Source organism: Prochlorococcus sp. MIT 1341 (genome assembly GCF_034092415.1).
In the GTDB taxonomy this organism is placed as follows: domain Bacteria; phylum Cyanobacteriota; class Cyanobacteriia; order PCC-6307; family Cyanobiaceae; genus AG-363-P08.
This window is the reverse complement of the sequence record NZ_CP139304.1, coordinates 1,872,913-1,929,634: the sequence shown is the minus strand read 5'-3', so window position 1 is coordinate 1,929,634 and position 56,722 is coordinate 1,872,913. Positions and strand designations below refer to the sequence as shown.

At 42.4% G+C, this 56,722-nt stretch carries 61 protein-coding genes and 1 pseudogene (2 of these 62 running past the window's edge); 26 read left to right on the top strand and 36 right to left on the bottom strand.

Going from position 1 to position 56,722, the window contains the following annotated elements; genetic code table 11:
• The 8 genes from SOI84_RS09940 to SOI84_RS09905 all read right to left on the bottom strand — a co-directional run.
• Positions 1-522, bottom strand: partial view of a BMC domain-containing protein gene (locus SOI84_RS09940; RefSeq protein WP_320674358.1) — the 5' portion only. It extends 15 nt beyond the left edge of the window; only the first 522 of its 537 coding nucleotides appear in the window; the start codon lies at positions 520-522; the stop codon falls past the left edge of the window.
• 47 nt (positions 523-569) lie between these two features.
• A complete protein-coding gene (locus tag SOI84_RS09935; protein WP_320674357.1) occupies positions 570-821 on the bottom strand; it encodes a carboxysome peptide B in 252 nt (83 codons plus the stop codon).
• Positions 822-824: 3 nt separating this feature from the next.
• On the bottom strand, positions 825-1,103 hold the full coding sequence (locus tag SOI84_RS09930) for a carboxysome peptide A (protein ID WP_320674356.1): 279 nt from the start codon (positions 1,101-1,103) through the stop codon (positions 825-827).
• A gap of 1 nt (position 1,104) precedes the next feature.
• Positions 1,105-2,640 carry a carboxysome shell carbonic anhydrase gene (locus tag SOI84_RS09925; RefSeq protein WP_320674355.1) on the bottom strand — a complete coding sequence of 512 codons (1,536 nt, stop codon included), beginning with the start codon at positions 2,638-2,640 and terminating at the stop codon, positions 1,105-1,107.
• Between the two features lie 7 nt (positions 2,641-2,647).
• Complete coding sequence (locus SOI84_RS09920) at positions 2,648-5,011, bottom strand: CsoS2 family carboxysome shell protein (RefSeq protein ID WP_320674354.1); 2,364 nt, start codon at positions 5,009-5,011, stop codon at positions 2,648-2,650.
• Between the two features lie 103 nt (positions 5,012-5,114).
• Positions 5,115-5,456, bottom strand: coding sequence for a ribulose bisphosphate carboxylase small subunit (locus tag SOI84_RS09915; protein WP_320674353.1), 342 nt, complete (start codon positions 5,454-5,456; stop codon positions 5,115-5,117).
• A 105-nt stretch (positions 5,457-5,561) separates the two neighbouring features.
• Positions 5,562-6,974 carry a form I ribulose bisphosphate carboxylase large subunit gene (locus SOI84_RS09910; RefSeq protein ID WP_320674352.1) on the bottom strand — a complete coding sequence of 471 codons (1,413 nt, stop codon included), beginning with the start codon at positions 6,972-6,974 and terminating at the stop codon, positions 5,562-5,564.
• Between the two features lie 73 nt (positions 6,975-7,047).
• A complete protein-coding gene (locus SOI84_RS09905; RefSeq protein ID WP_320674351.1) occupies positions 7,048-7,359 on the bottom strand; it encodes a BMC domain-containing protein in 312 nt (103 codons plus the stop codon).
• Between the two features lie 343 nt (positions 7,360-7,702).
• On the opposite strand from SOI84_RS09905, the gene rdgB reads away from it, so the two are divergent.
• Positions 7,703-8,284, top strand: coding sequence for an RdgB/HAM1 family non-canonical purine NTP pyrophosphatase (rdgB, locus tag SOI84_RS09900; protein WP_320674350.1), 582 nt, complete (start codon positions 7,703-7,705; stop codon positions 8,282-8,284).
• A gap of 13 nt (positions 8,285-8,297) precedes the next feature.
• Here rdgB and SOI84_RS09895 read toward each other — a convergent pair whose 3' ends face one another.
• Positions 8,298-9,065, bottom strand: coding sequence for a BMC domain-containing protein (locus SOI84_RS09895; protein WP_320674349.1), 768 nt, complete (start codon positions 9,063-9,065; stop codon positions 8,298-8,300).
• Positions 9,066-9,176: 111 nt separating this feature from the next.
• Between SOI84_RS09895 and SOI84_RS09890 the strand changes: the two genes are divergently transcribed.
• The 4 genes from SOI84_RS09890 to bchL all read left to right on the top strand — a co-directional run bounded on the left by SOI84_RS09890 (position 9,177) and on the right by bchL (position 13,764).
• Positions 9,177-9,548 carry a hypothetical protein gene (locus SOI84_RS09890; protein ID WP_320674348.1) on the top strand — a complete coding sequence of 124 codons (372 nt, stop codon included), beginning with the start codon at positions 9,177-9,179 and terminating at the stop codon, positions 9,546-9,548.
• A 266-nt stretch (positions 9,549-9,814) separates the two neighbouring features.
• Complete coding sequence (locus SOI84_RS09885; protein ID WP_320674347.1) at positions 9,815-11,077, top strand: ferredoxin:protochlorophyllide reductase (ATP-dependent) subunit N; 1,263 nt, start codon at positions 9,815-9,817, stop codon at positions 11,075-11,077.
• Positions 11,078-11,081: 4 nt separating this feature from the next.
• Positions 11,082-12,677 carry a ferredoxin:protochlorophyllide reductase (ATP-dependent) subunit B gene (locus SOI84_RS09880; RefSeq protein WP_320674346.1) on the top strand — a complete coding sequence of 532 codons (1,596 nt, stop codon included), beginning with the start codon at positions 11,082-11,084 and terminating at the stop codon, positions 12,675-12,677.
• A 196-nt stretch (positions 12,678-12,873) separates the two neighbouring features.
• A complete protein-coding gene (bchL, locus tag SOI84_RS09875) occupies positions 12,874-13,764 on the top strand; it encodes a ferredoxin:protochlorophyllide reductase (ATP-dependent) iron-sulfur ATP-binding protein (RefSeq protein WP_320674345.1) in 891 nt (296 codons plus the stop codon).
• 16 nt (positions 13,765-13,780) lie between these two features.
• Here bchL and SOI84_RS09870 read toward each other — a convergent pair whose 3' ends face one another.
• The 3 genes from SOI84_RS09870 to psaM form a co-directional block, all read right to left on the bottom strand.
• Positions 13,781-14,794, bottom strand: a complete 1,014-nt coding sequence (locus SOI84_RS09870; RefSeq protein WP_320674344.1) for a protochlorophyllide reductase — start codon at positions 14,792-14,794, stop codon at positions 13,781-13,783.
• 74 nt (positions 14,795-14,868) lie between these two features.
• A complete protein-coding gene (locus tag SOI84_RS09865; RefSeq protein WP_320674343.1) occupies positions 14,869-15,219 on the bottom strand; it encodes a hypothetical protein in 351 nt (116 codons plus the stop codon).
• 139 nt (positions 15,220-15,358) lie between these two features.
• Entirely contained in the window at positions 15,359-15,472 is a 114-nt protein-coding gene (gene psaM, locus SOI84_RS09860) for a photosystem I reaction center subunit XII (RefSeq protein WP_320674342.1), read from the bottom strand.
• Positions 15,473-15,674: 202 nt separating this feature from the next.
• Between psaM and SOI84_RS09855 the strand changes: the two genes are divergently transcribed.
• Positions 15,675-16,442, top strand: coding sequence for a lipoate--protein ligase family protein (locus SOI84_RS09855; RefSeq protein WP_320674341.1), 768 nt, complete (start codon positions 15,675-15,677; stop codon positions 16,440-16,442).
• Here SOI84_RS09855 and SOI84_RS09850 read toward each other — a convergent pair.
• Positions 16,439-17,683, bottom strand: a complete 1,245-nt coding sequence (locus tag SOI84_RS09850; protein ID WP_320675464.1) for a site-2 protease family protein — start codon at positions 17,681-17,683, stop codon at positions 16,439-16,441. The two genes, SOI84_RS09855 and SOI84_RS09850, sit on opposite strands and share 4 nt — an antisense overlap.
• A 77-nt stretch (positions 17,684-17,760) precedes the next feature.
• On the opposite strand from SOI84_RS09850, the gene SOI84_RS09845 reads away from it, so the two are divergent.
• On the top strand, positions 17,761-18,438 hold the full coding sequence (locus SOI84_RS09845; RefSeq protein WP_320674340.1) for a phosphoribosylanthranilate isomerase: 678 nt from the start codon (positions 17,761-17,763) through the stop codon (positions 18,436-18,438).
• Here the strand turns inward: SOI84_RS09845 and SOI84_RS09840 are convergent.
• The 5 genes from SOI84_RS09840 to SOI84_RS09820 form a co-directional block, all read right to left on the bottom strand.
• Positions 18,435-19,142 (bottom strand): SDR family oxidoreductase, encoded by a 708-nt coding sequence (locus SOI84_RS09840; protein ID WP_320674339.1) that lies wholly within the window; start codon positions 19,140-19,142, stop codon positions 18,435-18,437. The genes SOI84_RS09845 and SOI84_RS09840 overlap by 4 nt on opposite strands.
• Positions 19,143-19,165: 23 nt before the next feature.
• Entirely contained in the window at positions 19,166-20,155 is a 990-nt protein-coding gene (locus tag SOI84_RS09835; protein WP_320674338.1) for an acetyl-CoA carboxylase carboxyltransferase subunit alpha, read from the bottom strand.
• Positions 20,156-20,178: 23 nt separating this feature from the next.
• Positions 20,179-21,219, bottom strand: coding sequence for a long-chain acyl-[acyl-carrier-protein] reductase (locus tag SOI84_RS09830; protein WP_320674337.1), 1,041 nt, complete (start codon positions 21,217-21,219; stop codon positions 20,179-20,181).
• Between the two features lie 147 nt (positions 21,220-21,366).
• Positions 21,367-22,101, bottom strand: a complete 735-nt coding sequence (locus SOI84_RS09825) for an aldehyde oxygenase (deformylating) (protein ID WP_320674336.1) — start codon at positions 22,099-22,101, stop codon at positions 21,367-21,369.
• A 92-nt stretch (positions 22,102-22,193) separates the two neighbouring features.
• Positions 22,194-23,009: a creatininase family protein gene (locus tag SOI84_RS09820; RefSeq protein WP_414153596.1), complete on the bottom strand. Its 816-nt coding sequence runs from the start codon at positions 23,007-23,009 to the stop codon at positions 22,194-22,196.
• A 63-nt stretch (positions 23,010-23,072) separates the two neighbouring features.
• Here SOI84_RS09820 and SOI84_RS09815 point away from each other — a divergent pair, with 63 nt between their 5' ends.
• Genes SOI84_RS09815 through pgeF form a run of 3 tightly spaced genes read left to right on the top strand, consistent with a single transcriptional unit; the run spans position 23,073 to position 26,061 of the window.
• On the top strand, positions 23,073-24,323 hold the full coding sequence (locus SOI84_RS09815) for a S1 RNA-binding domain-containing protein (RefSeq protein ID WP_320674335.1): 1,251 nt from the start codon (positions 23,073-23,075) through the stop codon (positions 24,321-24,323).
• Between the two features lie 21 nt (positions 24,324-24,344).
• Positions 24,345-25,211: a Tab2/Atab2 family RNA-binding protein gene (locus tag SOI84_RS09810; RefSeq protein ID WP_320674334.1), complete on the top strand. Its 867-nt coding sequence runs from the start codon at positions 24,345-24,347 to the stop codon at positions 25,209-25,211.
• A 22-nt stretch (positions 25,212-25,233) separates the two neighbouring features.
• On the top strand, positions 25,234-26,061 hold the full coding sequence (pgeF, locus tag SOI84_RS09805) for a peptidoglycan editing factor PgeF (protein ID WP_320674333.1): 828 nt from the start codon (positions 25,234-25,236) through the stop codon (positions 26,059-26,061).
• Here pgeF and SOI84_RS09800 read toward each other — a convergent pair.
• The 4 genes from SOI84_RS09800 to hemH form a co-directional block, all read right to left on the bottom strand.
• Positions 26,055-27,728, bottom strand: coding sequence for an NAD(P)/FAD-dependent oxidoreductase (locus tag SOI84_RS09800; protein WP_320674332.1), 1,674 nt, complete (start codon positions 27,726-27,728; stop codon positions 26,055-26,057). The genes pgeF and SOI84_RS09800 overlap by 7 nt on opposite strands.
• Before the next feature lie 23 nt (positions 27,729-27,751).
• Positions 27,752-28,129, bottom strand: coding sequence for a nuclease (locus tag SOI84_RS09795; RefSeq protein WP_320674331.1), 378 nt, complete (start codon positions 28,127-28,129; stop codon positions 27,752-27,754).
• Positions 28,111-29,964, bottom strand: a complete 1,854-nt coding sequence (ilvB, locus tag SOI84_RS09790; protein ID WP_320674330.1) for a biosynthetic-type acetolactate synthase large subunit — start codon at positions 29,962-29,964, stop codon at positions 28,111-28,113. Before ilvB ends, SOI84_RS09795 begins: the two co-directional genes overlap by 19 nt.
• Before the next feature lie 151 nt (positions 29,965-30,115).
• The gene (hemH, locus tag SOI84_RS09785; RefSeq protein ID WP_320674329.1) at positions 30,116-31,291 is read right to left on the bottom strand and encodes a ferrochelatase; all 1,176 of its coding nucleotides are present in this window, start codon (positions 31,289-31,291) and stop codon (positions 30,116-30,118) included.
• 73 nt (positions 31,292-31,364) lie between these two features.
• On the opposite strand from hemH, the gene SOI84_RS09780 reads away from it, so the two are divergent.
• Both SOI84_RS09780 and cobO read left to right on the top strand, forming a co-directional pair.
• Positions 31,365-32,531 carry a site-specific integrase gene (locus SOI84_RS09780; RefSeq protein WP_320674328.1) on the top strand — a complete coding sequence of 389 codons (1,167 nt, stop codon included), beginning with the start codon at positions 31,365-31,367 and terminating at the stop codon, positions 32,529-32,531.
• 201 nt (positions 32,532-32,732) lie between these two features.
• The gene (gene cobO / locus SOI84_RS09775) at positions 32,733-33,422 is read left to right on the top strand and encodes a cob(I)yrinic acid a,c-diamide adenosyltransferase (RefSeq protein ID WP_320674327.1); all 690 of its coding nucleotides are present in this window, start codon (positions 32,733-32,735) and stop codon (positions 33,420-33,422) included.
• Here the strand turns inward: cobO and SOI84_RS09770 are convergent.
• On the bottom strand, positions 33,419-33,616 hold the full coding sequence (locus SOI84_RS09770) for a hypothetical protein (RefSeq protein WP_320674326.1): 198 nt from the start codon (positions 33,614-33,616) through the stop codon (positions 33,419-33,421). The two genes, cobO and SOI84_RS09770, sit on opposite strands and share 4 nt — an antisense overlap.
• A gap of 115 nt (positions 33,617-33,731) precedes the next feature.
• Here SOI84_RS09770 and pyrH point away from each other — a divergent pair, with 115 nt between their 5' ends.
• The 4 genes from pyrH (at position 33,732) to SOI84_RS09750 (ending at position 36,483) form a co-directional block, all read left to right on the top strand.
• A complete protein-coding gene (gene pyrH, locus SOI84_RS09765; RefSeq protein ID WP_320674325.1) occupies positions 33,732-34,445 on the top strand; it encodes a UMP kinase in 714 nt (237 codons plus the stop codon).
• A 48-nt stretch (positions 34,446-34,493) separates the two neighbouring features.
• Entirely contained in the window at positions 34,494-35,042 is a 549-nt protein-coding gene (frr, locus tag SOI84_RS09760) for a ribosome recycling factor (RefSeq protein WP_320674324.1), read from the top strand.
• Positions 35,039-36,169, top strand: coding sequence for a geranylgeranyl reductase family protein (locus tag SOI84_RS09755; RefSeq protein WP_320674323.1), 1,131 nt, complete (start codon positions 35,039-35,041; stop codon positions 36,167-36,169). The genes frr and SOI84_RS09755 overlap by 4 nt, the downstream gene beginning before the upstream one ends.
• Before the next feature lie 92 nt (positions 36,170-36,261).
• On the top strand, positions 36,262-36,483 hold the full coding sequence (locus SOI84_RS09750) for a hypothetical protein (RefSeq protein WP_320674322.1): 222 nt from the start codon (positions 36,262-36,264) through the stop codon (positions 36,481-36,483).
• Positions 36,484-36,614: 131 nt separating this feature from the next.
• Here the strand turns inward: SOI84_RS09750 and SOI84_RS09745 are convergent.
• From SOI84_RS09745 to SOI84_RS09730, 4 genes and pseudogenes are all read right to left on the bottom strand, one after another.
• Positions 36,615-37,586, bottom strand: a pseudogene (locus tag SOI84_RS09745) (transaldolase); the annotation flags it as partial.
• Positions 37,587-37,680: 94 nt separating this feature from the next.
• Entirely contained in the window at positions 37,681-39,471 is a 1,791-nt protein-coding gene (locus SOI84_RS09740; protein ID WP_320674320.1) for a penicillin-binding protein 2, read from the bottom strand.
• Complete coding sequence (locus SOI84_RS09735; RefSeq protein ID WP_320674319.1) at positions 39,471-39,941, bottom strand: hypothetical protein; 471 nt, start codon at positions 39,939-39,941, stop codon at positions 39,471-39,473. Before SOI84_RS09735 ends, SOI84_RS09740 begins: the two co-directional genes overlap by 1 nt.
• Before the next feature lie 87 nt (positions 39,942-40,028).
• Complete coding sequence (locus tag SOI84_RS09730; RefSeq protein ID WP_320674318.1) at positions 40,029-41,384, bottom strand: CPBP family intramembrane glutamic endopeptidase; 1,356 nt, start codon at positions 41,382-41,384, stop codon at positions 40,029-40,031.
• A 113-nt stretch (positions 41,385-41,497) separates the two neighbouring features.
• On the opposite strand from SOI84_RS09730, the gene SOI84_RS09725 reads away from it, so the two are divergent.
• Positions 41,498-42,823, top strand: a complete 1,326-nt coding sequence (locus tag SOI84_RS09725) for a histidine phosphatase family protein (protein ID WP_320674317.1) — start codon at positions 41,498-41,500, stop codon at positions 42,821-42,823.
• 4 nt (positions 42,824-42,827) lie between these two features.
• A complete protein-coding gene (locus tag SOI84_RS09720; RefSeq protein ID WP_320674316.1) occupies positions 42,828-44,108 on the top strand; it encodes a dihydroorotase in 1,281 nt (426 codons plus the stop codon).
• On the opposite strand, the gene lepB is transcribed toward SOI84_RS09720, so the two are convergent.
• The 5 genes from lepB to SOI84_RS09695 all read right to left on the bottom strand — a co-directional run bounded on the left by lepB (position 44,077) and on the right by SOI84_RS09695 (position 46,722).
• Positions 44,077-44,781: a signal peptidase I gene (lepB, locus tag SOI84_RS09715; RefSeq protein ID WP_414153595.1), complete on the bottom strand. Its 705-nt coding sequence runs from the start codon at positions 44,779-44,781 to the stop codon at positions 44,077-44,079. The genes SOI84_RS09720 and lepB overlap by 32 nt on opposite strands.
• A gap of 264 nt (positions 44,782-45,045) precedes the next feature.
• Complete coding sequence (locus SOI84_RS09710) at positions 45,046-45,411, bottom strand: arsenate reductase family protein (RefSeq protein ID WP_320674315.1); 366 nt, start codon at positions 45,409-45,411, stop codon at positions 45,046-45,048.
• Positions 45,412-45,466: 55 nt separating this feature from the next.
• Positions 45,467-45,985, bottom strand: coding sequence for an inorganic diphosphatase (locus SOI84_RS09705; RefSeq protein WP_320674314.1), 519 nt, complete (start codon positions 45,983-45,985; stop codon positions 45,467-45,469).
• On the bottom strand, positions 45,927-46,208 hold the full coding sequence (locus SOI84_RS09700; RefSeq protein ID WP_320674313.1) for a hypothetical protein: 282 nt from the start codon (positions 46,206-46,208) through the stop codon (positions 45,927-45,929). The genes SOI84_RS09705 and SOI84_RS09700 overlap by 59 nt, the downstream gene beginning before the upstream one ends.
• Before the next feature lie 127 nt (positions 46,209-46,335).
• Complete coding sequence (locus SOI84_RS09695; RefSeq protein WP_320675461.1) at positions 46,336-46,722, bottom strand: resolvase; 387 nt, start codon at positions 46,720-46,722, stop codon at positions 46,336-46,338.
• A gap of 224 nt (positions 46,723-46,946) precedes the next feature.
• Between SOI84_RS09695 and SOI84_RS09690 the strand changes: the two genes are divergently transcribed.
• The 4 genes from SOI84_RS09690 to SOI84_RS09675 all read left to right on the top strand — a co-directional run bounded on the left by SOI84_RS09690 (position 46,947) and on the right by SOI84_RS09675 (position 51,707).
• Positions 46,947-48,737 carry a proline--tRNA ligase gene (locus tag SOI84_RS09690; protein WP_320674312.1) on the top strand — a complete coding sequence of 597 codons (1,791 nt, stop codon included), beginning with the start codon at positions 46,947-46,949 and terminating at the stop codon, positions 48,735-48,737.
• 47 nt (positions 48,738-48,784) lie between these two features.
• Positions 48,785-49,213 (top strand): photosystem II protein Psb27, encoded by a 429-nt coding sequence (psb27, locus tag SOI84_RS09685; RefSeq protein ID WP_320674311.1) that lies wholly within the window; start codon positions 48,785-48,787, stop codon positions 49,211-49,213.
• Positions 49,214-49,307: 94 nt separating this feature from the next.
• Positions 49,308-50,627 carry an adenylosuccinate synthase gene (locus SOI84_RS09680; RefSeq protein ID WP_320674310.1) on the top strand — a complete coding sequence of 440 codons (1,320 nt, stop codon included), beginning with the start codon at positions 49,308-49,310 and terminating at the stop codon, positions 50,625-50,627.
• An 84-nt stretch (positions 50,628-50,711) separates the two neighbouring features.
• Entirely contained in the window at positions 50,712-51,707 is a 996-nt protein-coding gene (locus SOI84_RS09675; RefSeq protein ID WP_320674309.1) for an adenosine kinase, read from the top strand.
• An 8-nt stretch (positions 51,708-51,715) separates the two neighbouring features.
• Here the strand turns inward: SOI84_RS09675 and cutA are convergent, their stop codons facing one another.
• The gene (gene cutA, locus SOI84_RS09670) at positions 51,716-52,078 is read right to left on the bottom strand and encodes a divalent-cation tolerance protein CutA (RefSeq protein ID WP_320674308.1); all 363 of its coding nucleotides are present in this window, start codon (positions 52,076-52,078) and stop codon (positions 51,716-51,718) included.
• A 20-nt stretch (positions 52,079-52,098) separates the two neighbouring features.
• Positions 52,099-52,899 carry a precorrin-6A/cobalt-precorrin-6A reductase gene (locus SOI84_RS09665; protein ID WP_320674307.1) on the bottom strand — a complete coding sequence of 267 codons (801 nt, stop codon included), beginning with the start codon at positions 52,897-52,899 and terminating at the stop codon, positions 52,099-52,101.
• A gap of 29 nt (positions 52,900-52,928) precedes the next feature.
• Here SOI84_RS09665 and SOI84_RS09660 point away from each other — a divergent pair, with 29 nt between their 5' ends.
• Positions 52,929-53,384: a single-stranded DNA-binding protein gene (locus tag SOI84_RS09660; protein WP_320674306.1), complete on the top strand. Its 456-nt coding sequence runs from the start codon at positions 52,929-52,931 to the stop codon at positions 53,382-53,384.
• Here SOI84_RS09660 and SOI84_RS09655 read toward each other — a convergent pair.
• Positions 53,381-53,590, bottom strand: coding sequence for a hypothetical protein (locus SOI84_RS09655; RefSeq protein WP_320674305.1), 210 nt, complete (start codon positions 53,588-53,590; stop codon positions 53,381-53,383). The genes SOI84_RS09660 and SOI84_RS09655 overlap by 4 nt on opposite strands.
• 54 nt (positions 53,591-53,644) lie before the next feature.
• On the opposite strand from SOI84_RS09655, the gene SOI84_RS09650 reads away from it, so the two are divergent.
• From SOI84_RS09650 to SOI84_RS09640, 3 genes are read left to right on the top strand one after another with little or no spacing between them, the layout of a single operon-like run.
• A complete protein-coding gene (locus SOI84_RS09650; RefSeq protein WP_320674304.1) occupies positions 53,645-54,217 on the top strand; it encodes a DUF2854 domain-containing protein in 573 nt (190 codons plus the stop codon).
• 17 nt (positions 54,218-54,234) lie between these two features.
• On the top strand, positions 54,235-55,131 hold the full coding sequence (gene argB, locus SOI84_RS09645; RefSeq protein ID WP_320674303.1) for an acetylglutamate kinase: 897 nt from the start codon (positions 54,235-54,237) through the stop codon (positions 55,129-55,131).
• Between the two features lie 3 nt (positions 55,132-55,134).
• A complete protein-coding gene (locus SOI84_RS09640) occupies positions 55,135-55,608 on the top strand; it encodes a hypothetical protein (RefSeq protein WP_320674302.1) in 474 nt (157 codons plus the stop codon).
• Between the two features lie 636 nt (positions 55,609-56,244).
• On the opposite strand, the gene priA is transcribed toward SOI84_RS09640, so the two are convergent.
• A protein-coding gene (gene priA / locus SOI84_RS09635) for a primosomal protein N' (protein WP_320674301.1) crosses the window boundary here: on the bottom strand, positions 56,245-56,722 show its end. 1,817 nt of this gene lie beyond the right edge of the window; 478 of the gene's 2,295 nt are visible here — the last part of the coding sequence; its start codon lies off the right edge, out of view — the gene reads right to left on this strand; its stop codon occupies positions 56,245-56,247.

Here is a 56,722-nt window from a genome sequence, read left to right as displayed (position 1 = left end):
AGATCCTGATCCCTTTAATGCAGGTTCTACTTCCTCATCAGGGCGAGCAATAATATGCGCTGCCACAAGTCCGTCTCCTACACGTTCACAAGCATCAGCACCTGCTCGAACCGATGCATTCACTGCTCCCGTTTCGCCACGAACCATCACTGAAACATAACCTCCTCCAACAAATTCTTTTGAAATAAGAACAACCTCTGCAGCTTTCGTCATTGCATCAGCTGCTTCAATAGCAGGAACCATTCCTCTGGTTTCAATCATGCCAAGAGCAATACCTCTATTAAAAGAATTAGAAGATGTTGACATTTCCCCTCCTCCAAGTAAGGCATCTCCACCTTTGCTAGCCCCACTCAAAGGCTTTTGTGAATCAGAAGAACCTCTTTTAGAGGTTCTTTTGGTTTTGCTTTCTTTATTAGCTACTTGTGTTGTTTCACCACTAGAGCCGCTTGCTAACGGCACAGGAGATACGTCAACCGTTTGACTTGAAGCCTTCTCAAAAGAGGAAGATGATGAATTAGTCATGAAATGAGATCTATGAAAATCAAGGGGTATGGAATGCAAAACAACATCTATCCATCCGGACTCCAATGATCAATAATTCCCTCAATAGTTAAATCCGTTTGAGTAGAGGAATCAGGACAAGCAAAACGTGCGGCAGTACCAGTAGCTGTAAAAACCCAATTACCCTCTCTTGCACCTACAGGGTCAACTGCCACTAAAAGCTTTCCCTTGTTATTTCGAATTATCCTAAGATGCATATGATTAATTCCTGGTACACGTTGTGTACATACCAACCGACCGATAACTTGCATTATTTCCATCGATTAAGCACCACCATTTGAGGAAGTAGCATTGGGTGAATCAGGGTCCCAATAATCAATAATTCCAATGATTGTTAGATCACTTGGATAAGACTTACTTCCAGCAGCTTCTCGAGCAGCTGAACTTCCAACACAAATAACCCAGTCATCGGGCTTACAACCTACTGCGTCAACAGCAACCTTTTGAGAACTACCATCAAGGACTACTTGAAGGTGCTTATGCTCAAGACCAGGAATCCTATTTGTAGAGACAAGTGGCTTGAGAACTTTACAAATCAACATTTCAATGAGCCTCCTTAAGTGAAGGATCGAGTGATGACCCTACAGGTTCTGCAGGAGACTTTTCATCTCGATCACGAATAGTAAGAAAAGTGTGAAGTAATCCTTCGTCTACCAGGTCTCGATAACGAGCTGAGATCGCCTCATCTACCCTACGACAATCTGCCATTGCACGGTCACGAGCCCCTGGAACTGTTCCTGAATAATCAAATCGGATAACTACAGGGATTGGGAGATCGCGAGAGACATTTAAACCTTTGAAGATTTTAATGCCAACATCTAGGTCAGGAGAGCCTTCCTCAACCGTATCAAGGTGGGAGAAGTAAGTAAGGTTTCGAAGATGAACCTCCTTAAAACCAATCCCTACTCCAATAAACTTTTCTGCATGACCCGCGTCAGGATAATGTCCACCATGATTTTGACGAACATAGTCAATCTGAGAAATATTATTTGCAATTAACCGGGCAATAAAAGCAACCATTCCTTCATCAGGTCGAGTCTTCGCACTCTCCTGTACTCGTCTTGTAATTTCATCCAAGGCAAGGTCCGCAGACATGGATTGCGTTTCTCTGTAGATCTCGGAAGTACAAATCCAATTATCCAGATCGATAGTCGTGTCAAAAGACGGTACATGCACCCGAATTGCATCGGTATCAGTATCAAGTCCTATCAAAAGAAGATCTACGGAAGCACCGCAACAAAAACTATTCTCTATAGCCTTGCGAAAACCCAATAAGCGATTAAGCCCTTCGGCTGCCGCCACAGAATCATTACTTCCGTGTGCTGCACAACCCTGATGGAGGGGATCTAGAGAACTAAAATGATAGGTAACAACCTTTAAATACCTAGTAGGTGCCGTAGCAGGGGTAGGAAGATTTTCTCTGTAGCGTTGATGTTCTGTCTTTACCCACCTATTAACAGTTTGCTCTATATCAAAAAGCGCGCCAGCGTGAGACCGACGGCGAACCGCGCTAAATGGGATACGTAAAACATAAGCCACTGAATGGGCTAAACGCCCATCAGAGCAAGGGGTTATATCCAGAAGATGAAAGCCACAGTCATTCAAAAAAGACTGAAAAGCCTTTGCCTCATTGCTTTTTTCTGCTCCATGCAAAGGGTCTGAGTTGAAAAAACTATTGCTCGTCTCTTGATGAGTCTGAAAAACGCACCAAGCAAAAAGAGCTCTCATGTTCAAAGGAGAAACCCAAGCTTTTTCAAGGACATGAGTTGGCAATTCAAAGCCCAGTTCAGAAGCAGTTAATTTTTGGGCCCGAGAAACAAAATCCTCCTCATGCTGTAGTGAAGATATCTTCATAAGCAAAGGGACAATCCTTTCGAATCTCCCTTTTACCTGAGATTCATATGCCTGAAGATGTTTGTTGGCTTTCTCATCAGTTAAGGGGTGCTGGCCACTAGAATTATCCCTTAGAAAGCCATCGAAAGATACCTCACTCTCTTGAATAGAAAGATACCTCTTCCTCGGAGCAGTGGGTCCTTTGACACCCTCAGCACTGTTGGCCAAGTTGCGGCGGTAGGCCATCAGTTAATTAACCTCTCGCTCCGCCAGAGAAAGTAACAAGTTGTCCATCGCGTGTGTTTCCACTAGAACCAGTGATCAAAAAATCTGGCTGAGAGATCTCTTCATTCCTCTTAATCTGAGCAGCAGGCATTGCACTTGTTGCTCCAGGTCTTGTTGGGTTACGACGACGAGCAGAGGCACCTTCGGTACCTGTAACTCTTTCGCCACGAGCCCAATCGTCTCCGGTGATATTTAAGCCAGCAGATTGTCCTTCTCCTGTAATCCTAGAGGTTGGCCTAGCACCATCTTTCTCAATTAAATCACCTTCAACAGGCACAGATTTAAATTGGCGTTTAGTCCCGTCAAAACGGAACTGTTCAGTACCAGTGACTTTTTCAGGAGCCATCGCAAATGGACCTGTAATAGTAGAGCTGTTTTCATAGCTGGTTCCTGTAACACCAGAAACCATCTCACGCTGAACCTGGGCAGCTTTAGCCGGTGATTGCACACTGAATTTAGTTCCAAAATCACTCACCTCTGAAATACTCTGGTGCTCTGCAGTCCCAGAAGGAGAGTTTTGACCACAAGCTTGTATTAGCTGATCTACTCCCACATAAGGTGTGCCTGTCAAAGATTCACAAGCACCTTTATGGGCTCCTGTCATTACACCGCCAACCCCAGGCTGTTGACCAGTCATACGAGCACCAGGGGTACCCAATCTTTTAGGCGTACGCTGTTGAACTTCCTGAACAGCGTGAGTATCACACCTTTGAGAAACTTGTTCTATCCCTGCGTAAGGAGTACCTGTAATAGCCTTACAAGTTCCAGGCTCATCACCTGTAACAAGATCAGATCGGCCTGTAAGAGTACCACTAACAAACTGAGACTTATTAGTAAGGCTTAATCCAACTTTCGCGGCCTCACGGTCAGGTTTCCCTCCACAGAAGGATTCGTACTGCTGCAATCCTACGTATTCATCTCCAGTTACTCGCTTACAACTACCAGGTTCATTCCCTGTAACAGATTCTGATCTTGCGACATTAGTCCCTGTCACTCCCGCACCGCCAAGTGTGTTGAAAGAACCAACTTTTTCAGCAGGTCTACCATCAGGCAGTGGATCAGCTCCTAAATATTGGTCACCAGTAAGTCCCTTGTTTGACCCAGCCTCATCACCTGTAACCTTTTCAGAGCGGCCAACCATCACTCCGCTCACCTTCCTTCCATCAAGGGTAAGGCTATGGCCTACTTTTCGAGGGGAGGCCTGTACTCCTCCACAAAATCTTTGCGATTGATTTGCTGAAATATATTCGGTGCCCGTAAGACTCTTGCATGTGCCAGGTTCATCCCCAGTAACTTTTTCAGAACGACCTACTTCATTTCCAGTGACCCTATTGCCATGAGTAGTATTAGTAACTCCAACCTTTGAAGGTTGACTAGGAAAAGGACCCGATTGACAGAACGTATCGAAAACTTCTGACCCTAAGTATTGAGTACCAGTAACTGATCTACAAGTACTGGCCTCATTACCAGTAGTTTTTGGAGAACGGTTGGCTTGAGTGCCAGTTACCAATTGACCGGAGGTGGTTTCACTTAACCCAACTTTCCAATGAGCATCTGCAGAAGCAGCTTGTTTTGACCCATTCTTATTAGGTCCACAAGGACGACAAACCCCAGAACGTTGTTTACCAGTGGCACCACTCTTACTACGTAATTCACGTACTCTTTGTGAAAGCTCACGGCTAGTAAGATCAGGATCACCTTGACGGGCAACTGACGCTGCAGAAGTAGGCTGTTTCCCTGCTTTTTTTCCGTGCTTAGACTGAGCTTCACGACGTGCTAATACAAGTGCTCGACTAGTATTCTGAATTGCTCTACGCTTTGGACTAGTCCTACGTTCAGCACTTATTTTGTTCAACTTTGGTGCTCTAGCAGAGTCACTCATAGAGGGTGCAAACCCTGAGGGTTTTCTATCAGTTAAGTCAGAAGCATCTTTCTTTAAATCATTACTAGCAGTCGTTTTACTATGAGAAGTAGACATTGCCCTCTCAACATCTACACGTGTACGATCTTTACTTTTATCTGCGGATTTTCCTCTTTGAGAGAGTGCTTGACGGCGTGCTAAAACTAAATCTCTACTTGGGCGACTTATAGTCTTGGGCTTTCTAGTAACCGCCCTTGACGGATAAGAGGATGAAGTTATGGAGTAAGCCTCATCGGCGGATTTCGTATTCGAAGATTTGACAAAGGACGTATTAGTTCTTGTAGTACGTGCATCGGCAGATGTTCGAATTCGATTGGCTCCAGAACCACTCGTAGATGAGGATTTCTTCCCTGTCTCACTAAGAGCCTTGCGGCGCTCAAGTGCCAATTCACGACTTGATTGTTTTGCCATGTCCGCCCAAAAGAAACGTCTTAATTAAAGAAGGAGGAAACTCCCTCCAAGGAAAATGAATAGCCTCATAATTTCGAGGCTATTCCTTAAATACGGAAGGCTCTTAACGACCTTCAAATACAACGAACGCTGTTCCCTGACTTTGGGTATAGGCGTCGTAACCGACCATACGAACATGGTGATCAGGGTATGCGCGATGGCAAGCTTCCAGCTCGCTAATAACCACATTCAGATCCTTCTCGCCAAAGAAGGGCAACTTCCAATAAGACCAGTAGGTCTGCATAGAACCACTTGGGTGAACGTGTTCAATGACAGGGCTCCATCCCTGAGCAATGATGTAAGCAATTTGATCGTAAATTTCATCCTGGGACATCGGCGGTAAGAAGCCGAATGTTTCCAGGGTGGCGACTGTTTGGTAGTCACCAACTGTGCTCTGGAAAGGCATGGTGAACCTGGGATTGTGAGTGTATAAAACCGATGTTTCAAATCGGCGCTGTGATTTAGTAAAGAAAATGGAGGAGACATTGTGACCCCTCCTTTTTCTCGACTACTACTGAACGTCTAGTTTGTCGACCGTGTCGAACTCAAACTTGATCTCCTTCCAAGTCTCAAGAGCAATAGCCAACTCAGGACTATGTTTGGCTGCTTCCATGAGGATGTCGCGACTTTCTTTTTCAATCTCACGACCTGCATTACGTGCCTTAACGCAAGCTTCAAGTGCTACGCGATTAGCAGCGGCTCCAGCAGCAGATCCCCATGGGTGTCCATGGGTACCACCACCAAACTGGAGGCAAGAGTCGTCGCCAAAGATTGCGAGCAATGCTGGCATGTGCCAAACATGAATACCACCAGAGGCAACAGCGAATACTCCAGGCATAGAACCCCAATCCTGGTCAAAGAAGTTTCCGCGAGTACGGTCTTCAGGAACAAAAGATTCACGTAGGTTGTCTATGAATCCAAGGGTGGTCTGACGATCACCTTCTAGTTTTCCGACAACTGTTCCAGTATGGAGCTGATCACCACCAGATAAACGCAAACATTTAGCAAGTACCCGGAAGTGAATGCCATGCTTTGGATGGCGGTCAATAACCGCATGCATTGCCCTATGTATGTGGAGCAGCATGCCATTCTTGCGGCACCAGTTAGCTAAACCTGTATTAGCCGTAAAGCCACCAGTGATGTAATCATGCATGATGATTGGCATATCGAGCTCTTTGGCAAACTCGGCGCGCTCATACATCTCCTCAGGAGTAGTTGCTGTGCAGTTAAGGTAATGACCTTTAACCTCACCTGTCTCCTGCTGAGCAAGCTTTACAGCCTCAGCAACAAATTCAAAACGCTCCCTCCATCGTTGGAAAGGCTGTGAGTTGATGTTTTCATCATCCTTAGTCAGGTCAAGACCACCACGGAGACATTCATAAACAACTCGGCCATAGTTTTTACCTGAAAGCCCAAGCTTTGGCTTAATAGTGCAACCAAGCAAAGGTCGCCCATACTTGTTTAAACGATCTCGCTCAACGACTATGCCGTTAGGAGGACCTCCACAGGTCTTAATGAAGGCCATTGGGAAGCGAATATCCTCAAGACGAAGATGACGCAAAGCTTTAAAACCAAAAACGTTGCCAACTAAAGAAGTCAGGACGTTTGTAATTGAACCTTCTTCAAAAAGGTCTAGTGGATATGCAACAAATGCATAAAAAGACTCACTGTCGCCAGGTACGTCTTCGATTCTGTAGCAACGACCCTTATAAAATTCAAGGTCGGTTAGGAGCTCAGACCAAACAGTGGACCAAGTTCCTGTTGAAGATTCGGCAGCTACAGCAGCAGCTACTTCTTCTCTTGGGACACCTTCTTGACCAGTGACCTTAAAACAGGCCAAAAGGTCGGTGTCTAGGGGGGCATAATCGGGAGTCCAGTAGGTGTCTCTGTACTCCTTAACGCCAGCATCATACTTTTTGCTCATTAGATAACTCCTTTAGATCGATGTAAGGATTGAAATAGAGCGGCCCTTCCTTTTAAGGGAACCGCATCAAGTCTCAGGCCTTTTGACCAAGGAAATTGCCATTACCCAGAGCTGGCTCAACTTCGCGATGAGGACGCGCGATGATGTGAGCAGCTACTAAACCGTCGCCAACGCGCTCACATGCATCAGCACCAGCACGTACAGCTGCGTTAACAGCACCAGTCTCGCCGCGAACTAATACTGTGACGTAACCGCCACCAACAAACTCACGACCAATAAGACGCACTTCGGCAGCCTTGGTCATGGCGTCAGCAGCTTCAATTGCTGGTACAAGGCCGCGTGTCTCGATCATGCCGAGAGCGATGCCCATTGTTTCGTTAGCCATTGCCTAACTCAGTAAGGGGTGGAATGTTCGCAATGAACAATGCTCTGAATGACACCAATGCGTCAAGTGATTTGAGCACATAAGTCGATTACCGTATTTAAGGCTTCTGATAAGCCTGTCTTATCACCCTTGGTAATACTGATGCGAAGAGCTGTTGGTTTTTGTGTGAGGGAGTCCAAATATTCCGTTGCATTAAGCAATTTTCATCTTATTTTCTCAATCGAGACAGGCCCAAGGCATTGCCAAGGGGTGGAATGTTCAACCAAACCTGTCTCAAGAAATTCAAAAACAAGCTCCATAACCTTCAAAGATTAAGAATGTTCCGGCAAATGATGATTTTGTTTTGACAAAGCCTCTGATCACTATTGCTAGCGGCAACGACAAGAAGGTTGCAGAAATAAAAGCAATGCTTGGTCCATTGCCTATAGATGTTCAAATACAACCCAGAAATATTGAGATCGAAGAAACTGGTTCAAGCTATTTAGAGAATGCCCTTTTAAAAGCTAAAGAAATAGCAAGCATTACAAATACCTGGACAATCGCTGATGATTCTGGCCTTGAAGTAGATGCACTAGATGGAAAACCAGGCATTTATTCAGCAAGATATGCACAATCTAATGATGAGAAAATTAAGAAGATTCTCCATGCTCTATCCAACACCCCATACAGAAGTGCTCGATTTCACAGCGTGATGGTTCTCTGCAATCCCAAAGGTAATACTATTAAGGACTCTGAAGGTATCTGCTGGGGAGAGATCCTTAGGGAGCCAGCATATCCGGGTGGCGAATTCGAATCAATTTTTTGGGTACGTGAAGCACAATGCACATATGGCGAGTTAAGTAATGAACAACTAACCCGACTAGGAAGTAGAGGCAAGGCCGCCCGAGTAATTGCTCCTTTTTTGCGAAATGAATTTCACATATAAGCCAGCAGGACAGCTATCCAATCTGGTCAATGGCTCTCATCGCTGCTGCTGCCGCCTCCTCAACATCTCCTTCTTTCCCTGCGAGAGTTAGTCGTCCAAAAGCACCAACTCCCTTAACGTCCACAACAGTGATATTCGAAGCTTTTTCAGCCTCATTAGCTGCATAAAGAACATATCCGGCAGGTTCTGTCTCCAAGATGAACATACTCATGCCTGACTGAATCATCGAGCCTCTCCGGTTCTGACGATTTATCAACACAGCATGATCAGGTGTAATTGCTCGAATCACCTCAGTCCAACTGACTTCAGGCTTAGTACGTCGATCAATCGAACTCCCTATCGCATCAAGTACGACATCACCAGAATGCAAAACAGTGCTCTGATCTCGATGATAGAGAGCTAAAGACCCAAAAGCCCTCTCAACAATCATTTGTCCAAGACGAACGTTGCTAGCCTTCAGCGCAATATCAGTAACCCTATGAACTGCCATCCCTGGAGACACCTCCATCCAGAGGCATGCATCACCAGGAATAGGGAGAAATCCTTGACTCACTGTCCCCATATAGGCAGCAAGCTGAGGTTGAAGAGAATCTAGAAAAACATACGTACGCAATTCAATTTGCTGAACATTGCTGTTCTGTCTAGCGACACGAGACGTTTCTGAATCTGTAGTAATTACACAGCTAGCCCCAGAGGAGTGAGCTTGAACATCACTTCCGGTAATCAGCGGACTACCTTGTGGTCGCCGCTCACGAATATCAAAGCTGGCGAAACTGTTCATGGCGCGGATAATACTGGACAGATTGTCAATCTCCAAAAAAAATTGAAATTGCTATAGGGCTTGCAACGTTTTAAAGAGCCGATAACTTCAAGTGAAATGGGGGGAAAATCAATGGCTCATTCCAAGGGTAATTCTTCAGGCTCAACAAGCCTTTCCAGCGAACTTAATGCCGAGCAAGCACTTGGTTTAATAGGACTGGGACTAATGCAAAAAATATCGAAAAACGATCTGAATCAATGGAGTTGGTCAGAAGCTGAAGAGGTAGGAAAAGCTGATTTATCTGTATTACGCCAAAGGCTAGAACTCACCGCATTAGCAATAGATACAGGAGCCCCATTAAGCACCGCAGAGGTTTCACAACTTCTAGGAGCCAAACCAGGTTCCTCGAAAACACAAAGAGGTGGCTTGATTGCAAAAAGAATCAGTCGAAATGTCTGGAAGCTTTTGCGTTCAGAGCAAGATAGCTCCCATTGGCGTAACTAAAAGAAGTGTTAGGACCTACTAAAGCCACTTAAACCAAATTAAGCAGAGAAAACACTGTTTTTATACATTAGGCAAGCTCACCACTTGAGCTGCCAGGAATCTCTAATAATTCGATTTCTTATTTAACTGCTCCACTAAACAGCCTTGAATTGTCAGTGAATTACCACATTTAGCAATAAATAAGGGCTCAATCCCAAAGAGTTTTGGTTGCTAAGGCTTATTTACTATTTATCCATGCAATTTAAATAAAAGATCAACGAATAATTATGAGCGGCACAACGCTGCTAAAAGAAAGTGGACCTCGAGAGGTTTTCTGTGGTCTCACATCAATTGTTTGGCTGCATAGGCGCATGCCAGATGCATTCTTTTTGGTCGTAGGTTCTCGAACCTGCGCACATCTAATCCAAAGCGCCGCAGGCGTAATGATCTTTGCTGAACCTCGTTTTGGCACCGCTATTCTTGAAGAAAAAGACCTTGCTGGACTAGCGGACGCACACGAAGAGCTCAATCGCGTTGTAAAAGATCTTCTTCAAAGGCGCCCGGAAGTTAAAACTTTGTTCCTAGTTGGCTCATGCCCAAGTGAGGTGATAAAGCTAGACCTATCACGAGTAGCTGAACAACTAAACAAGGCTTACGAAGGCCGAGTTCGTGTCTTGAATTACTCCGGTAGTGGTATAGAAACAACCTTCACACAAGGGGAAGATGGAGCCCTAAAAGCTTTAGTTCCATTAATGCCAACAAGCACAACAAAAGATGATCAACTACTAATAGTAGGAACTCTGGCAAATGCGGTTGAAGATCGGTTAATAACGCTTTTCAAGCGAATAGGCATTCCAAACATTGCAAGCCTTCCTCCTCGTAAATCAATTGATTTACCTTCTATTGGACCCGGGAGCAAGGTACTTTTAGCCCAACCATATTTAAGCAGTACAGCAAAAGCCCTCCAAGATAGGGGCGCAGAAATAATCCAAGCACCATTTCCTCTAGGCATAGAAGGTAGCCAACTTTGGATGCAAGCAGCAGCTAAAGCCTTCAACATCCCTGCGGGATTATTGGATTCAACCTTAGAACCCCTAATTGCAAGAGCACACAAAGCCTTAGAGCCTTATAAACAAAAGCTTGCAGGGAAAAGACTTTTTCTACTTCCTGAATCTCAACTTGAAATTCCCTTAGCGCGTTTTCTTCACCGCGAATGCGGAATGGAATTAATCGAGGTTGGGACCCCATATCTAAACAGAGAAATGATGCAAGCAGAATTAGATCTTCTGCCCCCAAATACTCGCCTTGTTGAAGGGCAACATGTAGAGAAGCAACTTGATCGCGTCAAGCAAGACAATCCAGACCTCGTCGTTTGTGGAATGGGTTTGGCTAATCCATTAGAAGCTCAAGGAGTTGCTACTAAATGGTCAATTGAACTCGTTTTCAGTCCCATCCATGGAATAGATCAAACAGCCGACTTGGCCGAACTATTCGCAAGACCTCTTTACCGCCAAGACCTACTAGACCACAAAGTCCTCGCTCACGCCTGAAATCATGGAACTAACTCTCTGGACATACGAAGGACCTCCGCATGTAGGAGCCATGCGAATCGCCTCCTCAATGGAAGGTGTTCACTATGTATTGCATGCCCCTCAGGGAGATACATATGCAGATTTATTGTTCACAATGATCGAAAGGCGAGGGAAAAGACCACCTGTCACCTATACAACCTTTCAAGCAAGAGACCTCGGTGGAGATACAGCTGAGCTAGTTAAAGGGCACATTCGCGAAGCCGTCGAAAGATTTAAACCTGAAGCACTTCTAGTAGGAGAAAGCTGCACTGCGGAACTAATCCAGGATCAACCTGGCTCACTTGCTTGTCGAATGGGGCTTGGACTCCCAATTATCAATTTAGAACTACCGGCCTATAGCAAAAAAGAAAATTGGGGTGCAGCTGAAACCTTTTATCAGCTAATTAGAGGGCTTCTTAAAGAACACACTCCAGAAAATAACTCTCATGACCCAACAAAATGGAAAAGAGAAGCAAGGAAACCAAAAGTTAATCTTTTAGGCCCATCTTTGCTTGGCTTTCGATGTAGGGATGACATTCTTGAAATTAAAAAATTATTACTCGAACATGACATAGATGTGAATGTAATTGCACCACTAGGAGCAAATACTGCTGATCTTCTAAGAATTCCAAAATCAGACATCAACGTATGTCTATATCCAGAAATCGCTGAATCAACCTGCGTTTGGCTAGAAAGAAACTTTGGGATGCCCTTTAGTCGCACAGTTCCAATAGGTGTTGGTGCTACAAAAGACTTTTTAAAAGAAATACAGACCTTGCTTGATATGCCTCATACAACTAACGAAGATAACAATGAATCAAGGCTGACTTGGTATTCACAATCAGTTGACTCAAACTATCTCACTGGGAAAAGAGTATTTATCTTCGGCGATGGAACGCATGCTATAGCTGCCGCAAGAATTGCTAAGCAAGAGCTGGGTTTTGAGGTTGTTGGCCTCGGAACATATAGCCGAGAAATGGCAAGACCAGTTCGCAAGGCAGCCGAAGCACTAGGACTAAAAGCCCTTATTAGCAATGACTATCTTGAAGTTGAAGCCGCTATGGCCGAAGCTGCCCCAGAGCTGGTTCTAGGGACACAAATGGAAAGACATAGCGCTAAACGACTAGGTATTCCATGTGCAGTAATAAGCACTCCTATGCATGTTCAGGATGTTCCTGCAAGATATAGCCCCCAAATGGGCTGGGAAGGAGCCAATGTCATTTTCGACGACTGGGTTCACCCCCTAATGATGGGTCTTGAAGAACATTTAATTGGGATGTTTAAGCATGATTTCGAATTCACTGATGGGCATCAAAGTCATTTAGGTCATCTAGGAGGGGCGAAACCCATAGAGGACATCTCAGTTGCAAAAGGACCTCAAGCTGAAGTCGATTTTGCTCTCTCAGAAGAGGTTAATTCTCCGGTTTGGACACCTGAAGGAAAAGAAGAACTAGCAAAAATTCCTTTCTTTGTTCGTGGAAAGGTTAGAAAAAATACAGAAAAATATGCTCGACAAGCTGGGTGCAGAAAGATTGATAGCGAAACACTCCTCGACGCAAAAGCCCATTTCAAGGCCTAAAAACAGGGATCCCATTTTATACACCAGACAAAGAGCGGTCCTGAGTAAATAGACCTATCTATTTAAAAACTGCGAAAAGTTTATGTCCAAAGGAACGCATAATGAAAAATATTATTTAGAAAAACAGTAACAATCTCCAACCACACTTTTAAGCTCTTAATTTGTATGTATCTGTAGATATGTCTAAGGTCTGTTAATGACAACAACCCTTAATCGTCCTTCTGATGGCCAAGGAAGCGTTCAGGTGCACCAGGACCCTTCAGTTCATATAGAAGAAGGAGCTCTTGTAATTGCTGTTTATGGAAAGGGGGGGATAGGAAAGTCAACTACATCCTCCAATCTTTCTGCTGCTTTTTCCAAGCTAGGGAAAAAGGTTCTCCAAATTGGTTGTGACCCTAAGCACGACAGTACATTCACCCTTACTCACAAGATGGTTCCTACGGTCATCGACATCCTTGAGGAAGTCGATTTCCACAGTGAGGAATTACGCCCTGAAGACTTCATGTTCCAAGGGTTCAACGGGGTGATGTGTGTAGAAAGTGGTGGTCCACCTGCAGGGACGGGTTGCGGAGGTTACGTTACGGGACAAACCGTCAAGTTACTAAAAGAACATCACTTGCTTGAAGATACTGATGTAGTCATATTTGATGTACTAGGTGATGTCGTTTGCGGTGGCTTCGCTGCTCCCTTACAACATGCAAATTATTGCCTCATAGTTACCGCCAATGACTTTGACTCAATTTTTGCGATGAATCGAATAGTTGCAGCAATCAATGCAAAGGCTAAAAACTACAAAGTTCGTCTTGGGGGAGTAATTGCAAACCGCTCTGCAGAATTAGATCAAATAGAAAAGTTTAATGAAAAGACAGGCCTAAAAACCATGGCCCATTTTCGTAATGTAGATGCAATTCGTCGTTCGAGACTTAAGAAGTGCACCATTTTCGAGATGGACTCGAACGAAGAAGGCGTCCGAGAAGTGCAGGAAGAATATCTATCTCTAGCCAAAAAACTTAGTGAGAGCGTAGAACCTCTAGATGCTGAGCCTTTAAAAGATAGAGAAATATTTGATTTACTTGGATTTGACTAAAAAATTTAAGTACAGGTCAGGCTAATCCAACCAACTTCATTGAAAAGTCCCATACCTTGCTTGCTGTAAGCGGATCAGTAACTCTATTAGACAATTCCTGAGAGAACTGTCTTCCGTTTTTTCTTTGACGATTCCCCCAACTCCAATGAACCCCTGAAAGAGCAAAATCTGGATCAGCTACCACCTGTGCAACTCTCTTTCCTGCTAAAGACTGACTAACAAAACCCCCAGTTATTAATTTCTGAAACCAAGGAAAAAGAATCTGAAAAATTCTTGGAGTATTTCTAAATAGTTTTGTATTAGCTACACAACCTGGGTAAAGAGAACTGAATAAAATCGGAGAATCTTTATACCGTCGATGCAACTCTTGTGTAGTAATCATATTGCAAAGCTTACTATCCTTATAAGCCTTTCCAGGCTTAAAGCGCTTACCACTTGCCATGCTGATTGGTGAACGAAACCCCTGCTGAAAGCCATCAAGACTTCCTAAATCAGCAGGGGCTGGTATAGGGATCTTGCCTCCCAGTTCTTTGTAGTTAGCTGTAACAGTTCCTAGGATTACGACTCTTGCCCCCTCCTCTCCCCAAGAAGCGCCTTTCCAAACAGGCCTTGCAGAATCCCTAAGATTATCAAGCAAAAGATGAATTAATAAAAAGTGTCCGAAATGATTTGTCGCCATGGAAATCTCATAACCCTGAGCCGATCGACGAGGGGCTCTCAATCTTGGCAAATAAACAGCAGCATTACAAACCAATGCATCCAAAGGCTTCTCAAGAGCATTTAAAAGTTTCTTTGTTCCTTCTCTAACGCTATCGAGATCACTTAAATCCATTTGCAAATGCTGAAGCTGACTTGGACGCCCGGAGGGAAGTCCTAGTTTGATCGCAGCCGCTTCGGCACGTAATGAATTCCTATTGGCCGTAATTACCCGCCAACCAAGATCAACCAGTGCCTTAGTCGCATACAATCCAACACCAGAAGTTGTGCCGGTGATAAGAACAGTGCCTGGTGCCGCTTGAGAAGAAGCCATTTAAAAACACTAGAAACAAAAGGCTGATAGTGATCTACAAATTTTGCTCACCGTTATGAATTTAAAAAGTTGTCTCATTTCCATAGAATCCTCAAACGATCCTGCTCAATCCATTGATCTTGATCATCCATAAATCTACGAGTACCCCCTATCGTGAATAAACGGTCAAAGCGCATCTGAAAGGTCTCTAGCCTTTGTGATTCATCATTCAAAATCGTTGAGATCTCACCATGACGGTCAAGACGTTGATGGTAAGCAAAACATAGCTTTACCAAACTCACAGAAAACAGAGCAAGTAGCCCAACCTTCATTGAGAGAGCTAAAAAGCTATAAATCAACTCTTTTCGCTGCTCCCTAAGCTGCAGCCTTGAGGCCAAAGTTGCAGCATCAACCCTCTTCAAACGCCTGTTTGAAGAGCTAGACATCTTGGTCTGAACTGGTGTTCGTCTTGGATGCCTAGTCCTGGGTCTAGCCAGGGAAGCAGTCAAAGTTATAAATCAATTAATCTGCTTTTATCGCAGACCAACTCATCTGCCAAGGCCCTTAGGCCCTTAGGCCCTTCTATCAGGTACGCGCCAGTGTTATTCCTAGACGCAAGGCAAGAATGCCGGCATGAGCAACAACAACAAGACAAAGGCCAGCTAAGTCAATACTTGAGTCCATTGGTAAAGGAAGCATTTACGTTTCACCTATTCTCCACTTAAACAGGCAAGAAAATCCACTATCTGCAAAAGCCTGTCACACCTTCTTCAAAAAAACACAACAAAAACAAAGCTATCCCCCCCCCAATCAAAAACTATTCAAAAAAAATTGAACCATTTTGAAGGTCCTAAAATCTTTTAAAAATACAAGCCAAATGAACTACTAAGCAGTCTCAACAATGCTTTTCAGCAATCGCTACACAACTAAAGATTTTCAAACTTGTGGGTTAATAAAGCCTATTTGCCTACCTGGGCCAGAACAAATGGCACTGGATGTCCTTTTTCTTGAAAAATCGTTAAAAGAGACGTTGCCTTTTCCCAAGTTACGCTTCTACTCCTGGAGCGATTCATGGCTCTCAATAGGACGAAACCAAAAGCAATTCCCAAGAAATTGGGCCAATCTTGTACGTGAAGGCAAGCTCAAAATAGTAAGGAGGCCAAGTGGGGGGGGAGCAGTGTTGCATTCCGGAGGCTTGACATATTCCTTGATATGGCCAGGAGCACCAAAGAAACGTAAATTGGCATACAAAATTGCATGCCAATGGTTAATAGAAGGGTTTAGCAAGCTTGGAATGTCTCTAAAACTCGGTGAAGAAATTGCCGTTCCAGAAAACACAAATTGCTTTTCAAGATCAACCATAGCCGATTTGATTGATGAGAAAGGTTATAAACGCGTTGGCAGTGCACAACTATGGAAATTCGGGAACCTTCTTCAGCATGGAGAAATAATTATTGACCCTCCATCTCAACTCTGGTGGGATGTTTTTGGTGAGCCACCCCCTGAAAAAGCCCCAAAAACAATCCCAAGGAATGGTTTAGGAGGAGTTCTTGAAAAAGTCTGGATATCAGGCTGGCCAAATGTGAAAACAGAGAAAATTATGATTTCTCAAAGTGAAAGAAATGAAGCCTTGAAGAAATCAAATGATTATGTAATTGAGATTAGCTAGTCAGGTTTTTCAATGCTCCCAGAAGAAAACATTGCTTCCACAATTTTATTTAAAGACATACCTAAAGGATATGTATTATGAGCTCTTGCTGCACTCAATAGTTTCCCTGGTAAATCAATACCTAGCTTTTTTAATACAGCTTGTCCAAGATCAACCCTATCTAAAGTGCCACAAGGGAGTCCAGCAGAACTAAAAACCAGAAGCCTTCCTTCATCAGACTTCTCTAAGTAGTTAACAGCTTGCCAAAGAGGTATTTTTTCACCTACTGAAGGGAGATCAGTAAGAGGGCTTTGATGATCGCCAAGAGTATACTTATCCCAATTCTGAACAGGGATATCCTTCAAAACGTTATCCGTAAGATAACCAACCCATCTACCAGATCTACAAAGCAAAATCCACTCCGGGGAGGAATCTTCTGAGTTTTTGGATAAACGTAATTCACTCAGCCGACGAAGGGGTTGATCTTCTTCTAGAACCCTGAAACGTCTACTACGAGCATCACTAACTGTTAACTCACAAAGAATCTCTTGTAAAACCAACATTTGACTCTGTGATCGCGATGCTGAAAGACCGAACCACCCCAACATGATCAACCAGAGTCCTCCTATCCCACGACCTTGTAAAGAAACCCAGAGTCCTAAAACAATTGCAAATATTGCTAGAAAACGCCCAGTATTTGTGGCCACTTGAATTCCTTTACGCTGACTCCCAGTCCACTTCCATACCAAAGCTTTAAGAATCAACCCCCCATCCAAGGGTAAACCAGGAAGAAGATTAAAAAGACCTAAAACAAGATTCAGGGAACCAATTTGACCTAATAAGTTTCCAAATAATGGGCTCCAATTAGAGACTGAGCTAACAGGAGTCAAAAGTGCAATGGCAAGTAAAAAACTTACTATTGGTCCTGCCGCGGCGACTCTCAGAGCCGCCATGGGAGTGGCACACTCTTTCTCAACTCTAGCCACACCACCCAACAGAAAAAGAGTAATGCTTTTAACTTTTATCCCCTCATTTATCGCTACAAAAGAATGCCCAAGCTCATGAAGTAATACTGACAAGAACAACAATAAAGCAGTAATCAGCCCTAATCCCCAGCTTGTCCATGGGGCAAGCTGGGTCTGAGACACTCGAACCACTTGTCCTTGGGAAGTCCAAGTAAAAAGGAACAAAATCACAAACCAACTAGGGTGGACCCTCAGTGGGATCCCCTTAAGCCGCATCAACTCCCAACCTTCTTTCACCAAGTCCTCCATCAGGCCTTTGAAAAAGCCCTTTACTATCAGATCCTAGAAAATCTGCTAATTACTCGCTTTAAATTATGGGAGCTCCTACATCGATCGCAGTAAAAGTCTGTGGCGTCACTAACCCAATTCAGGCTACTGAAATTGCACAGACAGGAGTTAATGCCATTGGTGTAATTGGGGTTTCAAGCTCGAAAAGATTTGTAATTGAAAAAGTAAGAAGAGAAATATTCTCTGCTGTCAAAAAAAACAATCCTCAAGTCCAAAGAGTATGGGTTATAGCAAATTTAGAAGACTCAAGCATTTGCAAAAGTCTCCAAGGAGAAGGAACTCCTTCAGTTATTCAACTTCATGGGGACGAGACCCCAAAAGAATGCAAGAGACTTCGCGAAAAGTTTCCTAAAGTTGAGTGGTGGAAAGCTCTTAAGATCAAATCCCAAAAAGACTTGGCTCTAGCCGAAACCTACTCCAAGAATGTTGATGCAGTTCTACTCGATGCTTGGGACCCTATCCAATTAGGAGGAACAGGAAAGCGCCTACCCCTTGAATGGCTAAAGCAAAATCAAATACCGCTCCCATGGTGGCTCGCTGGAGGGATATCTGCAGAGTTCATCCCTGAACTACTTGCCGAAGTCAGACCTTCTGGAATAGATGCATCAAGCCGCCTGGAGAGCTCCACAGGTAAGAAAGATTTAGGAAAAGTAAAAGATTTATTAGCAGCTGTGCGGGGCCTGGAAAAAGATCTGACATTTTAAAAAGCACCTGTAGAGGGCATCAAAGTTATGTCCTCTACAATTTGGGAAGAAGGCTGCTGAGCTAAATAATAAAGAGCCTCTGCAGCCTTCTCAACTGGAAGCATTGCATTCCTATCAAAGTCACTTTGTACAGTGTCTGTATCCCAAAGGGTTGTATTTACAGCGCCTAAGGTGAGAGTACAAGCCCTAATTGAATTCTGACTTTCCTCTACCGCTAAACACCGAGTAAAACTATCAAGAGCAGCCTTGCTAGTGCAGTAGGCCCCCCATTGCGGGAAAGCATTGCGAGATGCATGACTACTTACATTGATCACTAACCCGCCTCTCTCGCGCATGTAAGGGATCACTACCGCACATACCTGGAAAACACTTGTCAAATTCATCTGAAAAAGCCATTGCCAACTTTCAAGTGACATTTTCAGTAAATCTCCGGTCCATGCAACTCCCGCGTTATTAATAAGAACGGAAGGACAAAGGCCTTGCTGAAGAAGTAAATCCATACCTGAATAAATTTCATCAGGTTTAGAAAAATCAATTGCTTGATAGAAAACCTTATTACCAGAATTTGTTAATTCTTCAGATAAGGCCCTTAACGCAAGTTCATCTCTAGAAACTAATAACAAATCCCAGCCAGAGGCTGAAAACAGTTTTGCAGCTTCTTTACCAATGCCTCTTGAGGCTCCTGTAATTAGTGCAGTGGGCACTTTAAGGGTGCAAAGTTGAAACTCTAGGGAATCAGCCCACTTTCTGGAGCACTAGCTTCAAGAACCTTTCCCATTGCTCGAAACTTTCTATATCTAGCCTGGCGTAACTTCTCAGTCGACATCGCCAATAATTCATCAAGATGCTTCTCTATGGAGGTCCTTAGAGCCTCGCCAGCTTCAAGAGGCGCCCAATGATTACCTCCTGCCGGCTCAGAAATAACCTCATCAACAACCTCTAGCTTCCTTAAATCTTGAGCAGTGATCTTTAGAGCTAAAGCTGCTTCAGAAGCCTTGGCTGCATCTCTCCACAAAATAGAGGCACATGCTTCAGGGCTTGCGACTGTGTAAACACTGTGATCGAACATAATCAATCGATCTGCCACCCCTATTCCTAAGGCACCTCCAGACCCCCCCTCGCCAATCACAGTTGCAATAATTGGGACACGAAGTCTAAACATCTCCCTGAGGTTTACTGCAATAGCTTCACCTTGCCCCTGCTCCTCTGCTAAAAGCCCTGCATAGGCTCCTGGAGTATCAATAAAGCTAAGGATTGGAAGATTAAATCTATCCGCATGTTCCATCAAACGTAAAGCTTTTCGATAACCACCGGGTGTTGCCATTCCAAAATTCCTGGCAACATTTTCCTTAGTATCTCTACCTTTTTGATGGCCAATCAATAAGACAGCTCTTTCTCCAATCCTTCCTATCCCTCCGACAAGAGCTTTGTCATCACTACCTCTTCTATCTCCATGCAACTCCAACCAATCATCACAAAACATCTGTATAAAATCCAATGTGCTAGGCCGATGTGGATGTCTTGCCACCTGAATCTTCTGAGCAGGAGTTAAAGCCTGAAAAATCTCCTCTCTTCTTCGCGCAGCCAAAGTCTCTAACTGAAGAAGTTGTTGGCTGACATCTACCTCAGAATCACGTGCAAGCTGTCTAATTTGTTCAATCTGCTTCTCAAGTTCTACAAGAGGTTTCTCGAATTCAAGAAGGTGTCGACTAGCCATAACAGAAATAAAGGAGGTTTTTATCAGGCAATGGCTGCCTGGTAATGCTCTTTCAAATTGAGTGTAGAGAAGCCATGTTTAACAGAAGCTTCCCCTATGAAATCCATTTTTTCCAAAGTGATGTTATTTCTGCCCCAACTGAAGTTTGTGTAGCAATCCTCAAACTCCAAAAGCATTGCTTCTGCAAAACAAGCAAACATTTGCCTTTGAGGTTTATCCATCTCGGCCAATTCCATCATGCTCCACCCAATGTCCTTAAAAAATTCCACTATCCCCCCATTTAAAATATGTACCCCTGAACCAGAAAACTTGACTCCCAAATTCTTTGGGTAACCTCCATCAATCATCAAGCAAGGACTTTTGAGACTCTTAGAATCAATTTCAAGAGTTTTTGGCAAACTTGCTACCCAAACAACAGCATCAGCCTTTGGTAAAGCCTCTTCTAAAGATTCAATTTCACCACCATGAAGTTCAGATCGTAACTTCATCAAAGGTTCCTTCTGCCTAGCGACTAAGGAGAGTTCTTTCACTCCTGTTCGATTAGCAAGCCACCTGCAGACTGCGCTTCCGATATCTCCTGTAGCTCCAACAACAGCCACTCTTGCATTAGCGAGATCAATACCCAAAAGAGGTCCATTGATTTCTAGCTGCCTACATATCACCCATGCGGTATGTGTATTGCCAGTTGTAAATCTCTTCCAATCAAGCATTGTGCTCCGAACATGCTGATGTTGAAGCAAATTAAAATTCTCAAAAATAATCGAAGTAAATCCTCCTAAAGCTGAGATATCAATCCCTTTCTTTTGAGCTAATTCCATTGCGTTTAAGACTTTGCGACGTGCTGTCTTAAACCTGCTCAACATTTCAGGTACAAAACAAGAATCTATGTAAGCTCCCGTAATTTTCTTCCCAACTGCACTTTCAACCTCAACATGCTCTACAAGTTGTGGTGGTGCACTACACCAAACATCCAAGTCACCCTTAGCTATATGGTCATAGCCAAGGTCATGAGCCTTACGCCTCGCATCTTCAAAACTAGTTGAGTGTCCGATAAGACCAAACATTTATAAAAGAAAGGGTTCCTAAATCGGAGCCAATGATTTATTTGTCCAGACACGGAGATTAAGTCACGATGATCCTTCTAAGAAAATTATATGTTGAAAATTTGCCGAAAATCATTTTTCAACAACCTAAGAAAATTATGCTCTGGCTCAAAAAACCAAAGCTGCGGCTGCCATACGAGCCATCTCACGAGTGTTAAAGCCTATATGAGTTAAAGCCTCCTGATAAGCAATAAGAAAATCTTCAATCAAATCTTCTTTATCCATGTGGAGTACTGAAGCATCCTCAGCAACCTCATCAAGCATGGCCTTAACAATAGGAAGATTTACCTTGTTGGCCTGAATCAACTCTTCCTTTGATTCCTCGTAATGGGCTTTGAGCCACTCTTGACCATAATTCAGATGTAAATACTCGTCCTGGACTACCCCTTGAGTAATTTTTTTGGCGAAAGGATCAGAAACGGGAATATAAATGTGATATGCGGAGATAGCAAAGGCCTCAATAAGGATTGCCTGAATAAGAAGACAAGTCGCAACCTTTCCTTCCTTAAAAGCAGTTTGAAAGTTTTCATGTAACGGCTTAAAAAACTCTTTAGCGAAAGTCATATCAGCTTCAACTCCAAGATTCTTTCCACAAGCTGTGAAACCCTTCATATGGCGCAATTCCATCCTTGCGAGCTTAGTTAGATCTTCCTTCTGATCAGCTAAAAGCTCCCCAAGGTAAATGTAATTATCGTGAGCCTCCTGCTCGCCTTCAATGACGATCGCATTGATCCTGCTATAAGCATCCTTATAAGCATCTGAAGTGAAGTCAGGAATTAACCCTGAAGACTCTTCATTCGGGGCATCAATAACAGCTGAGGAAGGAGATGCAATTGTCTGCATGGATTTCTTTTGACACTCAATATGGGGGACTGTAACCATGTATGTGCAAAAAAGGTTGTTAATTGGTTGCAGAGTTTCAGATGTTCAACTTTTCAGGATCTGACCAGAGGCCAATCGCTACACATCAAACTTGTAAAAAGGTTGACCCAATGCTCAACCAAAGCCTTCTTAATTTCCTCCCCTAATCCTGTTCCTGCCTTGCGACTATCACCCAAGACACCAGAATCACTAAGCTCCCTTGTTAACCACGCTGATGGAGCAGGTCCCTCAAGACTCCAACCTGGCGGTGGCGGACAAATCTTCATTTTATTTTCAGACGAACAAATGCCATCAACTGGTCTCTGAGATCCAACAAGGCCAGGCGCAATTGAAAGCATCAGACTTGTTTCAGCGAGTCCAGCATGAAGCCCTCCTTCCTCTTCCTCTGGAGGTATTAAATCCGCTAAAGATTCAACCCCGTGCCAAAGGAAGCAAGGAAGGACAGCTAATGCTGGCGCTTGAACTCTCAACTGTCTTGCTACAGCTTGCAATAGACCAATCTGTCCCCCATGCGCATTAAATAAAACCAGTCGTTGAAAGCCCATTTCCGCCAATTGACTTCCAACTTCTAGGACAAGTTGGAAAAGCAAACCCCCACTTAAAGAAATTGTACCTGGAAAAGATTGATGTTCTGGAGAAAAACCTAGTGACTGTGTATTAAGTCTCCAAATCGGACAATCCTCAGGGAGCCTCTGTAGCACATCAGAAAGAATACTTTCGGCAAACACAGTGTCCGTTGACAAAGGTAATTGAGGCCCATGCTGCTCACAAGCCCCAAAGGGCCAAACCAATGTTGAACCCTGACGACCTGCCTCATCAGAAACAACGGTCCAGTGAAAATCTTCAAAGCGTCGAGAAATACTACTCACCAAATCAAACCTGTTTTTAGCACTTTGCCTGTCAGACTGGTTGCAAGATGAACAAAAGGCCCAATGACCGAATCAGGGGGTCTGCAGCCGAACAGACCTAAATCCAAGGCCACAAAAGCAACTCCTCCTCGCAAACCTCCCCAGGTTATGCATATCAGGAAGCGTGAGGAGCAAGAAGAACATGCACAAGAGGTTTCTAAAGCAGACCAAGAAGAGTCCCTGATGTCACAAACCACTCTTGAAACCTCTATTCAGAATGATGCTACAGGTAGAAGCAACCCTAATAATCCGGAGGGGGTTGATGGCCTAACTATGGCCGATTTACTTGGACCAGTTAATAATTTTTCACCCTCTAAAGCACACTCACAGAACAGAAAAGATCAATCTTTTTCTCTAGAAAATCTCCCTTCAAGAAGTGTTGATGACTTCGATTTTGACGAAGAGGCCTTCCTTGCCGCACTTGACCAAAACGAACCTGTTGGGCTCACTGGAGAAATTGCAACAGGCGCCGTTATCGGTGTAGAGAGTGATGGCGTTTATGTAGACATTGGTGGTAAAGCGCCAGGTTTCATGCCAAAGAATGAATGTAGTTTGGGCGTCATCACTAATCTCAAAGAAAAGTTCCCAAAAGGACTTGAGCTAGAAGTACTAGTTACTAGAGAACAGAATGCTGATGGGATGGTGACTATCAGCTGCAGAGCACTTGCACTACGAAAAAGCTGGGAAAAGGTAAGAGAACTTGAAAAAGAGGCAAAGGTTGTCAAGGTCATCGTCAATGGCTTTAACCGTGGAGGAGTCACCTGTGATCTGGAAGGACTAAGAGGATTTATTCCACGCTCACAACTTGTTGATGGGGCCAATCATGACAGTCTGGTTGGAAAAAATCTTGTCGTCACATTCTTAGAAGTAAACCCTGACAACAGAAAGCTTGTCCTTTCAGAAAAAAAAGCCGCTTTGGCTATTCGCCTAGGAGAGCTAGAAATCGGTCAGCTCATAGAAGGACAAATTGTTGCAGTAAAACCCTATGGATTCTTTGTAGACCTAGGTGGTGTAAGCGGTCTGCTTCACCAATCAATGATTACTGGTGGATCTTTAAGATCCCTTAGAGAAGTTTTCGACTATGGAGATAAACTCAAAGCGTTAATAACTGAACTAGATCTGAAACGTGGACGTATTGGTCTTAATACCGCCCTGCTTGAAAGCATGCCCGGCGAGATACTTTTAGATAAAGAAAAAGTATTATCTGAGGCTGAAGAAAGAGCCCAAAAGGCTCGTAGTCTTCTTAGTAAAAATAAGGAAGAGGCTGCTGAATAAGCTCTCCTTCTAACAATCCAAATGAGTACTCTTAAACAAGCTGATTGGGAGCTGGACTTTTACTCCCGTCCAATTATTGAATCCGATGGCAAAAAGCGATGGGAGCTACTCATCATCAGCTCCCCAGATCTGTCTAATTCAAAGCCATTTAAATGGGAAAAACGTTGCCCTGCAAACGAGGTCAATTCCCTATGGCTTGGGCAAGCTCTTAAAGAAGCCCTGGAGGAAGCAAACAAGCAAGGCTGGGAAGCTCCTCTGAGACTGAGGTGCTGGCGTACATCAATGAAATCTATGGTTAAACGCGCCGCAGAAGAATTAGGTCTAGAAATTATCTCCAGCAGGAGAACTTATGCTCTTGTTGAATGGCTATCCGAAAGGGAAAAAAACCTATATCCCAATGAAGATGGATACATGGCAGGACCATTAGCTCCTCCCCCTGTACCAATACTGAATCAACCGATCCCATTGCCTGAAGCAGTAAGGGGAGATGCATGGAGCTGGGCCTCAATTCCAATGGGTATCCTTCAAGAAGCCAAAGAATGGCCAATGGAATTCAATGGTCTTTTGCCCATGGGTGATGTTTTAAATGCAGAGCTTCCCATCCCAGGATTAAGGCTATTCAGTAAATCACGATCACTAGCACTAGCTGCCTGGTTAGGGGGATTAGAACCAGTCAGACTTGTAGTTGAACGAACCCAACTCTTACTGGAAGCCGGACAAGATGATAGATGGCTAGTTACTGATCTTGATCAACAAACAGCCATTATGGCGGAAAAGGATTTAAAGAACACAAGAGAAAATGGAACTGGCCTACAATTTATTGCTGTTCAAAGTAACCCGAAAAAAGAATTCTTTGATGGATTTTGGATGCTTAGAGATGTAATCTAAACTCATTAGCGAATAAACTTAAATGCAAATATCTTTATCAACAAAAGCAAGTAAAAAAAATGAATTTGCACCAAAAAACATTAAAGATTGGTCCTGGATTAATTTAGGAGGCAATTATTATCTTGAAGCAAAAGCTCTAAGAAAACATGGTTTTAGGCATGGCTTTTTCACACGGCAATGGAGCCACAAAAAGCCTAAAGAGTTATCATCATATTTGTTTAATCACAAAACAGTGCATATGTTAAGACAGAAGCATACTGGAAATGTTTTATATGCTTCTCAAGCAAAGCAACATCCTCTCCCTACCGCAGATGGTCTTGTTAGTGATATGAGCAAGCAAAGCCTTTGGCTGTACAGTGCGGATTGCATTCCGATATTTTTTGCAGATCCAGAAAGTGGGCTAGTTGCTGCTTGCCATGCGGGATGGCGCGGTCTCACTTTAAGAATAACCTCAATGACTCTTAGGAAATTGATTTCAATAGGGGCAAAAATTGAGACGTTGATAATAGTAATGGGACCGGCAATAAGCGTAGATAATTATGAAGTTAATACTGAAATATATGAGGCCATTGCTAAGACTCTAGGAGATAAATTTGAACCACTAAAAAAATCTGAAAATTGGGTAAGATATTCGGATACAAAAGAAAGCTTCATGGGTAATAATAAAACAGAAAAAGTATTGATTGATCTTCGTCTAGCAGCATCTGAACAACTAATCATGGAAGGAGTAAAGGCAAGTCAAATCATTATTTGTCCAATATGCACCATGAAAGAAAAGAATTTCTTTCATTCATGGAGAAGAGATCAAATCAAAGCGACCCAGTGGAGTTGTATAGCCAACAATCAATAATTTTTTTCTTTAGCAATCTTCAACGCAATAGATTCCGCTGCTCTGATTCCATCTATAGCCGCAGACATTATTCCACCTGCATAGCCAGCTCCTTCTCCAGCTGGGATCAATCCAAAAGTGTTTAATGATTCTAAAGTTGCATCTCTTGTGATCCTTACAGGGGACGAAGTACGAGTCTCAATTCCGGTGAGAACAGCATCAGGGTAGTCAAACCCATCAATACGTTCTGCAAAAAAAGGTATCGACTCCCTTAAGGCTTCAATCAAAGATTCAGGCAATGATCTACTCAAATCAGAAACCTTAATTCCAGGTAAATATGAAGGCTTTACTTTTCCCAAAGACGTAGAGGCCTGCCCTAATAAGAAATCCTCTAAACGCTGAACAGGTGCAAAATATCTACCTTCTCCTAAAAGAAAGGCATTTTTCTCAAGATCGCGCTGCAAAGCAATTCCAACCAAAGGATCCCCTTCCCAACGCTCGAATCGTTTGAAGTCATCAGCACAAAGATTCACCACCAGAGCACTATTTGCATTTCGTTCATTTCTAGAATGTTGACTCATTCCATTTGAGACAACACAATCTTTTTCGGAAGTCGACCCAACGACCAAACCTCCAGGGCACATACAAAAGCTATATACAGATCGGCCATTAGTTGCGTGATAAACCAACTTATATTCGGCATGACCAAGTTTTGAGTGCCCAGCCATTTCCCCCCAACGGGCTTTATTAATAAGACTTTGAGGATGTTCTATTCGAAAGCCAACGGAGAAAAGCTTGGGTTGTAGTGAAACCCCTCTTTTCTCAAGCATCTGAAAACTATCTCGAGCAGAGTGACCTACTGCAAAAACAACATTACGAGAAGAAATAACACCTCCATCTTGAAGTCTTAAGCCAACTATCTGAAATGGTTTGGAGGATTTTTTAGAGAGTGAAGTCCTCTCCATCAAAAGATCATCTACACGAGTCTGAAACCGTATCTCTCCCCCCAACTCAAGAATTCTTTCTCGTAAACCTCGAACAACTGTTGCAAGTTTAAAGGTTCCAATATGAGGTCTATGGAGAGTAAGAATTTCATTGTTTGCCCCACTTTTTACAAGCTCTTCAAGTACCTTACTTTTATATTTTTTTGGATCTGTAATTTGGCTATAAAGCTTCCCATCAGAAAATGTACCCGCTCCGCCCTCGCCAAATTGAACATTTGATTCTTGATCTAAAGAGCATTGCCCTTTCCAGAAACCAAAAACTTGAGAGGTTCTATCTTTCACCTCTTTTCCACGCTCAAGCAATAAAGGTCTAAAGCCCATTTGGGCCAGCAAAAGTGCTGCAAAATAGCCACATGGTCCAGCTCCTACTACTACAGGCCTAGAAGAATCTGCAGCGGAGAGATTTTCACTCGCAGAAACAACTGGTCGATAACTCCAATCTTGAGCTTTCCTAATTAGATTATTACCTGCATGGCGCTTTAATAAAAAGGATTCTCCCTTTACCTCCACATCCACGCTATAGATAAGTTTTATCTGCCCTTGCTTGCGTGCATCAATACTCTTTTTAACTAAACGATAGCTAATCAAGCGTTTCAATCCAATCCCTAGGCGCTTAACAATTGCGTCTCTTAAGCAATCTTCCTGATGATCAAGCGGAAGCTTTAACTGGTCAATTCTTAACACGTTAACCTAAAGAAGTCGATAAATTAATCACACAAAGAGTTCCCAAGATTAGCATCAATAAGCTGTCTAGAAACATCCTTTTCCATCCCAATAGGTGTAACTATTGCCAAAAGAGAACCATCAACTACACCTTTAGGTTTGAAATTTATTTTCTTACCTCTGGGTAATTTTGACTTCAAAAACTCTCTTGCCTTTCTTTCATCAGAAGGGTCTACATCCAAGCAAGCCAAACGAACTGAATAACTTCTATTCTGATCGCCAATTTGCAAAACCATTGAGGTTCTAATCTGAAGTACTTCTGCCGCAAATAATTGCAATGGAATTAACAACAAAAATAAAAACATTAAGAAAGGAAAAGCATATCTAATAACTCCTCTAAGTATCAAAGCAAAGCCCCACATCCAGAACAATAACGATGATCCGTAGAATTGATTAAACCGCACGAAGAACATTCATGATGCTTATCTACAATCTGCTCGGGATCAGTAGGCAAGCCAACCATCTGAGCATTACTTTTACCTGGAGGAACCATTGGATAACAATTTTCATCTCTTCTTACATGTACATCAATCAACATGGGGCCTTCTTCTGCAAAAGCCTTTTCTAACTCAGAGGTTAAATCCTTCCTCTCAGAGATCAAAACACCTCCTAACCCAAAGGATTTAGCTAAGGCAATGAAGTCGGGCATTCCCAAAAGCATGTCCGATGCAGAATAACGCTCATTGTAAAAGCTTTCTTGCCACTGACGAACCATCCCTTGCCAGTGATTATTTACTATGACCACTTTTACGGGAAGATTGTATTGGGCAATAGTTCCTAACTCTTGAATATTCATAAGAATGCTCGCATCTCCGGCTATACAAACTACCTTTTCATTTGGGAATGCGATTTGAACCCCCAAGGCAGCAGGCATTCCATATCCCATTGTTCCAAGTCCTCCACTACTAATCCAATGTCTTGCCTTATTGCTTAGATATTGAGCTGCCCACATTTGATGTTGGCCTACATCAGTAGTTACAAACGCATCTGATGCTATCCCCTTCAAAGCAAGCAACACCTCCTGTGGGTAAATGGCACCATCTTCTGGTGGTGTAAAAAGTGGATAACGAGTCTTCCAAGAATCTATTTGCTTAAGCCAAGGTAAAGTATTCACATTGATTTTTTGTTGCTTACTTAACTCAAGTAGCTTTTTCAAACTAACTCTAACATCACCGACAATAGATAAATTAGCTCGCCTATTCTTACCTACCTCAGCAGGATCAATCTCAAAATGAATCACCTTTGCACGAGGAGCAAATGTATCAAGCTTTCCAGTAACTCTGTCATCAAATCTCGCACCTACTGCTATCAATAAATCGCATTCGGTAACAGCAAAATTTGCATAAGCTGTTCCATGCATTCCAAGCATGCCAACTGAAAGAGGTTGATTCTCATCAAAAGCCCCCTTACCCATCAATGTTGTAGTAACAGGTAGTTGATGGCGTAAAGCAAATGCTTCAAGGCTTTCATGAGCATTAGCAGATATAACTCCACCACCTACATATAAAAGTGGACGCTCAGCTCGATTTATTAGATCTAAGGCTTCCTCAATAGATGAATCTGAAGGTTCAGGTGAAAGTTTGAATCCTCTAGGGATAATAGTTCCAGGTTCAACAGGAATGTAATCAAACAACTCCTGACCTACATCCTTAGGTATATCAATCAAGACAGGTCCTGGTCTACCAGTAGAGGCAATATAAAAAGCCTGTGCAACAACAGTTGCTAGATCAGAAGGGTCGCGAACTACCCATGAATGCTTAACAATCGGAAGAGTAATTCCAAAAATATCAGTCTCCTGAAAGGCATCTGTTCCAATAGAAGGTCGAGGGACTTGTCCAGTTACGACAACCATTGGAACAGAGTCCATTTGAGCAGTCGCTATCCCTGTAACCAAATTGGTCGCACCAGGGCCAGAAGTGCCAAAACACACTCCAACCTTTCCTGTAGCCCTCGCATAGCCATCAGCAGCATGGGTACCACCCTGCTCATGTCTTACAAGCACATGTTTAAGCCATCCTTCCTTCTCTGCATGATGCACTGCGTCATAGATAGGAAGAATTGCTCCTCCTGGGTAACCAAAAACAACCTGAACACTATGCCTACGCAAAGAATCCATCAAGGCTTCAGCACCAGTAATTCTGCGAGATTCTTGGTGATCACGTTTTCGCAGATTCCCAATAGATGAGGTCAGAGTCACTACAAAAGCGAGAAAGGATTTATTTTTTAAGATTAGGCGCCAAATACCAAGAGGCAAAGAAGATTTACCAATTAAATTCAAATTGAGCCTGATTTTCTCACTTCGCGACTAAAGCCAAGCATTCCCAGAATTTTCTTAATGGAAGCAAAAATCACAAGATCCCTAAATAATGGAGTAATCCCTTTCCCGAAGCAAGTTCTATTAAAAACGCAAAAAATACAAGCATTGCCACTCTCCCATTCCATACTTCAGAGCTGTTGTTCCACCCCCACTGCCATTTTTCCTGAGGGTACAACTTTATTTTCTTTGAGAGACTGGAAGCATCATCAAGTGCAATTTCAGGACCTTCTAAACTGGCGATCACAATATCTGCAAGTGCAGATATAAAAGCTGGATAAGTGTCTAGCGCTCTAACCCTATGAAAGTTAACTACACCTGATTGAGCAGCTAGTTCTCGATATTCAATATCAATTTCCTGAAGTGTCTCAATATGTTCACTTACAAAGCTAATTGGAACAACAACTAAATCATGCGTCTTTGCTGAGCCTAGTTCCTTAAGGACTTCATCTGTATATGGCTTAATCCATTCTTCTGGACCTACTCTACTTTGATAAGCCAAGGTGTATTTATTCGAATAACCCAACATCTTCTCAAGCTCTTGCATAATCAAATTAGTAGAACCTTCTATTTCCTTTTGGTAGGGGTCACCAGCCTCTTCTATATAACTTTTAGGAATACCATGTGCACTAAAGAAAATATGTGCCAAAGAAGGCTCCTCACAAAGTTTTATCTTTTCAGCGATTAACTCTGCCATCGAAGAAACATAACCAGGGTTGTCATACCAGCTTCTTATGCAGCGAATTGGCAATAATTGAAAGGCAGGGTCAATGTCCCTCAACCTGTTTAGTTCACGAAAACTTGAACCACTTGTACTTAACGAAAAATGCGGATAAAGAGGAAGTACTACTACCTGACTAATGCCATCGGCCTTAAGGTCAGAAACTGCTGATTCAGTAAAAGGATGCCAGTAACGCATCGCCACATAAATCGTCGCATTAATACCTCTTTGCCTTAATTGGCTTTGTAACTCTCTTGCTTGTTGTTCAGTAATCCTCCGAATTGGAGAACCTCCACCAATAGCCCTATAAGCCTGTTGAGATTTACCCGTCCTTAGATAACTTATAAACCAGGCAAGGGGTTTCTGCAAAGAAGGATTTGGTAGCCGAATAATTTCAGGATCAGAAAACAAATTGAACAAAAATGGTCCGACATCCTCAATTCGCTCTGGGCCTCCGAGGTTCAGCAAGAGGACGCCAATACGAGACATAGAAATGTAATCAGCAAAAAAGACTTGAGAGTAGTGCCAATCAACGTCAAGCTACAGAAAGCATTGATCGAATATGACAGTCAGCAAAAAGCTGAAAGCAATCAATCTAGCCCTTGCGAGCAAAGGAAGCTCTATGCGAATAGAGCAAAGAGGAGAACGACTTAACCTTCGAGGGCCATTACCGTCTAAGGATGGCAATGAAAGGAGAGCGGTTCAACGGATTAGCCTCCGCCTTTCAGCAACACCAGAAGGAGTGGAAGAAGCTGAAAGAATCCTTGAGCTAGTAGTTTTGCAACTACAGCACAACAAATTTGACTGGAAGTACTGGGAAAGACAAACAAACACTACACAAAAGAAAAGTGTTCCGTCTGATTTGGAGGACGCCATTGAAAAATTTAAAACAAACTTCTTCTCCAATCCACTCAGAAGGAAGTCGCCAGCAGGAACAAAAACCACCTGGTCTTCGGCTTATCTTCCTTACATAAACCGGCTATTAACAATTGCCAAAACAAGCCAAAAAGGTTTCACAACCAATCTCTTATCTCTAACTCTCGCAAGTTACTCAGAAAATTCCAGGAGTAGGCAACAGTGTGCTACTGCTCTTAGCGCTTTTGCGGGTCACTTTGGAGTAGCACTTCCAAAAGACTGGAAAGCAGAAGCAAAAGGATATGGACTACATAAAGCCCATTTTCGCCATCTCCCAAATGATAATTTAATCCTCAAATTCTGGGAACTAATCCCAAACCCACGCTGGAGACTTGCATATGGCCTTATGGCGACCTATGGATTAAGAAATCATGAAATATTTTTCTCAGACTTGTCTTCTCTTTCCAAAAATGGGGACAAGGTGATCAGAGTTTTACCCAATACAAAAACAGGTGAACATCAAGCTTGGCCCTTCCATCCTGACTGGATTAAAAGATTTGGGCTTGAGCGCCTAGGAGAAGAACCAACAGCATTACCAGAGATAAATACTGATCTTGCCAAGACCACTCTTCAACAAGTGGGAAGACGTGTTTCTGAACAATTCCGTAGATATAATTTACCGCTAACCCCATATGATCTCAGGCACTCTTGGGCAGTAAGAACAATTCATATTGGTCTTCCTGACACTGTTGCCGCGAGGATGATGGGTCATTCTGTTTCTATTCACACAAAAACTTATCACCACTGGCTGACCCGTCGCGACCAACAACAAGCAGTTGACAATGCATTGGCTAGATATATTATTACTAGTTAATTTTTAAAGGTTGCACTAATATATTCAAATCACAAATCATCTTGAGCCCCTATCTCTGTAAGAACTCTATTTTACCTGCAAGTAGACATACCTTGGCTTTTATTTTTTGTAACTTAGAGGAGTGGAATGGAATACTTTATTATATATTCAATATATAATAAAGTAAGATTTATCTACAAAATTCACTCCTGAATCCAAATCATGGCTGATGCAACGAATCAAGAAGAAGGAGAAAACTCTTTAGATCAAGCTGCCTTAGAACTAGGCATAGGAGGAAAGTTGTCACCCGATAAGGATGATCTAAGTTATAAAAAAAGGATGAGTCAACGCCAAAAGATACAAAAGCAAAGAGTAAACTCTAGACAAAAAGAAAAAGGATTAATTCTTGTATTCACTGGGAACGGGAAAGGTAAAACCACTGCTGCATTAGGTCTTGCTCTTAGAACTCTTGGGCATGGCGAAAAAGTCGCTATTGTGCAATTTATAAAAGGTAGTTGGGAACCAGGAGAAGCAAAGGCCTTTGAAAAGTTTGGGGATTCCTTGGAATTCCATGCTTTAGGAGAAGGTTTTACCTGGAATACCCAAGACAGAGAAAGAGACGCCTCTTTAGTGGCTAATGCTTGGGAAAAGTCTCTAGATTTTTTAAAAAGAAAAGAGCACAAACTTGTGATACTGGATGAAATCAATATTGCCCTGAAGCTTGGATATCTTTCATTGGATCAAGTCTTAATTGGGCTAGGGGAAAGGCCTCCCTTAAAACATGTTGTTCTAACCGGCAGAGGTGCTCCAAAAGAACTTATTGACATTGCAGACTTAGTAACAGAAATGAGTCTCGTTCATCACCCTTTCAAAGAACAAGGCATCAAAGCCCAAAAAGGTATTGAGTTTTAATTAACACCAGATTGTTGATCTACTTCGGCAGCTAAAAGCTTTGTTGCTGCAAGAAGAACCGAAAGACCACTTACTAAAAGTGCTCTATGTACTATTGGATTCTTCCAAGAAGAAGGGTCTTCACTCACACGATCTAGTGCCGAAATTGTCAATCGAGCCATCAATGCTGAGGAGCTATTAACTTCCTTACCCATTTTTCTAAACTGTTTCTTACATCCAAGCGACTTACTAAGTTTTGACAAGCAAGACTATCCGGCTACAGATCTGTCATTCCAAAGCTTGCTACTGTCATCAAGATAAGGGGATTGAATGACGTACAAACGTGTCCTACTCAAACTCAGTGGTGAAGCCCTAATGGGTGATAAACCATATGGGATTGACCCAGCAATAGTCCAGTCAATCGCTGAAGACGTGTCAAAAGTGGTTGATCAAGGGACCCAACTAGCCATAGTCGTTGGGGGTGGCAATATCTTCAGGGGGTTAAAAGGCTCTGCTGAAGGCATGGACCGAGCCACAGCTGACTATGTTGGGATGTTAGCCACTGTGATGAATGCAATAACCCTGCAGGATGGATTGGAAAGAACTGGTGTACCCACTCGAGTGCAAACTGCTATCGAGATGCAAGCCGTTGCAGAGCCTTACATACGCAGACGTGCAATTCGTCATTTAGAAAAAGGAAGAGTCGTAGTATTTGGAGGAGGATGTGGAAACCCCTTTTTTACAACTGACACCACAGCTGCCCTTAGAGCTGCAGAAATCAATGCTGATGTTGTTTTCAAAGCGACCAAGGTTGACGGAGTCTATGACCGAGACCCTAAATGTTTTCCGGAGGCAATTCGCTATGAGAAACTCACCTATCAAGAAGTCCTCAGCAAAGAACTAGGAGTAATGGATGGGACAGCTATAGCCCTTTGTAAAGACAACGACATCCCAATAGTCGTATTTGATCTTTTCGAGCCGAATAACATTGCAAAAGCAGTATCAGGACAACAAGTAGGTTCTCGTATCAGCAACAACTGCTGACGATCAATTTAACCGTTCCAATTCCATCAATTTAGACCTAGCAATCCCATGTCAAACACTGAACTAGAATCCAACATGCGAAAGTCAGTTGATTCAGCCCAGAGGACTTTTAATACCATCCGAACAGGAAGAGCCAACCCCTCCTTACTTGATCGCCTCTCGGTTGAATATTACGGTACAGAAACACCTTTGAAATCGTTGGCGACCATCTCAACACCTGATTCCCAAACCATTGCAATACAACCCTTTGATACTGGATCACTAGCTCTAATAGAAAAAGCAATATCAACAAGTGATCTTGGCTTTACTCCTAACAATGACGGAAAAATTATTAGAATTAACGTACCTCCTTTAACAGAAGAACGGCGTAAAGAATTTTGCAAACTTGCCTCAAAGTATGCCGAAGAAGGCAAGGTAGCTCTTAGAAATATTCGACGAGATGCGATTGATCGCATCAAAAAGTCTGAAAAAGATGGTGAGCTTTCTGAAGATCAAAGTAGAGATCAGCAGGAAAATGTTCAAAAGCTTACCAACAAATTCATAACCGAAATTGACAAACACTTGGCTGACAAAGAATCAGATATATTAAAGGTGTGAGCACTAGAGATGTTTTAATTATTGGTGGTGGAGCAGCTGGTGCATCAGCTGCTTTTCATCTCGCCAAGGCAGGCCACAAGGTTACTGTAATAGAAAAAAAATCAACAAATACAATCAAGGCATGCGGGGGAGGCATGGCAGCTTCTGTACAGAGGTTATTCCCTTTTGATCTCAGTCCTGCAGTTGATGAAGTAATTAACAAAGTTGAATTCTCTTGGTGCCTTGACGATCGAGTGGTAGCTGATTTAGCTGAAACATCTCCCTTTTGGATAGTACGTAGGGAAATGCTTGACTGTTACCTAATGAATCAAGCAAGCCTGGAAGGGGCTGAATTGCTGCAACCTCTTTCTGCAGAAAAGATTGAAAGAGAAAAAGATTCCTGGCAAATAACCTGCAGCAATGGCAAACAATTTGAATCTCGATCCTTAGTTATCGCTAATGGGTCTAAATCTCAATGGCCAAGGAAGTTTGGATTGGGCCCTAAAAAACAAAAACATGCTGTTACGACATCAGTTCGTCTTAATGGAAAAGGAAATTTGAAAGGAGGCTCTGCAAGGTTTGAATTTGGACTAGTTCATCATGGCTTTGCTTGGGCCTTCCCAATTGCCAACGGCGTGAACGTTGGCGTAGGAACTTTTATTGGTCGTGAAATAGCAGATAGTCAAAAAATACTCGACAAATTCTTACCTGATCTTGGTTTTGATCCTAATGATGGGGAGCGCAAACACTCAAACCTTCGTATCTGGAATGGACAAAATGTCCTTCATGGCGAAGGTGTTGTTGCGATAGGTGATGCAGCATCGCTTTGCGACCCATTCCTAGCAGAAGGCATCAGACCAGCCCTGATGAGTGGCTGCAATGCTGCACACTTCCTTAACAGGTGGCTTAAAGGTGACAACAATGCTCTAGCTAGTTATACACAATGCATGCAAAAAGACTGGGGAGCATCAATGGCATGGGGGAGCAGAATTGCTCAGGTTTTCTATAGATTCCCAAAAGTTGGCTATCAACTAGGGATCAAAAGACCTACTGCCCCAGAAAGAATTGCACAAATTCTTTCTGGGGAAATGAGCTATGGAGATATTGCTCAGCGTGTCATCAAGCGATTATTATTTCAGAATCAATGAATCTCTTTAAAAGTAAATGACCTACATGAAGAATAGAAAAATTTTTCAGGAAATTCCTTTTCCTTTAGTGATACCTACTTCCTGAATTGCAAATGAATAACGAAACAGTTTGGGTCTGGTTTAAAGGTGGTGAAAAAGGTGGCTTCTGGATGGGAGGCTTCAAGGCCAGTAAAAGTCCCGAAGGAGGTTTACTAATAGAACGTACAGACTTTATTACTTGCAGGGTCCCAGAGTGGCGAATTTCATTTGAAGAGCCTCAAGATAAAAATATAGGGCCAAGTTTTCCAGATGGAGCTGTATGGAAGTTCACCTAGAATAAAAATAATTTTTTCTTATTAAATATGCCTAAGTATTTTTTACACAAAACAGTAGGTGCCTAAGAGTCTTAATTGCAAAGAACTTTAGAATTAATCTCGAGAGAATCATCTGATAAGCTAGCCAAGTGAAGTGACTTTAAGCGATCCCTCAACTGTATTTCAAGAGTTTCTATCGCCTTGCTAAAGCCCTTTATACCCTCATCTAACTTTTCACTTGCCATTCGATCTTTATTCATCGCTTTAGAAAATTCGAACTGATCTAGTGAAACAAATTCTCTTGAAGGGCCTGGATTATTATTATCCAATTTTTGGGTTAATTTTCCTTCTTTATGCCGTAACTGATCGAGTAATTTGGGTGATATGGTCAGCAGATCACAACCTGCTAATTCAATAATCTCATCAATATTTCTAAAGCTTGCTCCCATAACTTCAGTTTTATAGCGATTACGCTTGTAGTAATTAAAAATCTTTGTCACTGACAACACACCAGGATCTTCAGAGCCAGGATAACTATCACGACCAGTTTCAGCCTTATACCAATCAAGTATCCTTCCAACAAAAGGCGAAATTAAAGTAACTCCTGCCTCGGCACAGGCAACTGCTTGTGAAAAGCTAAATAAAAGCGTTAAATTACAATTGATACCTTCCTTTTCTAGGAATTCCGCAGCCTTTATACCTTCCCATGTGGAAGCTATTTTAATTAATACCTTTTCTTTTGGAATACCTGCATTTTCATAAAGAGAAATCAATTTCCTTGCTTTATCAATTGTGGCTTGAGTGTCATAACTCAAGCGAGCGTCAACTTCTGTAGAAACACGTCCTGGCACAATCTTAAGAATTTCTATCCCAAAGAGAACGCATATCTGATCAAGGGCTTCTCTAACGACATTCTCTGCACTAGCACTATTTGCCAAACTTTTTCTAGAAGAAAGCAATGCATCATCTATAAGTCCTTGATATTCAGGCATCTGTGCAGCAGCCAATATCAAAGAAGGATTTGTAGTTGCATCCCTAGGAGTGAATGTCTTAATAGCCTCAAGTTCTCCCGTGTCTGCGACAACGACAGTCATTGAGGAAAGCTGCTCTAAGAACGTGGCCATTAAAAATTACTCACCATCTATTAGTAAAGCTAGCTCTCTTTCAATAATTTACACCTCTATTTCAGCCTTTGAAAATGGAAGTTTTTCCAAGTTTTCACCCATTTGAAGATTGAGAATCTGACCTTTTGCTTGTTGGAGGTATTTTCTCTATCGCCAACAATCCATCAATAATCATCTTGGCAACAGGTGTCGCAACTGTTGAACCATAAGCATTACTACCTCGAGGCTCATCTACAACAACCAAAACCACAAAGCGAGGGGAATCAATTGGGAGGATTGCAACAAAGCTGCAGATTTTTGCTCCAGGCTGATAAATGCCATTAACGGCCTTTTGTGCAGTACCTGTCTTCCCCCCTATTCGATAACCAGGTGTTTTCACCCCTTTTCCACTGCCGGCAGTTACTACGGATTCCATCCACTGCCTAATCGTATTTGTCACTTCTGGTTCCAGTAATTGTGTCTTTTCAGAGGAAGCGTCCTGTAAAGTCAACCCCCTTGTTATCCGGGGTCTTACCAAATATCCGCCATTGGCAATAAGAGCATGCAGTTGCGCCAACTTAAGAGGTGTTAGAGAAAATCCCTGGCCAAAGGCAGCAGTGGCAGGTTCAATCGTCTGTAAAACAAACTGTTTTTTAGTCTTTAATTGACCAGCAACAGCACCAGGGAGATCAGTCTCAGGGATAGAATTCACTCCTAGTTTCTGAAGCCAATCCCAATACAAGTCTGGACTAAGCTTTTGCATTGTCTTAACCATGCCTACATTGCTAGAGACCTGAAGCAACTTTGGATAATCAATAACACCATGCGAAACACGATCATTGTTATATAAAGGCCAACCTCCTACATCAACTCTCCCCTCATCAAAAACAGTATCTCCTTCCTCTATTACTCCTTCCTGTAAAGCTAAAGCTAGGTTTATGGGTTTAAACGTAGAACCAGGCTCAAACAGATCTTGTACAGACCATTCACGAAAACGACTCGGGGGAAATCTCCAATACTTATTCGGGTCATAAGTTGGAGTTGAAGCAAGAGCCAACATCTCTCCATTAGCTACGTCCATAACAATCGCCACACCTTTCTTCGCACTCCAACGCGATACGCCTTGAGCTAAAGCCTCCATCGCCACCTGTTGGAGACGTGCATCCATGGTGAGCTGCATTCGCATATCATCCCCAAAGAAAAGACCCGGAGCCAGATCATCGGGAAGAGGTGTTCCATCAGCACCTCTTCTTAGAGTTAGAGGTTGTTCATACCTAAGCATCTCTGAATTCAAACTCTGCTCCAAACCTGCCTGAGGAACGCGATCATGGTTCAAGAATCCAACCACATTTGCAAATAGATCACCTTGCGGGTAAACGCGTTGCGGGTATGGCTCGAGGTCTAAGCCACTTATGCCCAATCCTTTCAAAAGCAAAGCTTTGTCCTGATCAAGACCCTCAGCAAGTTTTACGCCAGAGGGGCGATCACCAAGTCGTTGGACAATTTCACTCATCGACATTGGAATCAGGCCTGAAAGCTTCCTAGCCACATCAACTGGCTTACGAATTAAGGCAGGGTCATCTCCAGGAAAATTAAAGTACCTCGGATGAGCCCATAATCGATAACGCTTTTCATCTAAAGCAACTAACCGTCCCATACGATCAACTATTGAACGCCTTCTCCCGAGTGGCTTTGTGAAATCAGTCTGAAATGATCTAGCACGTGCCTCCAATGCCGATGACTGAAAAAGCTGTAGCCAAGCTAACCGTCCTCCCAATCCAAAGATTCCGATAACAAGAGACAAAAATACTAATCTCATTCGAAAATCTGAAACTTTCTCTAATTGAATAACACGCTTCCTCTTGCCTCGAGAACTCCTTGATAATCTATGTTTATTGACTCCCATCAGTAGCCATGAATTATATGGTTTGCAAAGACCTTATTTAAAACAACAAAGGAGCCCTTTGCATCAAAACCCCCTATAGAGCCAGATGGTTGATCTAGATAAAGAAGGTCCGACGCCTTGGTTGAAACCATTAGTCCAGGCAACCTGCCACGCTTTAACAGGTGTTGTTCCAGCATGGCCGTAGACTCAGTGAATCTATGAGCCAGTTTGCGAGTATTTTCTAGCCTTGTAAAGTCAATAGTCCACCGATATTGCCAATGAAGAGTTAACGCAGAGATAAAGGTTAAAGCCAAACAAGTTCCCAACAATGCACCATCAACAATCCTATGAAAACCTGCCACTCTGGGAGAATGACGAGCAATTTTCCTAGTTGATAAAGCACCCTGTAACAACTCAAGAGACCGCGTAGTTTGTGGCCTGAACGTCTCCTCTTTTAGCGATATAGAGCGCGGTTGTTTAACTGCAACCACCAGAAAGAATGCCTAATACTTTCAAGTGAACCATCATCTAATAGGCTCTGCAAGGTCAATAGATTAGAAAACTCAATATGCTTTCAACTATCCAGCTAATAAAACAAGATTGAAAAAAGTCATTCCATTCCACAATGCGTGCATAAGAACACACGGTAAAAGTCTTCCTGTGCTGAGTCTCAGCAAAGCAAGACCCACTCCTAACACAAGTAATGGTGGAAACTCACTAACACTTAAATGAGCCATAGCAAAAACAATGGCGCTCATCACGAGAGCCCAAGATCTACCTATCTCCTTAACTAACACAGGCAAAAGAACACCTCGGAAGACCAATTCTTCGAACAATGGCGCCAGAACAACAGTCGTGACGACTAGCAAGCCAAGAGCAACCGGATCTCGACTGCTCAACACAAGCTCTAGTAAAGGATTGCTGCCTCCCTGATCTCCAAAGGTAAAGCTCACCAACCAACCTGTTATAAGAACCGGAGGCAAAACCATTAGCCACGCAACAATCGCCCGTGAAATAGCAGTGTTCCATGGGCTTAATCGCCATTGCAACCATCCATTCTCAGGACGAAGAGATGCTTCAAGGCTCTTCAATTGGCGACTAAGAATAACCAGAGGTGCCACCGTCATTGAACAATATCCAACTAAAACCTTTACTGATTCATTAAAAGGACTTGCCAATTGACTTGTCATGGCAGAAGTAATCGGAAGGACAAGCGTTGGTGAAACAACTTCTCCTAAAACAACAAACCCCCCCGCAACCAAAAGCACCATATCCATCGAGGAAAGGGGAATCGGAATCACAGCAGGCCATGGAAGTGTCAGGCCTCTGAACAAAATCCAGATTTGACGTAATAACAATCCACTCCCAATGAAGAGAGCTATCAAAGGGAGACCCTGACTAAAGCCCAATCTCAAAGCCATCCTTTTTGCAATCTGTTGATCAATACAATTCGATTCATTCCCGCCTATAGAAAAACAAGATGCTTGTATTAAGAGTGGATTGGTATATACAAGCTCTTCTCCAAAAGCGTCTTCAAAATTGTCCTTCAAGTTACGACCTTCTATTAAGACTTTCTTAACTGGCTCTAAAGATGCCTCTTCTAACGAGAAGTCCAACAATAATTTTTTCCTCTCATTCGAATTTTCCAATGCCGCCAAGAGCAACCTTTGGTGGTCTTCCATCTGATCTAACGGAATCTCCATTAAGCTCTCGCGAAGAGCAGTCTCAGGTTGCGTCCCTATGAGAAGTGACTGGAATGAACGGGGAACAGCCGGTTTTGCTAAAAGAGCCATCTCTTGCTGGCTAAGAGAAAGCGCTGGGGCAACTGATGGGCGATTAAAGCTTTGTTCCAATCCCTGTTTCCAAACAGCTAAGGAAATAATTATTGAGATAATTGCCAAGGCAATTTTCCAAGTGGGGTTAGCTGTTCGCATAAAGGGTTTCGTGAGTTTCCAACCTAACCAAGAGCAGATGTTTACTCTCTAAAAATGTTAAAGAGACAGGCTGCCCCATACGATGGCAAAACCAACCATATCTCTCTTTTGCCATGCGTCTCCTCCTTGTTCGCCATGGTTTAAGTAGCTTCAACTCTCAAGGGCGTATCCAAGGTCGTGATGACCTCTCAATACTTACTCAAGAAGGGGTCGTTCAGGCACAAAAAACAGGCAAAGCGTTGACCGACATGGAAATAGAGGCTTTCTACAGCTCTCCTTTAAGGAGAGCTGCCCAAACCGCGAAGGAATTAATTCAAGCAAAAGGGAGCTCCAAAAATCCTATTTTCGACAATGACTTACTTGAAATAGACCTCAGCCCTTGGAGTGGACTTACCGGGGAAGAAGTTCAGAATACATTTCCAAATGATTTCAAGGTCTGGAAAACACAACCACAAGATCTTGTCCTTACGCGAGGTCAAAGTGATCACTTCAAACCTCTCCAAGAGCTTATGAAACAAGCAAATTGTTTTCTAAAGAAGCTTATAAAGCAACATTCAATAGAAGGGAAAGAAACAATATTAGTTGTAGCTCACAATGCGATTCTTAGATGCCTAATTCTCAACTTAATTGGAAATCCTTCCAAAGACTTCAGGCGATTGAAGTTAGACAACGCATCTGTATCAGTATTGAATATACTTTCGTACCAAAAAAATACTTTTCATTCACAGATCGAATGCCTTAATAATACTGTTCATTTAAATCCCCCGATTCCACCTAGCAAAAGTCATTCAAGGTTAATTCTAGTAAGGCATGGTGAAACAAACTGGAATCAACAAGGTCGTTTTCAAGGGCAGATTGATATCCCACTTAACGAAAACGGTTTTAAGCAAGCCTTTGATGCTGGTCTATTCCTTAACAAAATAAAACTACACAAGGCATATAGCAGCTCGATGACTAGGCCAACACAAACTGCAAAAGAGATTCTTAAGTCACATAAAAATCTTAAATTAACGCTAGAAAATGAGCTCAAAGAAATCAACCATGGCTTGTGGGAAGGGAAGCTTGAGGCAGAAATTGCAATGGAATGGCCTGAACTTTTAGCACAATGGAAAAAGTCTCCAGAGAAAGTTGTAATGCCTGAAGGAGAAAGCATTCATCAAGTGTGGGAACGGTCTGTGAAATGCTTGAGAAAGATTTCAAGAGGCCTCTCCCAAGGAGAGACCGCTCTCGTAGTTGCACATGATGCGGTAAATAAAACGATTATTTGTCATGCTCTAGGTCTAAATGCATCGAACATTTGGATGGTAAAGCAAGGAAACGGAGGGGTAACAGTTCTAGACATTCCAAAAGACTCAAACCAACCTATGGTTGTGACATGCATGAACCTAACATCACATTTAGGAGGGATTCTTGATAAAACAGCTGCAGGAGCACTATAAGGTTGTGTCGCAATCAACACTCTTAAAGGATATTCAAATTCTCCATGGCCCTAATAGTCCTGTTAAAAAAGACTCTGTTTTAATAAAAGAAGGTTTGATTTTTGCATTCGGCAAAAAAGCACTTGCCGAAGCAAAAAAGCTCAACATTCTACCAACTCCTTCATCCTCAAACTTACTATTAGCCCCCTGCCTTGTTGACCCTCATTCAATTTTAGAAGAACCGGTTTCTGGAAAAAGTGAAAGCCTTTCAAGCCTGTGCAAAGCAGCAGCAACATGTGGCTATGGACAATTAGCCTTACTGCCAAGGAGTTCTTCATGGAGAGACCGTCCTGAACGTTTACAAGGTCTCGTCAATCACCAAAACGATGTAATCATCCATCTTTGGGGAAGTTTCAGCCTTAATGGGAAAGGTGATGTTTTATCCTCCCATGCTGATTTACTGCAACATGGCGCGATTGGCTTAGCAGAAGATGACTCTATCCCTCCCCTAGAGCTACTACAACGTGGCTTATTACTAGGAGAAATGGGAACAGCACCTTTTTTGGTTGCACCAAGGGACAAAAAATTGCAAGGAGAAGGACTTGTCAGAGAAGGAGTAGAGACCCTTCGAGCCGGTTGGCCTCCAGACCCGATCACAAGCGAAACGCTTCCCCTTGCAGAGCTAATAGAACTAAATCATCTCAACAAAGACAAGTCGCTAAGACTGATGAATATTTCCACCTTAAAAGGTGTAGAAATGCTCAAAAGCTCTAAAAATCCACCAATGTCAAGTGTGTCTTGGTGGCATATTGTTGCTGACAGAACAACTCTCAACCTCACAAGCCTCGGTTGGCGAGTGACTCCTTCTCTTGGAGGGGAACAAGACAGAAGATCTCTAATTAACGCTCTTAAAGAGGGAATTATTACCGCAATAGCGGTACATTCCGTTCCTCTTGACGATGAGGAAATTCAATTATCACCTGACAAGCGTATTCCTGGTCTTGCAGGCCATCACCTTGTACTCCCATTACTTTGGCAAGAGCTAATTGTTAAAGAAAAATGGTCTGTGGATCAACTATGGAATTCTTTAAGTTTTGGGCCATCTAGGCTACTAAAAACACGCCAAGAAAAAATTTCTCCTGGTAGTAGACGGTGGCTCCTCTTTGATCCTGATCATTGTTGGACACAAACGAGAAATTCTCAAAATGTACCGAAAGCAGCGAATCAACCAATGGAAGGCTGCGAATTGAAGGGAAAAGTAATTGATTGCGGACTTAAAAACCGTGAAGTGGACCCAAGCGACTAAGTGGCCAAAATCTCCACACAGCTCTTCCAATAATCTGATCAACTGGAAGAAAATTTCCGCCTGGCCAAAAGCGACCGTCCCAACTGTTACCTCTATTATCTCCGAGAACCAAGACATGTCCTTCTGGAACCTTTCCTAGCAAAGGCCTGCATCCATTCATAGAGTAGCTATTTGCTGAACAATACCTACTGACATAAGGTTCAGACTCTCTCTTCCCATCAATAATCACTTCCCCCTTGTAATTAACAAAAACCTGATCCCCTGCGACCGCAACAACCCTCTTTATATATGCATCACAGGAAGCGTCAGAAAGTCCAGGAACAAGCGTTAATAAAGGGAAATTCAAGAGGGCACACTTTAATGGAGAAAAGGCTCTAGAGGCACTTAAAACAGGGTCAAAAGAGTAAGGAGAATTAAAAACAACGATTTCCCCTCGGCTTGGGGCTCTTCCTCTTAAAGTGATTTTTTCAATAAACAAACGGTCTTGAACCTTCAGCCCTGGAAGCATTGATCCAGAAGGAATATACCTAGCTTCGCCAATGTAATTACGAATACCTATATAAATTGCCAACGTAAATATAATTGGAGCCCAAAAATCCCAAAAAGATTGAAAACCAGAAATACTTTCAGCTTTAGAAACCTTGCGATCTCTGGAGAAATCTTTCTTATGCACTTAGATTTACCGTACTTTGCATAACAACTAATTAGCTATAATTGGTGCAAATGTCAAAGCCTAAAGGATTTTAAAAAAGAACTTTGATAAAACCATTATCTAGTCAACGAGTAATCTCTTTTTATCATAGCAAAAGAATCATCTATCTATTATAAATATCTTACTTGGAGAGCATCAGATAAACTTCTAAATTTCTCCCACAAGTGGCTAGAGTCAAGGCTCAATATCACAATTTATTTTGATATCTTGCGATCATATCTATCTTTAGCTTAAAAGAAAATCGGCCCAGATTTGAGGCTTAAAGCCTACCAAGATTTTATTGTCAGAGCTAACCAAAAAAGGTCGTTTAATCAACTTCCCATCACTAACAAGAGCCTCTAAAGCCTTCTCATCACTCATAGCCTTAATTTTCACAGCTCCAATAGATCTATAACTCACTCCACTGGTATTGAACAAAAACTTTCTTTCCCCAAGTTGTGCCCATGCCTTAAGCAATAAATCCTTGCTTGGAGGGTTTTCAATAATGTCGAACAACTCATAAGAGATTGAATTAGAATTAAGCCAATCCAATGCTTTCCTGCAAGTAGAGCATCTTGAATAGCTGAAAATCCTTACTGCTGGAATAGTCATTTTTCAAATAGAAGAACAAAAATAAAAACTTAGGCGAAATTGACTCGAATGAAAATCAATATTTTGTAAGCGTCGCTTTTATACATTCTGAAAGCAGAGGTGCTACTGCATCTGAATCTCTCCATCCTCCTATGACAACTACTCTTCCTTCAAGACTTTTATAAGTTCGAAAGAATTCAGCGACTTCTTCCAGCTGATTAGGAGCAATTTGACGAATGCTACTAATAGATTGTTGCCTTGGATCTGCAACAGGTACACATAACAACTTTCCATCATAAGCGCCCGAATCATGCATATCTAGAACACCTATAGGTCTTGCTTTAATAAGACAACCTGCGAAGGTAGGTTCTTCCATAATTACCATTGCATCTAGAGGCGCTCCATCTTCTGCAAGGGTGTTAGGTATGAACCCATAATCAAAGGGATATCTCACTGAGGAATGAAGTACACGATCTAGCGCCATAACACCAGCCTCAGCCGAATATTCATATTTATTGCGGCTCCCAGCAGGAATCTCAACTACCAGGTTGACCAAACCTGAGGACGGTGATGGGGAGAGGCAGCTTAGATCCATTGTTTTCTATAACAGTGGTTGTAGAACTTGAACCTGCATGTGGCCGTATGCTAATTACTGCATAAAGAGGCACTGCAATAGTTGCAATAGCAATTATGAAGCCAAGAAATACAATTGAAGGACTATTGAAAGATAAAAAGTCTTCTTGCATCTCCATATTCCCGGTTTCAATAGTCGGGGAAGTGTGACTTTGGCTACTCCTTGATGCTGATTCAGGTTCCATTAAATAGAGCTTAGAGAAAGCCCAGCAATTGATTAACTGTGAGTTCTTTAAAAGTTGGCTTCAAAAGTAATTTATTGAGAACAAAGAAAAAATGCATTTGAGGTTAATTTCTTGCATTCTGTTGGACCTAAGCAGCAGAACGGTCTTCTTGATCACGACGAGTTGAAAAATTTGCAGGCATAGTGTTAGAACCTTCCAAGCATGATCTTATAGCTACAAGCTCTTCAAGAATGGAATTTAAAACTTGTTGGGTAGCTGAAGAAGGTGAATTCAATATCTCTACGGTGACTTCCTTAATCCTTAAGATATCTTTTGCGAACCGAGCCACCTCATTAGGGTGAAAGAGCAAGGGATCCTTCTGATCACTTCTATATTCTGGATTTAATTTTCGAGGATTAAAGGGAGGGTTCAGATTCCTAGGATCAGTATTCGTATAGCGATACACTGACGCCCTTGAACGATTAAGAGATTTCTGAACATCCTCTATACCAATGAGGGAATCTGACTGAGCCATCGCAAAATTGATTTCTTGAGAGACTTCAGAATTTGCCTCTAAGTGACCTGAGGGGGCCAATCCAGCTGAACTTGAAAACATATCCTTTGCCTATCTCCATTACAGGGTGGTGACACTAGCAGATGTGGCCCCTTTGAAACTTGCTGATCCTGAGTTTTGAACATCTTGATACTCATCCTTTACACCTGAGGATAAAATCCTCAGAAATCACCTCTATCTAATCTATGCGGGTCTCCCGCCTAATGCTGGTGACGCTGCGGGAAGTCCCAGCAGACGCTGAAATCAGTTCTCATAAGTTATTGCTTCGGGGAGGCTACATCCGACGTGTAACAGCAGGCGTCTATGCCTATCTCCCCTTAATGTGGCGAGTTTTAAAAAAAATAATCTCAATCATTCAAGAAGAAATGGACTCAACTGGAGCACTAGAAACGCTCCTCCCACAACTTCAGCCAGCTGAACTATGGGAACAAAGTGGACGTTGGCAAGGATATACAGAAGGAGAGGGCATAATGTTCAACCTTGTAGACAGACAGAACCGGAAATTAGGTCTAGGCCCTACTCACGAGGAAGTGATCACAAGTCTTGCCGGAGATATCCTTCGCTCATACCGTCAATTGCCAACAACGCTCTACCAGACACAAACCAAATTCCGCGATGAAATCCGCCCTCGATTTGGATTAATGAGAAGCAGAGAATTCATAATGAAAGACGCTTATTCATTTCATGCCACTGAACAAAGTCTTCAAGATACCTACGAAAAAATGGATAATGCTTATAGAAGAATCTTTAAACGTTGTGGAATAGAAGTACTACCAGTAGATGCTGACAGTGGAGCAATAGGAGGAACAGCTTCTCAAGAGTTCATGGTTCCTGCAGACTCTGGAGAAGATTTAATATTAACAAGTGAAGATAATTCTTACTCGGCAAATGAAGAGAAAGCGATTTCACTACCTTTAGAAGCAAAGCCTCTAACAGAGGGCAAATATTCGGTAGTTGAAACTCCTTTTTCAGGAAGTATAGAAGAATTATCTTCCAATCTTGAAATGGATCCAAGCCAAATAATCAAAGTAATAGTAATGATCGCAACACTTGAAGGAAATGAATTTCAACCTCTTCTAATATGCCTGCGTGGAGATCAGGATCTTAACGAAGTTAAGCTATCAAATGTTATAACAAACTTATCGAAAAAGAGAGTAATAGAGATAACACCCATCACTCCTGAGAAAATATCTTTAGAAGGTTTATCTCCTTTCCCTTTCGGTGCCATCGGTCCTGATCTGAGTGATGATGTCTTATGTGGAGCTAGAACTTGGATTAAAAACTTTATGAGAATATCTGACAACACGGCTTCTCAACTAAAGTCGTTTGTATGTGGAGCGAATGAAATCCATCACCATAGAGTTTTTACAAAATGGGAGAACATTGCTTACAAGCCTGAGACGTCTGACATTCGAAAAGCCCAGCCTGGAGATAAATGCTGCCATGACCCCAAACAAAAACTACAAGCCAAGAGGGGGATTGAAGTAGGGCATATTTTTCAATTAGGCCGCAAATACTCGGAAGTTCTAGGCTCAACTTTCACCAATGAAAATGGTTCGCTTGAACCCTTCTGGATGGGGTGTTACGGAATAGGTGTTTCAAGGCTTGCCCAAGCAGTTGTAGAACAAAATCATGATGACGCTGGGATCTACTGGCCAATAGCTATCGCCCCATTTGAGGTGATCATAGTTGTAGCAAATATTCAGGACTCAACCCAATCAAACCTAGGTGAGCAGCTTTATAAAAAGCTAAAGGAGAATGATATTGACGTTCTTCTCGACGACCGGAAAGAACGAGCTGGAGTAAAGTTTAACGATGCAGACCTTATTGGAATTCCGTTTCGAATAGTTGTTGGGAGAAATGCAAAAGAGGGCAATGTGGAGCTTTGGGATAGAGCAAATAAAACATCAAAACTTTTAGGTCAAAAAGATGCTGTTAGTGAAGTTATTTCTGAAATTAATGGAAGTTCAACCTAATCAATGGTTATTACAGTCCTAAAGTTGTCAATAATTGCTTTTAAAAAATGAAATCCGCCTTACATCGCCTATTCAAAAGGTTGATGGGGGCAACCCTGGCGTTATGCCTTGGCCTCTCCTTAATACTTACCGCCTGCGACAACAATTCAAAACCCATCTCGATAATCAAAGGAAATTATGTAGATGACACCATCGCTGTCGCTGGGCGACTCAAAGAAGCAATCTCTTTAGAAGAACAAAACGAAGTAGCAGAAATTGAAGATGAAGCATTAGCAATTATTACTGAATATATATCGATATATAGAAATCGCCCTCAAGTGGCTGGGCTTAATTCCTTTACCACAATGCAAACCGCTCTTAACTCCCTGGCAGGACATTACAAAAATTCTCCCAACCGTGTTCTCTCAAATGCGCTTAGAGAACGCTTAAACAATGAGCTAACCAAAGCAGAAGATTCCGTATCGAGAGGTACTTAGAGGGAGGATTCAATTCAATTTTAATCATTCCTTTGACTTCCGGAGGGGACATCTGCAATTGTGGAGGATTGCAGAAAAGCGGCTTCGGGCCGCAGTGTCCTTGGCCAATGTTGTCGTCATAGGTGCCCAATGGGGTGACGAAGGAAAAGGCAAAATTACCGATCTACTGAGTCGTTCAGCAGATGTAGTAGTTCGCTATCAAGGTGGAGTAAATGCAGGCCACACAATTGTTGTGGGAGAAAAAGTACTCAAATTGCACCTAATCCCTTCAGGGATTCTTTATCCAGAAACGACTTGCCTTATTGGATCAGGAACAGTTATTGACCCCAAAGTCATGCTGAAAGAGATAGACATGCTTCTGGGAAATGGCATAGATATTTCTGGGCTCCAACTTGCCTCTACGGCCCACGTGACCATGCCTTATCACCGCCTATTAGATCAGGCTATGGAAGATCAAAGAGGCGAAAAACGAATTGGAACAACTGGAAGAGGTATAGGTCCTACATATGCGGACAAATCCCAAAGGAATGGGATTCGGGTAATGGATTTACTGGATGAACAAAGGCTTAGAGATCGCCTTAAAAAACCCTTAGAAGAGAAGAACCAATTGTTTCAACAAGTTTATTGCCTAGCACCTTTAGAAATTGAAAAAATAATTGATGAATATCTCGGATATGGGAAACGCCTTTCCTCTCATGTAGTCGAATGCACAAGAGCGATTCATCAGGCAGCTCGCAACAAAAAAAACATCCTATTTGAAGGTGCCCAAGGAACACTCTTAGACCTTGATCATGGAACCTATCCATATGTAACTTCCTCTAATCCAGTCTCTGGAGGAGCTTGTATAGGTGCTGGCGTGGGACCAACCTTGATAGACAGAGTTATAGGCGTTGCAAAGGCCTACACAACTCGTGTAGGAGAAGGCCCCTTCCCCACTGAACTGACTGGAGATATTAATGACAAGCTATGCGATCGTGGCGGTGAATTTGGCACCACAACTGGAAGAAGGCGAAGATGTGGTTGGTTTGATGGCGTAATTGGTAAATATGCTGTTGAGGTCAATGGACTTGATTGTCTTGCGATCACAAAATTAGATGTTCTTGATGAACTTGATGAAATAAAAATATGTATTGCATACGAACTTGAAGGGAAAAGGATTGATCATTTCCCCAGCAATGCTGATGAATTCGCGCGGTGCAGGCCCATTTTTAAAACACTTCCTGGATGGAAATGTTCTACAGCTGATTGTCGGCGTTTAGAAGAACTACCGACATCAGCAATGTCATACCTCCGCTTTTTAGCAGACCTTATGGAAGTGCCAATAGCAATAGTTTCTCTTGGCGCAAGTCGTGATCAAACAATTGTCGTAGAGGACCCTATTCATGGGCCGAAACGTGCACTACTAAGTGCCTAAAAGGAACCCAAGTAGAGTGTTTGAAACAATTTCACTACATTTATAGAAGCGCAAATTAATTAAATGCTAAAGAACTCAGAGTTTATGGACAGACCACTTGACGTAGTAGGAATAGGAAATGCAATTGTTGATGTTCTAGTTCAAACAACAGATAATTTCCTTGAGACTCATAACCTCATCAAAGGAAGCATGACTTTGGTTGATGAAGTCGAAGCACAAAAACTTTACCAAGAATCTGGTCCAGGAATTGAAACTTCAGGAGGCTCCGCAGCTAACACAATAGCGGGAATAGCAATTCTTGGCGGAAAATCAAGTTTTATTGGCCGAGTAAGAGATGATCAACTCGGTAAAATCTTCCTACATGATATTCGATCTGTTGGGGCCAACTTTGAGACTCCTTTCTCCAGAAAAGGACCAGGGACAGCCCGTTGCTTAATACTAGTTACACCTGACGCACAACGAACTATGTGCACTCACCTTGGTGTTTCAGTTCAGTTAGAACCAGAAGATCTTGACTTGTCCATAATTAAAGATTCAAAAGTTGTTTATCTCGAAGGATATTTATGGGACAATGATGCAGCCAAAAGAGCATTTATTGCTGCTGCAAAAACAAGTCAAGAGTCAGGAGGCCATGTTGCCCTATCTTTATCTGATTCATTCTGCGTACATAGACATCGTGAAAGTTTTTTAGAGTTAGTAAACAATCACATAGACATTCTCTTTGCCAATGAGGACGAAATAACTTCCTTATTTAAATCTTCTAATATTGAAAGTGCAATAAAAGAATTGAAAAAATGTTGCAATATAGCCATAGTAACTCGCGGGGAAGCTGGCTCTATAGTTCTAGAAGGAGAGAACCTCTATGAAATATCCGCATTTAAAATAGGAAAGCTTATTGACACAACAGGCGCTGGCGATCTTTACGCAGGAGGTTTTCTTTATGCATACACTCAAGGGAAACCTCTCCAAGAATGTGGGGAAATTGGTTCAATTTGTGCTGGAAGAATAGTTACTCAACTAGGGTCCAGATCACAGACCTCTTTGAAAGAACTTTTAAGAAGATACAACAAAATAAAGTAAATCTATGATCAAGCTTTAATAACACTATCTAGTATCCAATTCTCATATGAAATATCCGAAGAAACCTTAAGAAAAATAAACTCAGGCGTATCATAGGTATGTATCTCTTTGACTAAAGCATGTAACTTCTCCAAAAGATTCCTTTTAGTCTTTATAAGGAGCTGAATCTCGTCACTCGTTTTCAAGGAATTCCTCCACCAATACTGTGATTGAATGCTTTGAAAGCTTATACACGCAGCAAGCTGTCTTTTTAATATCTTTTCAGCGAGGATCTTTGCATGCTCAATATCTACTTCGGTAGTAATAACTAAAATCAATTCAGAGTTAATTTCAGGTACTAACATGTTGTATACAGAAAAGGGAATAATCAATTCACTTTAGGAAGGTATTCTCAACCCCCTATTCGGTGCAATAGAGCCTGTGCAGAGCAAACAACCTGCATCCCCTTAGGCAAAGGCGGTCGAGCAATAAGCCAAAGATCCAACCCTATTTCTTTAGCAACTTTATGCCATAGCTTTTCCGTAACTCCTCCAGATTGACGACAAAGGATTGAGGTTATTTCCCATCTCCTACATAAAGCGACTTCTATCCCACCTAAAGATTGTCCTTGCAAAGGTCTAACAACAGCCAGTTGTCCCCCTTCCAAATCACTTGCTAAAGCATTCCTTAAACTGTCTTGTGAAGGCATTACCCGCGCAAAAACCTTCGCACCTGCTTCGTGTGCAGCTTTAACAGCCTTTTGAAGATGTCTTGCGCCAATTGCAAATAAAAATCTTGACCCTAGTAGATCTTTCTTAGCAAGCTCTAAAGGACTATTAATTAAATTTGCTCTATTGATTTGTTCAAAAGGACGGGTATAGCCCAGCAAAGGCTGCCCAAGCTCATCGCAAGCCTTAAAAACGTTATTACTAATAACTGTTGCAAAAGGATGGGTCGCATCAATCACCCAATCAAACCTTTGTTCACAGGAATAGGTTTCTTGGATTACATTTTTAATCTCTTGAACACCATTAAGAGGACCTATCCACAGATTTTCTAAAGGAATTCCCAAATAAGCCAAGCCAGCGCTTTTTGAAACCACACTTACACTGACATTCCACCCATCATTAATCAAAGTTTCAGCAAGAAGAGGTCCATCACCAGTCCCAGACAGCAACCATAAACTTTGGTGGTAATTCTTGCGAGTCTGCATCAAGATGGGCCTCAATTCAGAACAAAGAAATGAACCACTGCTTGCTTGAGGTTGAGGTTATAGAAGCTCCCACAACTAGATACACGCAAAACAATCAAACTCCAATTGCCGAAATGAAAGTGCAATTTGATGGGCTTAGGGCAGATGATCTTCCAGGGACTATTAAGGTTGTTGGGTGGGGGAATCTGGCACAAGAACTGCAAAGCAGAGTCAGCATTGGAAATCGTCTTCTAGTAGAAGGCCGGTTAAGGATGAACACAGTCTCTCGCCAAGATGGAACAAAAGAAAAATCTGCTGAATTTACCCTCTCAAAGTTCCACCCCATAGGAGGGGAAAGGGATAAGGGAAAAAAAGCCGTTTCAAAACCCCAAGCCATAAGCACTCCTAAGCAAGATCCAAATGCAAATGAACAAGCCCCTAAAGAAGATTCAACAAATTGGAATAGCTCACCTTTAATTCCAGATACTGATGACATTCCCTTTTAAGAATCTTTCTTGAGATCCTTCCTATCTTCAAGCTTCTGAGCAACCTTTACAAGGATCTGACCCAACTCCCTCTCCAAAGCGGCAAGGTCCAACCGTAACTCTGGCCATCTTCCACTATCAATTTGTTCAAGCAACCAAGCTCTATCCTGCTCAAGTCGATCAATCAACTCGATAAAATTACTTGAATCAGCAACACCTTTAGACATAGAAATTCGATCTAGGCTCCCCAACCTGTCCTGCTTAAAGCCAGAATACTTGACATGAAAGAACTATTTTCACCTGCCAACGTTATTACCGTAACTGGCGCATTCTTGACAGTGATCGGTGCAGTGGCCTATGGCACAGGTGCGGCGAACCTAAGTGTGCCGACACTTTTCTATGGATTCCCCATCTTCCTAGGGGGGCTTGCATTAAAAACATCCGAGCTACCACCTGCTAAAAAAATTCCGACTTCTAAAGACCTAACTGACCTCCAAAACGCAGGTCCTCCGGAGCTTAAGAAGCTTGTTGGGGATGTGACCAGATGGCGCTATGGACAAAAAACCCATCTTGAATCATCCCTGCAAGTTCTGAAACTGTGGGACAACGATAAGCCTCCTAAACTTCTTGAGATTGAAGAACTAGACACAGGTAAGGGTTATGGAGTTCGCTTAAGGTTTGAAATTGGTGGAGTTGCTCTAGAGCGTTGGGAGGAAAAGAAAGATCGCTTAAGTCGTTTTTTTGCAAAGGGGCTTCAGGCAGAATTACTTTGCAAAGATGAAGGCCTACTTGATCTAATGCTACTTCCAATTCAAAGCAAAATAAATGCTCAAGACGAGCATGCATCCGAGTAAATCAAAGGGAAAGGGCTGTGGAGATTTTCAACAAGCAATCATCCTCAAAGAACTCAGGAGATGAATCTCTCAGAGTATCTGTTTTAAGTGAGGCATTGCCATATATCCAACGCTTCGCTGGACGACGCATCGTTATTAAATATGGCGGCTCAGCAATGGCCAATGATGCTCTTAAAGAGGCCGTATTTCGCGATCTTGCCCTTCTTTCAAGCGTTGGAGTGCAACCTGTTGTAGTTCATGGTGGAGGACCAGAAATCAATCAATGGCTTGAACGGCTGAAAATATCCGCTGAGTTCCGTGATGGGCTGAGAGTCACAGATTCTCAAACGATGGATGTAGTTGAAATGGTTCTAGTTGGTCGAGTCAACAAACAAATTGTTAATGGTTTAAACAAGCTAGGTGCGCCATCTGTAGGCCTTAGTGGATGCGATGGATGTTTAATCGAAGCAAGACCATGGGGTAATGGCAGCCATGGATTTGTAGGTGATGTCGCAAAGGTAAATCCATCAATACTTAAGCCACTCCTTGAGAAAGGGTATATACCAGTAATTTCAAGTGTGGCGGCAAACGTCGACGGACAGTCTTACAACATCAATGCAGATACTGTTGCCGGCGAGCTCGCTGCTTCTCTAGAAGCCGAAAAGCTCATTCTGCTAACAGACACCCCTGGAATACTTAAAGATCCCAACGACCCATCAACCTTGATACGCCAATTGCCCCTTTCCGAAGCTCGAAATCTTATCCATCAAGGGATAGTCACAGGGGGAATGACTCCAAAAACAGAATGCTGCATAAGAGCCTTAGCACAAGGCGTTTCAGCCGCTCACATCATCGATGGGAGAGTTCCCCATGCACTCCTTTTAGAGGTGTTTACTAACGAAGGAATTGGAACCATGGTCTTTGGGCGAGGGTGATTGATGGAAGTCAGCCAGGCGAGAGCTGAAGAGGCTATTGCCCGTGGAGACTATTCACAAAGTCTCTGGATTCTTGAAAAACTTCTTGAAAACAAAGATTTATCAGAAGAGCAGAGCACAAATCTCAGAATGCTCATGATCACTTCTTGGATGGGGCAAGGTAAAGATCAGAAAGCAATTGATACTTGCCGCATCCTTTCTAAATGCAAAAACATAGATCTAAAAGTTAAAGCCAAGAGCTTACTTTCAGTATTAGAAGCACCTAGCCTAGAAAGGCCTTCTAACTGGTCAATAGAAATGCCAACCCTTGGGGTTAGCGCTATCACTAAAAGTCCTGCTTCATTTGTTTCTCAAAGGAGGAAACTTAAGCCTGCCCCTATTAACTTGCCCCCAACAGGTCCAACTAAAGGTCTTCAAATTGGATTTGCAATTATTGTCTTCTCCGTTCTCTTCTTTCTCACTTTTTTACTTAGTTAATGAGAAAAGACATCTCCCTAAGGAATATTACAAGTCCAAATCAAATACAACTCTTTTGAGAAGTAAGTAAAAATGTGAATCATCTACGTTCTTGGTATATTTAATTCATGGATTCAATACACTCTTCACATAACGAAGTAATAATTGAAAAGACTCTCAAGGTAAACATCTAATGATTCCCCCTTTTTAGGATAAAAAAAGCCAATATCTTGCCTCAAGAAACATTTACAGGTAATACGAAGAAGAGAGATTGACTTACTAGCTAAAGTTAGTTTTGATGCAAAAATAAACTTATTAGAGCGCAATAAGGCTTTAATCAATTTCATTAATCTTTCGCAAAAGTCTCAACATTCAGAAGTCAGGCCTAACAAATAAGGCCTTTCCCATTCAAAAGGTCGTATTACAGAATGAAAACCTTCAATAAAGAAAGTGAGGATCTAGAATCAAATCTAGATGCTGTGGAAAAAATATCATTTATATTTTCAGGTTGGGAGTCGTTCCTGCCAAGCATGAGGTCAATTACTCTAATTGTTTTACCTTCTCTTTCCTTGACTCTTCAAAATCAATGCCTTCAGGTGAAAAATCGTTCTACTAAACAACCCTCTTAATTAAAAGTGTGCTGGAATCAAGCCTTATTCAAAGGTGAATGGGATCTGGATCCACAGCCAAAGTCACTCCTTTTGGCAAAGCATCCCAAAGTTGAGTTCCCGTAGGTAGAGGCAAAGAACTTTCTTCAGGCCCATGAAGTAATAACTGCCATCTACTTCGTCCAGCTACTCTTGCCACCATTGATGGGGCTGGGCCAATCAAAGTCCATCCCAGTGATTCAGACATTGGCCTTATCAATTCTGCAATTGTGGCTGCAGCTGTTGCGGTTAATGATGCAGATTCTCCTGCCAGCCTTAACAGGCACGCTCTGCTATAGGGAATCAATCCAGCGCTTTTGCGCAGGATTGATTCCTTTTCTAAAAACTCTTCATATTGACCGTCAACTAAATGTCTAATCACAGGATGATCAGGGCAATATGTTTGCACAAAAACCTTTCCAGGGTTCTCACCTCTGCCAGCTCTACCAGCTAATTGCATCAAGGTCTGAAGGGCCTGTTCACTGGCT

Bases quoted from the DNA above. Each gene is read 5' to 3' on its own strand.
- SOI84_RS09935 (WP_320674357.1), bottom strand. From the start codon at position 821: ATGGAAATAATGCAAGTTATCGGTCGGTTGGTATGTACACAACGTGTA.
- SOI84_RS09930 (WP_320674356.1), bottom strand. From the start codon at position 1,103: ATGTTGATTTGTAAAGTTCTCAAGCCACTTGTCTCTACAAATAGGATT.
- SOI84_RS09925 (WP_320674355.1), bottom strand. From the start codon at position 2,640: ATGGCCTACCGCCGCAACTTGGCCAACAGTGCTGAGGGTGTCAAAGGA.
- SOI84_RS09920 (WP_320674354.1), bottom strand. From the start codon at position 5,011: ATGGCAAAACAATCAAGTCGTGAATTGGCACTTGAGCGCCGCAAGGCT.
- SOI84_RS09915 (WP_320674353.1), bottom strand. From the start codon at position 5,456: ATGCCTTTCCAGAGCACAGTTGGTGACTACCAAACAGTCGCCACCCTG.
- SOI84_RS09910 (WP_320674352.1), bottom strand. From the start codon at position 6,974: ATGAGCAAAAAGTATGATGCTGGCGTTAAGGAGTACAGAGACACCTAC.
- SOI84_RS09905 (WP_320674351.1), bottom strand. From the start codon at position 7,359: ATGGCTAACGAAACAATGGGCATCGCTCTCGGCATGATCGAGACACGC.
- SOI84_RS09895 (WP_320674349.1), bottom strand. From the start codon at position 9,065: ATGAACAGTTTCGCCAGCTTTGATATTCGTGAGCGGCGACCACAAGGT.
- SOI84_RS09890 (WP_320674348.1), top strand. From the start codon at position 9,177: ATGGCTCATTCCAAGGGTAATTCTTCAGGCTCAACAAGCCTTTCCAGC.
- SOI84_RS09885 (WP_320674347.1), top strand. From the start codon at position 9,815: ATGAGCGGCACAACGCTGCTAAAAGAAAGTGGACCTCGAGAGGTTTTC.
- SOI84_RS09880 (WP_320674346.1), top strand. From the start codon at position 11,082: ATGGAACTAACTCTCTGGACATACGAAGGACCTCCGCATGTAGGAGCC.
- bchL (WP_320674345.1), top strand. From the start codon at position 12,874: ATGACAACAACCCTTAATCGTCCTTCTGATGGCCAAGGAAGCGTTCAG.
- SOI84_RS09870 (WP_320674344.1), bottom strand. From the start codon at position 14,794: ATGGCTTCTTCTCAAGCGGCACCAGGCACTGTTCTTATCACCGGCACA.
- SOI84_RS09865 (WP_320674343.1), bottom strand. From the start codon at position 15,219: ATGTCTAGCTCTTCAAACAGGCGTTTGAAGAGGGTTGATGCTGCAACT.
- psaM (WP_320674342.1), bottom strand. From the start codon at position 15,472: ATGCTTCCTTTACCAATGGACTCAAGTATTGACTTAGCTGGCCTTTGT.
- SOI84_RS09855 (WP_320674341.1), top strand. From the start codon at position 15,675: ATGCTTTTCAGCAATCGCTACACAACTAAAGATTTTCAAACTTGTGGG.
- SOI84_RS09845 (WP_320674340.1), top strand. From the start codon at position 17,761: ATGGGAGCTCCTACATCGATCGCAGTAAAAGTCTGTGGCGTCACTAAC.
- SOI84_RS09835 (WP_320674338.1), bottom strand. From the start codon at position 20,155: ATGGCTAGTCGACACCTTCTTGAATTCGAGAAACCTCTTGTAGAACTT.
- SOI84_RS09830 (WP_320674337.1), bottom strand. From the start codon at position 21,219: ATGTTTGGTCTTATCGGACACTCAACTAGTTTTGAAGATGCGAGGCGT.
- SOI84_RS09825 (WP_320674336.1), bottom strand. From the start codon at position 22,101: ATGCAGACAATTGCATCTCCTTCCTCAGCTGTTATTGATGCCCCGAAT.
- SOI84_RS09815 (WP_320674335.1), top strand. From the start codon at position 23,073: ATGACCGAATCAGGGGGTCTGCAGCCGAACAGACCTAAATCCAAGGCC.
- SOI84_RS09810 (WP_320674334.1), top strand. From the start codon at position 24,345: ATGAGTACTCTTAAACAAGCTGATTGGGAGCTGGACTTTTACTCCCGT.
- pgeF (WP_320674333.1), top strand. From the start codon at position 25,234: ATGCAAATATCTTTATCAACAAAAGCAAGTAAAAAAAATGAATTTGCA.
- SOI84_RS09795 (WP_320674331.1), bottom strand. From the start codon at position 28,129: ATGTGGGGCTTTGCTTTGATACTTAGAGGAGTTATTAGATATGCTTTT.
- hemH (WP_320674329.1), bottom strand. From the start codon at position 31,291: ATGTCTCGTATTGGCGTCCTCTTGCTGAACCTCGGAGGCCCAGAGCGA.
- SOI84_RS09780 (WP_320674328.1), top strand. From the start codon at position 31,365: ATGACAGTCAGCAAAAAGCTGAAAGCAATCAATCTAGCCCTTGCGAGC.
- cobO (WP_320674327.1), top strand. From the start codon at position 32,733: ATGGCTGATGCAACGAATCAAGAAGAAGGAGAAAACTCTTTAGATCAA.
- SOI84_RS09770 (WP_320674326.1), bottom strand. From the start codon at position 33,616: ATGGGTAAGGAAGTTAATAGCTCCTCAGCATTGATGGCTCGATTGACA.
- pyrH (WP_320674325.1), top strand. From the start codon at position 33,732: ATGACGTACAAACGTGTCCTACTCAAACTCAGTGGTGAAGCCCTAATG.
- frr (WP_320674324.1), top strand. From the start codon at position 34,494: ATGTCAAACACTGAACTAGAATCCAACATGCGAAAGTCAGTTGATTCA.
- SOI84_RS09750 (WP_320674322.1), top strand. From the start codon at position 36,262: ATGAATAACGAAACAGTTTGGGTCTGGTTTAAAGGTGGTGAAAAAGGT.
- SOI84_RS09740 (WP_320674320.1), bottom strand. From the start codon at position 39,471: ATGGGAGTCAATAAACATAGATTATCAAGGAGTTCTCGAGGCAAGAGG.
- SOI84_RS09730 (WP_320674318.1), bottom strand. From the start codon at position 41,384: ATGCGAACAGCTAACCCCACTTGGAAAATTGCCTTGGCAATTATCTCA.
- SOI84_RS09725 (WP_320674317.1), top strand. From the start codon at position 41,498: ATGCGTCTCCTCCTTGTTCGCCATGGTTTAAGTAGCTTCAACTCTCAA.
- SOI84_RS09710 (WP_320674315.1), bottom strand. From the start codon at position 45,411: ATGACTATTCCAGCAGTAAGGATTTTCAGCTATTCAAGATGCTCTACT.
- SOI84_RS09705 (WP_320674314.1), bottom strand. From the start codon at position 45,985: ATGGATCTAAGCTGCCTCTCCCCATCACCGTCCTCAGGTTTGGTCAAC.
- SOI84_RS09700 (WP_320674313.1), bottom strand. From the start codon at position 46,208: ATGGAACCTGAATCAGCATCAAGGAGTAGCCAAAGTCACACTTCCCCG.
- SOI84_RS09695 (WP_320675461.1), bottom strand. From the start codon at position 46,722: ATGGCTCAGTCAGATTCCCTCATTGGTATAGAGGATGTTCAGAAATCT.
- SOI84_RS09690 (WP_320674312.1), top strand. From the start codon at position 46,947: ATGCGGGTCTCCCGCCTAATGCTGGTGACGCTGCGGGAAGTCCCAGCA.
- psb27 (WP_320674311.1), top strand. From the start codon at position 48,785: ATGAAATCCGCCTTACATCGCCTATTCAAAAGGTTGATGGGGGCAACC.
- SOI84_RS09675 (WP_320674309.1), top strand. From the start codon at position 50,712: ATGGACAGACCACTTGACGTAGTAGGAATAGGAAATGCAATTGTTGAT.
- SOI84_RS09665 (WP_320674307.1), bottom strand. From the start codon at position 52,899: ATGCAGACTCGCAAGAATTACCACCAAAGTTTATGGTTGCTGTCTGGG.
- SOI84_RS09660 (WP_320674306.1), top strand. From the start codon at position 52,929: ATGAACCACTGCTTGCTTGAGGTTGAGGTTATAGAAGCTCCCACAACT.
- SOI84_RS09655 (WP_320674305.1), bottom strand. From the start codon at position 53,590: ATGTCTAAAGGTGTTGCTGATTCAAGTAATTTTATCGAGTTGATTGAT.
- SOI84_RS09650 (WP_320674304.1), top strand. From the start codon at position 53,645: ATGAAAGAACTATTTTCACCTGCCAACGTTATTACCGTAACTGGCGCA.
- SOI84_RS09640 (WP_320674302.1), top strand. From the start codon at position 55,135: ATGGAAGTCAGCCAGGCGAGAGCTGAAGAGGCTATTGCCCGTGGAGAC.